This is a genomic window from Sporofaciens musculi (assembly GCF_009830285.1).
Taxonomy (GTDB): domain Bacteria; phylum Bacillota; class Clostridia; order Lachnospirales; family Lachnospiraceae; genus Sporofaciens; species Sporofaciens musculi.
Map to the genome: position 1 here is coordinate 2,156,454 of NZ_WUQX01000001.1, position 57,671 is coordinate 2,214,124.

A 57,671-nucleotide genomic window follows, 5' to 3' on the forward strand; every position below is an offset into this window, starting at 1 on the left:
GCAAAGCAGCCGGATACTTTGGAAGGAACGAAAACCGGACTTTTTATGGGTGAAACATATGAGGAACGCCTTAATAAAATTGGGGATAAAAATTCGGCCAATGCCTTTCGGGATGCTTATGCGAAGAAAATGGCGGGTTCTGTGGATTATGTTTCAGCCATTAGTCAATTATTTAACACCGGATATGTAGGCGCGGATAATTTTGCAGATGCCTTCCCCCAGTATGACGTCATCACCCATGTGGGAAATGCAGATATTTCTTCTGCTAACTGGCAGAGAAATGATTTCCCCTTTTGGGAGTATTTTAAAAGAGATACCAGTGCAGACGCTTTAAATGACTGGAGACCTTTAGGTGAGAATCCACCTCAGACCCGCGGTGATTTGCAGAGAAACTATGGCAGTATCGGCCCTGGCCGAATTGCAATTCTCATCCCGGAGAGTCTGCAAAAAAAGATGGACGCAGATCCTGCCTATGCGAGAAAGATTGTGGCGAAGCTAAGGGAATGGAAGGAGGATTATGACAGATGGGACAATACGGTGGCTGCATCCTACGGAGGGAATGTAGCAGAGCATCAGGCGAGCAAAAGTTATGTGTTTGATCTGGATGAAAACGGAGATGTGAGGAATTGTACTGTTACCAGCAGCGGCGGAGAGATTACGGGGCCTACAGAGGAAGAAAGAAGGCAGTTTGAGGCTGAACAGGAAAGGAAATGGAGACTGCGTGTGAAGTATATTAAGATTATGGAGGATGGAGCTGAAAGTAAGATACAAAAGGAACTGGAGGCGTTACGTTTCTTTCAGAGCCAGCGCATAAGACAGGAGGTATTGCTGTAACTATGAACGTTTTAACTGTAAAGGGTGATTTGGCTGATGTGTCTTCATTTGTGGGGAAAACACAGAAAAAGGCTGACGGAGGTATAAGTTTTATAGAGCAATTACAGAGTATCAGCGAAACAACGGGTTCTTCGCCGGTGGAGGCATATCAGAAGTATCTGGAGAGAAGGTATGGAAATGTGATGGTCCAAAGTGTCATGAACGACCAGAAAAGTATGGATAGAATCGGAGGAGCAACGTTTGGAACAGGGAATGTGGTAATAGCGCCCAACATTTTAGAGCAGATGGCGAGCAATCCGGAAAAAGCAGCCTATTATGAAGGGAAGATACAACATTACTTCCAGACTCTGCCCGCGTGTGAAGCGCAGCTTTCCGCTATGGGGCACGAAATTCACTCGTCGGGTGTTGTGATTCATCCGGACGGAACGGTAACCTATTATGTCACTGGTGATTTAAAGCCGGAGGTGAGGGCGAAGATCGAAGCCCAGATTAGAGCCGAGGATGAAGCTAAGGCAAAGAGGAAAAGAGAGTATCAGAGGCTCAGTGAGGAGGCGGCAGAAAGGCGGAGAGAAAGTATACCCTTAGGGCATCCCGTGATGCATGCCCCTGGCGGGGCGGGTGGACTGCGTCCATTAGGGTATGCGGATTTCTGCTGTGGCAGGCTGTGAAATTACGGGATGCCCTTTGGGTATAGAAATGTCTCATGTTTTGGGATAACTGCCTGGACTTATGGTAAGGGGGCAGGGGCAGCCCTGATTGGCTGAGGGGTTTGCCAAGACTTTTATGTAATCAAGAAAATTGAAGATAAAAAACAGGCGCAAGGTATCTCCGTGATTTTGGAAGTATCTTGTGCCTGTTTATATTTGAAAAAAGACGTTACGAAAAAGTATACTTTTTCATAATGGTACATTTAAAATAAATTCTCAACCATTCTAATATATTATCGACAAAAAGTCAATAAACTTAATCTCTATTTTTTGTAGCATATGTCTAAAAAATTTTCCATAGAAATCGTTACGAAAAAGTATACCTTAATGGACGCAGTCCGCCCGCCCCGCTAGGGGCATGGATTACAGGATGCCCTTTGGGTATATCTTATTGGACGGAATCATATGCCAGTAGACAAAGTATGTAAAACCATTCATCAGTATAGTAAAGAACCGCTCAAAGAAGCAGATATGCAGAAGCTTTTAGAGATTGCCGAGGATTACAAAAAGGTGAAAAACTATGTATATTCACGCTTCGGAGGACTCCATAGCCTGTCAAAGCTCTATCCGGGCTACACGGTGCAGAATGAAATGACGGCCAGCGGTTACCGCGAAACATTAGGGATGCCGTCAGTATACTTCTATCTGGCGATTTTCGATGCGTTGGGCGATATCAAGCTTCAGTGGACCAGAACAAAAACGAAGATTTCCAAGCTGATGAATCAGAATGAAAGCTTTACAGAGGAGGATAAGCATTATCTGAGGTTTTTGATTAAGGTGAGCAATGGGTTTGAAGAAGTTCTGAACCAGAAACCGGTCGAACTGCCCAGGACACTACAGAAGCAGTATAGTGAATTGGCGGCGAAAGTTGACGCAGAAAGGCTTAACCGTTATCTGTGCAGGCAGGTGAGAAAGCATCACGTAAAGCTGCATACGGACAGAGCAGACGGCTTCGCTATAGCGGAGAGGGCTTATCGTTATGCAGATCATGGAATCTATATTTCCATAAAAGAGAAACGGAAAAGAATCTTTGTACCGCTGACAGACCATAACCAGTATAAAAGTCAGCTCTATATTAAGCTATATCCAAAAGAGAGTTGCATTAAAATTAAAGTACCGGTGAATGTTGCGGTTCGCGAACATGAGGATTACAGGAACCAGGTAGGAGTGTCGTTAGGGCTTTATACGATGCTGACAACAGATCAAGGCCATCATTATGGCGATGAGCTGGGAAGGTATCAGATTGAATATGCAGACTGGATTCGTGAGCAGACAAGGATTTATAACCGTAACAAGAATGAGAACTGTGGAAGGAAGAAGTACTATGGAAAGAAGAAGCGCTTGGAAGAACAACTGCACAGTTACATCAATCAAGAGTTGAACCGTTTCCTAAGAGACGAGAAGCCGCGGACCGTCTATATTGTAAAGCTGCCGAAGCCCCAGGCAGGCGGCGTGAATAAGAGGATTAATCACTCCATGACGCAATGGCAGAGAGGCTATATCAGGAAACGCCTGACACAGAAATGTAAGGAGCATGGGGTAGAGCTGGTACAGGTTTTGGGTAAGGAGATCAGTAATGAATGCAGCGGGTGCGGAGCAGCAGGAAAAAAGAGAGACGGATATTTTATCTGCTCTAATTGCGGCTGTCGCATAGAAGAAAAGACAAATACGGCAAGGAATGTGCTGATGAGGGGAGCGTCGGGAAAGACGGTGAATTAAGTCATAAGAACATTGATTCAGATAAATGCCGGTGATGAGCCGGAATTTTACCTGTGTGAAGTATGAGGACTGAAGAAAATGTTCCTGATATAAAAAAATAATGAACGGCATTAGAAGGCAAAAATATTGCGTATTGGGTATGCCAGGACCTGGGGAACATGGGAGGCTGTGATGTACCTGGGAGCGAAGCAGAAAGAGAAGCTGCATCGTCTGTTTTAAAGGCAATAAGATTAAGAGGGTATGTAAGCATATCCATTTAGAGAATATTGCAGGAGTGAGCAGATGACCAATGTATCTTATTTAAAAAATATGAACAAAGAGTGCAAAACTTTTAAAATATATTAAATGAAGTATATGTGCCTTATTTAATAATATTAATCTGGCACGAACATTTTAAATAGGATTAATGATATTAGATGATTGAAAGTCAATATAAATTAAGGAGGCAGCAGGATGAGAATTTATAAATTTCCATTTGAAAAAGTAAAAAAGGACAATGCGAGGATTATTCTATATGGTATGGGAAATGTTGGCAAACAGTATTTAGCACAGTGTATGTCATCACATATTAAGGTATTGTTTGCGGTAGATGGTCACAATGAACTTTCTTTTGTAAAAATGCACGACGTTCAGGTATACAACCCGAAGAAAATTAGTGAATTAGAAGACCATCAATTTGACTATATAGTAATTGCAATGGATCACGACGAAAATGCAAAAGACATTAAGGAATTTATCATACAATTGGGAATCCCTGAGGAAAAAATAATTTATTACATAGATTATTATGACAGCAGAAAATATTTGCGAGCACCTGAACTTTATCCGTGGCATAATCCTTCTTTTAGTTGGTTTGGCGAGGACTTAATTGTGTCAGGATTGTTTAAATGTATGGGGGTAGACAAGCCAACATATCTGGATGTGGGATGTAATCACCCCTATGAGGGAAACAATACAGCCTTGCTGTATCTGACGGGGGCTTCTGGTGTGAATATAGATGCAAATCCTAACTGTATACAGTTGATGAATATAGAACGGCCGGACGATGTGAATGTATGTGTCGGAGTATGCGGGGGGGGTATCCTGTGAAAAAGAATTTTATATGTTAGGTGATTATGACGCATTAAATTCCTTTTCTCAAGAGTACATAAAAGACTATGAAAAACGGCATAATGTGGAACATGAGGGCGCAAAAACGATTAAGGTACAGTGTCTTTTGCTGACAGACATAATTGAGATGTATTGTGGAGGCATATTCCCCGATTATTTTGATTTGGATGTGGAAGGGCTGGATGACGAGGTGGTGGCAAGTTATGATTTTGCACACAATGGCCCTAAAATTATGTGTGTGGAATCACATAGCGCGTCGGTATGCAGACAGATGCTGTCTCAAGGATATATACAGTATTTTTCAACCGCTCACAACGTAATATATGTCAAAAAGGATTTAATAGGTGAGGTATTACGAATGTGAGATTTTTAATGGGGGTATACCATATGAAGGTAGTGATTTTAGCAGGCGGTTTTGGAACAAGAATTAGCGAGGAAAGCTACTTAAAACCCAAACCAATGATTGAAATAGGAGATGCACCAATTCTATGGCATATCATGAAGATATTTTCTTTTTATGGATTTCATGATTTCTTGATTTGTGCAGGCTACAAACAACAGATAATTAAGGAATATTTTGCAAACTATTATTTACATAAAAGTGATGTGACATTTGATTTTGCAAAGGGCGGCAATATGATTGTACATAATAATGCATCCGAGCAATGGAAGGTTACGATTGTAGATACCGGATATCATACGATGACAGGAGGACGTATTAAAAGAATAGCAAAATATGTAGAAAATGAAACCTTTTTTCTGACATATGGGGATGGTGTTGCCGATGTCAATATAAATAAGTTGTTAGAATATCACAATGCACATAAAAAGATTCTTACTGTGACGGCTGTTAATCCCGGCCAGCGTTTTGGCGTATTAGGCCTTGACAGAGAAGGGAATGTCAGCCGGTTTCATGAAAAGAGAAGTAAAGATGCGGAGTTAATTAATGGAGGGTTTATGGTAGCAGAACCCCAAATATTTGATTACATAGATGGAGATTCTACTTTTTTAGAAAAAGAGCCGTTGGAAAGGCTGGTCAGGGATAGGGAGGTGGCAGGATTTAGACATGACGGATTTTGGCAGTGCATGGACACACAGCGGGATAAGGAAAAGTTAGAAATGCTTTGGCAGGACAATCAGGCGCCATGGAAGGTTTGGGAATGAAAAAATGAAGGACAATCAAAATATTTTGGAGCAGTTCATGAAGATTGACGGTAGAGAAGGGCTTGAGGAAGAAATATTTATTGCCGTATCAACGATTATACCTATCGTTAATGTTGATTTGCTGATATTGGACAGTCAAAATCATATTCTTCTTTCATGGAGAGATGATGTGTATTTTGGAAAGGGGTGGCATCTTCCAGGGGGCTGCATCCGGTATAAGGAAACGATGGCACAGCGTATTCAGAAGACGGCGATGAATGAAATAGGTACAAGGGTTATTGCAGCTTCAGAACCAATAGCTGTTAAGGATGTGATTATGGGAAGGGATAACGCTAAGGTAAGAGAACGGGCGCATCATCTTGCAATTCTGTATAAATGTAGGCTGCCTGACCAATTTGTCATAGACAATGATAAAAAAAGCAAAGGTACACCAGGCTATTTACAGTGGTTTGAAGCAATACCAGAGGATATTCTTCCGATTCACGAGGTTTATCAGGATGTTTTTAAGCGATACGGATTAATGCCGTAATATACTTGTGAAGGAGCAAAGGTGAAAAGAAGATATAAAATTGATTATAACCAAAAAGTAGACTGCTTTGCGCAGTTGAATCATATTAAGACAGATTTGATATACGGAGACTTATCATTTGTAACCAAACCTTTTATCAGTTATGTGATTCCAGTATATAGAAGGGCAGATTTGCTTGAAAAAACTTTGGAGAGCGTATTACAGCAAAAAAAAGTTGATTTTGAGTGGGATATTGTAGTGGTTGATAATGAGTCTGGCGGGGAAAATGATACAGAGAAATTAATACGTAAGCTTAAGAACGCAAGGATTTTATATTATAGAAACCAAGAAAATATAGGTGTGGATGGAAATTATAATCGTTGTATTGAAACGGCGCGGGGAAAATGGATTGCAATGCTGCATGGTGATGATTTGATTATGAACGACCATTTATATGAAATGGGAAAGCTGATTCGTTCAAAAGACGTCAGAAAAAAACGATACCCGCTGGCTTACATTTGTCAGAGATATTTAGAATTTTCGGATGAGGAAGAAGTACAGCTTGACAGAGCGCTTGCAGCACAGACGAACAAAAAGTTGGGCGTCATATTTCTCAAAGATGGCAAGAGAAAGAAGTTAATGAGAGAAAGCCAGAGGAAAGGAATTTTGACAGGTTTTTTTGGGGCGGTTCCTTCTTTTGGAACAATCATGAACAGGAAAATAATGATACAAGAGGGAGGCTTCAACAAGGACCTGGGAATATGCGAGGATATTATTACACCTTATAAGCTGGCCGGAAAATACGGGGTATATATGGCGCCCAAAATAATGGGATATTACAGATTTCAGAACAATGAATCTATGAAGAAAGCTACGGTTTTAAAAATATACGCTGCAATGGTGGATTTTCGGGAATATATGTATAGCAAAAATATATGGGCAGGCATATGGGGAAAAATAGCAAGAGACCTTTTGAATAAAAATCTGCAAAATTATTGTGTTGGTCTTTCTCGATATAGTGATGAAAAGGTGAAGGAAAGGGAGCTTAATGCCATATATCAGCCTAAGAAGACTAGGGGGCTTAAGCTTTTAGCCTTTCGTGCTGTAATGGGATGTTTTAACATTGTACATCATTCTGGCGGATATTGCGAGATGATAGAAAATCTTGTGGAAATACAGGAAGAAAATATTAGAAATGCAGTAGATAAGGGAGAGAAGATTGTAATATATGGCGCAGGGGGAGTTTCAAAAGTAGTGATTCCATTACTGAAGAGTCGATATAAAAAAATACAAATCATAAGCTGCGTTGTGAGCAATCCCAAGGATGCCCACGGAAATATAAAGGGAATTCCCATTTGCTGTATAGATGATATAGAGAGTAAGAAGGACAGAATTACTGTTATTACGGCTACAGAGATATGGCAGTATCAATCAGAAATGAATGCCGTATTAAAAAGTAAGGGACTGAAATCGGTAATTAATTTACTTTAATGATTTGGAGGAGAAAAAGAATGCGATCATGTAGAAAATGTTTTGAATATGCATATGTGTTTGTCGGTGGGGATGTACGTATGTGTCCCTGGAATGGAATTGTTATAGGAAATCTCCGTGAGAATACACTGGAAGAGATTTGGAAAAGTCCCCAGGCAGAAGAAATTAGGCAGGCATTTCTAAGGGGAGAATTATTAGGATGCAGCGAGCGATATTGTCCGGACTGTATTAATAATAGTACCACTTTGGAAATCGAGCAGGAGGAGCTTAATAAGATGTATGAAGAAATGCCAAATCTTCCGGTTCAGATTAGCCTGGCATACGATGAAAGGTGTAATCATGCATGTCCGTCCTGCCGTCACGGTATCTTTTCACCTGATAAAGAGTATCTTAATCATCTTGAGGTCATAACAAAAAATATTGAGCCATATTTAAGTAATGTAAGGGGAATAGCAACGAACGGAATCGGAGAACTTTTTGTTGCTACGGAAATTGTAGATATGCTGTCACGTCTTAAGCCCAATAATCCCGAATTCTCAATTTTTATTGAAACGAATGGTGTACTGTTTAAAAATAATTGGGATAAGATAAAAAATCTTGCCGGAAAAAACATCACTGTTTCTGTCACACCAAATAGCTTCGACAGGGAGACATACAGATACTTGGCAGGGAAGGATGACTTGGAAAAGTTTGAAGAAAGCATGGCGTTTATTACCGAACTGAAACACCAGGGTGCGATATCAAGAATACGAATGATTATGGTAATTCAGGACAGTAATTTCAGGCAGATTCCTGAGTTTATTCAAAGATGTATTGAGTATGATGCTGATGATATTGTGTTAAGGCCCATCTTCCAATGGTTCGGTATGAATGAGGATGAGGTGTTATATAAAAATGTTCTGAATCCATGTCATCCATATTACCAGGAATACCTTGAGATCATCCAGCATCCATTGTGTAAGGATAAAAGAGTATTTAATTGGGGATTTGAAGAAAAGCAGGAGCCAATATCCTTCCCAACACTTGAGATGAAGCGGCAGGTAGAAGGCGACAAGACGTTTCTTACATACATAGACGGGCTACTTTGCAGGTTAGAGGAGGATATAGCAAAATACAAAGATAGAAAGCTTTATCTGTTTGGAGTTGGAAAAATTGGCAAAATCTTGTTAGAAAAGCTTACGTCGGGAGAGAAGGCGGTTCCTATAGCTGGGTTTGCTGTAAGCTGTAAGGAGGGTACTCCTAATTTTTATATGGGATATCCTGTTATGCAGTTTGATTGTATAGAAGACAGGAAAGAAAGTGTGTTTATACTTGCGACAACCAATCCAAATTTTGAACATGACATGATGGAGTTATTAAGGAAGGAGGGTGTTAATCAGTATATTTTAATCAATAAAGGTGAAGCGGATGCATAAGCGATTGATTATTTTTGGCGCAGGCAGAAACGGGGATGATGCATATCATTTTTTTGGCGGAGAAAATATTTTGTGCTTTGTGGATAATAATGAAAAAATGGTTGGCACGAAGCTCCATGACAAGAAGATTATTTCTTTTAACGAATTGAAGGAATTAAAAGAAAAATTAGAAGAGAAATTTGAACAAAGCTATGAAGTAATCGTTTCTGTTTCAAAAACAAGATGGGCTACATTGGCGATTGTCAATCAATTACAGGGGATAGGGATTGATGATTATAGCATTTATATGGATGTACGAAAAAGGTGGAAAACCGGAAGTACATTCATGCAAAGGGACCGCTTCAGATATCCTTATGAACAGGAAACCATACTTGAAATCTATCAGGTGCAGTTTGATTATCTGATGCGTCATACAGATGCCGCCCATCTTCTTCCGGCAACCGGCTCTCTTAGAGAAGCCCAATTAAATACGGCGGACAGAGCCAATGAGTTTTTTACATGGATACAAGAGTTAGAGATTGCGCCCTTTATGATTGCCGGTACTTTGTTAGGTGCCGTAAGGCACAAAGGCTTTATTCCTTGGGACGACGATTTGGATTTTGGGCTTATGTACGATGAATACATACGGCTTATACAATACATGGAAGAAAAGGGTAAGATCTTTTATCATCGTGGAAATAATATTTGGGAGACAAAAGAGGGAAATTGTTCTTGTCCCTTGGAGGTTCAATATGTTGCGGCATACGGACTTGGATATATGCAGATTTATCTGAATACTGGGGCGTCTCATGTGAAGGAGAATCCGTTTATTATGGATATTTTTCCTGTGTACTATTTTGAGAACGGATATACAAAGGAGAATTATGCAAGAGATTTAAAGAAATGGTATCGCAGGAGGGAGGAAAATTTCGATGAGGTTGATAAGCTGTATTTAAGGGAAATGACGTCGTCTGGAATTATATGCAATAAAAGCGAACGGGTTGGATTAGGGCATGATCTGACTAGTTTTTTGAAATCTCAGCATGATATCAATGGAAGAAAATTTGACACAAAGATTTGGAATGCAGAGGTTTTATTTCCTTTACAGAAGCTTTCCTTTGAAGGTTATGAGTGGTATGCCTCACAATGTACCGAAGCATGGCTAAAGGGGGAAGGGTATGGCGATATCATGAGGCTTCCGTCAAGAGTCGGAGTATATGTGCATGACAAGGATCGTGTGTTTTGGGACAAATATTAAGAGGAGATTTTATTCATGAACAATATCAGTGTACTGGACTGTACCTTGCGGGATGGCGGTTATGTGAATGACTGGCGTTTTGGGGAGAATGTTATAGAGGATATTTTACATAAACTTTGCAGAACCAATGTGGATATTTTGGAGATAGGTTTTTTGAGAAATGAGCCTTATAACCCTAATCGAGTTGTATTTCCTTCTATGGAGCAGGTTCAAAAACTCAGCGGTAAACTTAAACGAAAGGGAAGCAGACCCAAACTGGCGGTTATGGCGGAAATTGCCCATCCGATTCCTCTTGATATGATTGAACCCTCCGAAATGAATGATATTGACATTATCAGGGTGATTGTTTGGAAATCAAAGCATATCAACGGAAAGACGGTGGATGCCCTTCAGGACAGTTATGCATATTGCAAAGAAATTGTAAAAAAGGGCTATCAATTATGTATACAGCCAAATCGTACCGACCAGTATAGTGATACAGAATTTGAAGATATGGTGAAGATGTTTCGTGAATTGTCACCAATGGCAATCTATGTGGTGGATAGCTGGGGGACAATGTATTCCAATCAAGTACTTCACTATATGGATTTGGCTGACAATATATTGGAAAAAAATATTTCAATCGGATTCCATGGACATAATAATATGATGCAGGTATTTGGAACAGCAGAGAAAATAGTGGAACGCGGATATGACAGAAACATTATTTTGGATGCAAGCGTATATGGAATTGGCCGTGGAGCGGGGAATTTAAATCTTGAATTGATAACGAAATATCTGAATGAAATACATGGCAGTCAGTATCTGATTGATCCAATACTTGAAATTTATGACGACTATTTAAGAGATTTAAGAAAAAAATATGTATGGGGAAGCAGTATGCCCTTTACTGTGTCTGCGGCCTATGGAGCAAATCCCAATTACGCGTCATATTTTGCTCAGGTGCTTTCTGTGGTGCAGATGAAGAAAGCCTTCCAGAGTATGACAGAGTATGACAAGGTTCTGTATACATCAGAGCTGGCCCAAAGATATCAGAAGGAGATAGTATGAGCATTAAGGAAATTGAATTGTTCGCAAACGATATACGCAGGAACTTAGTATGGGCTATTGGGTCAAAGGGAGGCGGACATATAGGAGGGTGCCTTTCGATTTGCGATTTGATAGCGGTTCTTTATGGAGAAGTAATGAATTATGACCCCAATACTCCCAACTGGCAGGAAAGAGATTATCTTGTGTGCTCAAAAGGACATGCCGCGCCTGCCCTTTATGCTGCGCTGGCGCTAAAAGGCTTTTTCCCGATGGAATGGCTAAAAGAGCTCAACAGGGCCGGTACTAATCTGCCAGGTCACAGCGACCGAAAAGTACCGGGCATTGACGCCACAACAGGTTCTTTGGGACAGGGATTATCTATTGCATGCGGAATTGCCCATGGTTTAAAAGTGCAGGGGAAGAATCAATACGTGTTTTGTATTACCGGGGACGGAGAGAACGACGAGGGCCAAATCTGGGAAGCGGCTGCTTATGCTTCACACTATCATTTGGAGAATCTGATTATGTTTCTTGACTGGAATAAAAAGCAGATTGACGGTTGGAACAAAGAGGTAATGCAGTTAGGCGACCTGGCAGAAAAATACCGTGCATTTGGCTGGAACAGTTCTGTTATAAACGGTCAGGACATAGCAGAAATCCGTCAAAGCATACATAAGGCGGTTGATATAAGAAACGGACATCCTACCATGATTTTGCTGGATACAGTAAAGGGAGCGGGTATTTCTTGTATTGAAAAAATAGAAAATAATCACTGTATCGGTGTGCCGGACAGTTTGGTGAAGGAAAGCCTTGAAGAATTGGAAGCAATACGGATGCAATTAAAAATAAGATATGGAGAGTCTTAATTATGGAACGGATTATATATACCGGAGGGAAGCCGGAAAAAGAGATATTTGAAGTTTTTTCGGAGACAATGGAGGAATTGTTCCGGGAGGATTCATCTGTAGCTTATATTGATGCGGATCTGATGGCATCTATGAGGACAAAAGATTTATGGGAGAAGTACCCTAAAAATGTGTTTAATACCGGAATACAGGAAGCCAATATGGTAGGTGTTGCAGGTGGAATGAATCTGGCTGGATTAAAGCCATATATTCATTCCTTTGCGCCTTTTGCAGTCAGGAGATGTTTTGACCAAATATATGTTACGGCAGGCTACGCACATAAAAGTGTGCGGATAATAGGAAGCGAGCCTGGAATTTGTGCAACAGATAACGGCGGGACGCATATGACTTTTGAAGATATGGCGCTCATTCGGACGATTCCTGAAGCATGCGTGATTGACGTAAGCGATGCAAAAATGTTTCGGCAATTATTGAAGAAGACAAAAGAGAGAAAAGGCGTTACTTATTTTAGAACGCCTAGAAGGGGGCTTTTGGATATTTATCCATCGGAGACGGTTTTTGAGGTAGGAAAAGGGAAGCTGCTTCGTGAAGGAAATGATGTAACCATTATATCCAGCGGTATTATGGTTTCAACTGCGCTGCAGGCAGCAAAAGCTTTACATGAAATGGGGCTTGAAGTAAACGTAGTGGATCCAGTAACAGTAAAACCATTAGATACAGAATTGATTGAAATGCTTGCAAGGAGGACAAAAGCAATCGTAACCGTAGAAAACCATAGCATAATCGGAGGGCTTGGAAGCGCTGTAGCAGAGATTTTGTCTGAAAGTTATCCTGTGCCCATTGAACGGGTGGGAGTCAAGGATCAATTTGGACAGGTTGGAAATGAAGAATTTTTGAGGGAACAGTATTCACTTACTATAGAAGAAATCATAGAGAGAGTAAAAAAGCTGCTTAATGGAAAGAACACAGGGAGGTAGACTGATGAATCGGCTGGATGGGAAGGTTGCGATTATTACGGGAGGCACTTCAGGAATGGGGGAAGCCAGCGCAAAGCGATTTGCAGAGGCAGGAGCTTATGTTGTGGTTGTTGGGCGTAATCGTGAAAGAGGAGAGAAGGTAGCAGAAGATATACGTAAAAACAAAGGGGCGTCGGTTTTCTTCCAGGCAGATGTGGCAGATGAGAAGGAAGTAAAGGCTTTGATAGCCCAGGTGGATAAAAAATATCATAAGATTGATATCCTGTTTAATAATGCGGGAATCTTTCCGGTAACCGCTTCCTTGGAGGATATGGAAATGTCGGATTGGGATAAGATCATGAATATCAATGCCTCCGGCGTCGTACATATGACCAAACATGCGATGCCCTATTTACAGGAAAGCCATGGAGTCATTTTGAATAACGCTTCTGTGGCAGGAATGCATTCATTTGCAAGTGGAAAGACCTATGCATACAGCGCCTCTAAAGCTGCGGTGATACAATTTACGAGAATGATAGCTAAGGTGTACGGAGAGAAAGTACGTGCAAACTGTATATGTCCGGGAGTGATTGACACGCCGATTTTTGTAAACAGAGATTTCTCCAGATATTTCGATAGTATTCCCATGGGCCGGGTAGGAACTTCAAAAGAGGTTGCAAAGGTGGCCAATTTTCTTGTTTCTGATGATGCCGGGTATATTAATGGGGCTGTGTTGACGGTTGACGGAGGAATGTCTGTCTGATGAATATTCTGATGTGTATTCCCACAAGAAACAGGGCAGAAATGGTGAAAGAAGTGCTTGAATATGAAATGGAATATTATAAGCACTGCGGGGTTAGCCTTTGTTACTATGATTCCAGTGACGGAGAGGAAACCTGGAAGGTAATAGAGGAAATAAACAGCAAATATTCCGCGGATATTCAATACCGTAGAAGTGATCCGGCCTTGTGTTTGGATTATAAGCTGATAGAGATTCTTAAAGATATGGAAAAGGAAGACTATGATTATCTATGGCTGATAAACGACTCTATATCCATAAAAGAAGAAATGCTTGAGTATGTCAGTGGAATATCGGAGGGTGGATATGATTTGATAAGGCTTCCGCTGGCTGGTAAAGGGGCGGCGGAAGATGTTGTAACGACAGATCCCAACGAGTGGTTCCACGAGTGTTCCCAGGGAATGGCCCATATGGCTTCAACGGTTATGAACTTTTCACTTCTTAGGCAAGCCCGCCATGATTGGGATTGGCTGAGAGAAAAATATGTAGGAAATAATGAGCTGGATGATAATCACGGATATTTTTTTATGGTAGCGTTTTATCTGGAGCAAATTCTAAAATTGGAGCATTTCACAGGAATATTTATTGGAAATCGGATAAAATGGCGAAGAGACAGTCCGCTGAAAAAAAGGCAGATATACTGGAGAGATTATGTGTTTCAAGCGTGGGCAAGAAGTTATCCGGAGACAATATTGAAGCTTCCAAAGTGTTATACAGATAAGGAGGATGTAATAAGGAAATCTGACAATCTTTCGCCGGGAAGATTTTCAAGATCTATGTTAATCCATTACAGACTAAGTGGTTTATATAGTTATTCTGTATACAAAAAGTATAGAAAATATTTCAAATATATTACGAGAGAAGCTTTAAAAAGCTGTTTTGTCCTTGCAGTACTGCCGCAGGCTTTTCTGAGGTGGAAATATGCAAATTTGCTGGCAGTAGAGGAGGAGTGGCAGGAAAATCTGAACCGAATTGAGGAACAGATCAAAGGAAAAAAGATTTTAATTTATGGAGCCGGTCTCTATGGAGAGAAAGTGATACAAAAATTAAAGTCAGATGGATATGGGAATCAGATGATCGGCGTTGCAGTAACAGAAACAAAAGGGAATGTTTCAGAGCTTGAGAAAATCCCAGTTCATGATATTGATTACTTTGTACGGGAAAAAGAAGAAATATTCACCATTGTATGCGCGCTTCCAGCGGCGGCAGATGAGATGAAAAAAGAATTGAAGAAAAGAAAATTTAAGTATTCTGTTACTTTATTTGGAGTGTAGCATGAAACATTATAAATATTGGTTTTTAGAGTGGATTTTGGATGAAAAGGCACAAAAAGCGTACTTTTGCGGAGCGAATTTGAACATGCTCTATCAATATGACTTGGAAAAGAACAGTGTCAAATCGTTAGGGGCGTTTCCCCATATGCCCGTATCTAACCAGTTGTTTCGCGGAGGCGTGATCTATCAGAATAAACTTTATTTTCCGCCAAGAATGGCAGCAAGAATGGGAATCTATGATATAGAAAAAAAGGAGTTTCGGACAAAAGATATTTATGCAGAAATAGCAGGAGAAAAAGAGAGGTTTACACCAAATGATACAGGCTTCATATCTGTAAAATATCAAGAGAAGAAAGCTTTTTTTGTTTATCGAAGTACACCGTTTTGCGTGGTGATGGATTTAGAGCATGAGAGTATTTCTTACATTACATGTAAAGAAACAGGGGATGTTTCTTTTCTTGGAATGGATTATTGCATTTTTGGAGATTTCCTCATTTCACCGATTATTAACCGAAACAAAATACTGTTTCTGAATATGAAGGAGGAGACAATAGAAATCAGAGATTTGCCAATCAATTCAGATGATTCTTGCTGTTCTTTTGATTTAGACGACGATGGCAGACTCTATTTGCTGACCTGCAAAGAGCCTTTTGTGTTAAGTTGGAATCCGTGGACAAATGAGGCGATAAACGAAACGCAACTTCCATTGGAGTCGATTACATATGAACAAGGGTATTGGATTAGAAAATCAGGGAATAGCATTCATATTTTTCCGGGATTAGATACCCAGGGAAAAAATGGTAGAGCATTTTGGGTGGATTTATTGACAGGGCAGGTTAAGGAGATATCAATATTTGAGAAGTATAAGAAATACATTAAATGGAGTTTGATTTCACAAAACGGAAAGCATGTTTATGCAATGGTATCGTCAGGACAGGATATTTTTTTCTCTGACGAGCTTATATTTGTCGAATATGATTGGATGCATAACCGTATTTCTGAGAGAGAACTGCCGCTGCCCCAAGATACTTCAGAACAAAAGATGGCACAGAGCATAATGAGCTATCAGGAATTGGTCCGGTTTCGATATGTGATAGATTATGTTTTGATTTATACAGAAAATGAATATCTCCCATTGTCAGGCTGGTTGAATGGATTTAAAAGCTTTGACGCGAATAACAGTGATATAAAAGAAATATCTGGTATCGGGGAAAAAATATATATGAGTTTTTTATAAACTGATAAAGAGGAGAGAATACGAAAATGTTTGAGAATATGTTGGAAGAAGCAGCCAGAGAGCAGATTGTCAGGTATGTGAGGGAATATTGCGATACATTTCACGGTGTAAAAAAGGAATTTCATCCGGGAGAGAAGCTTCCTTATGCATCAAGAGTATATGATCATGAGGAAATGTGTAATCTTGTGGATTCTGCGCTGGAATTTTGGCTGACATCCGGGAGATACACAAAGAAATTTGAAGCTGATTTTTCTAAGTATCTGGGAGTAAGATATTGTTCTTTGGTAAATTCAGGGTCGTCTGCCAATCTTTTGGCATTTATGGCGCTTACGTCGCCCTTATTGGGAGAACGCCAGGTATTGCCGGGAGATGAGATGATTACTGTGGCGGCAGGATTTCCCACTACAGTTACGCCTGCTATTCAATACGGAGTTGTGCCGGTTTTCATTGACGTCACCATGCCCCAATATAATTTGGATGTGGAGCAATTAGAGAATGCCTTGTCCCATAAAACGAAACTCGTGATGGCGGCCCATACGCTGGGGAATCCCTTTGATTTAAAAGCAGTAAAGGAATTTTGTGACAGGCATCATTTGTGGCTGATTGAGGATAACTGTGACGCATTGGGCTCTACATATGAGATGGACGGCAAGGTATATCTGACAGGAACGATAGGGGATATTGGGACATCTTCCTTTTATCCGCCTCATCACATGACCATGGGAGAAGGGGGCGCAGTCTATACCAACAATCCTCTCTTGAATAAATGTATTCGTTCATTTCGTGATTGGGGACGCGACTGCGTATGTGACTCTGGTGAGGACAATCGCTGCGGACGCCGTTTTCAGGGGGTATATGGAGAATTGCCGGAAGGATATGATCACAAATATGTGTATTCTCACTTTGGATATAATCTGAAAGCTACAGATATGCAGGCAGCGATAGGGGTTGCTCAACTAAAGAAATTTCCCTTATTCGTAAAACGAAGAAAACATAATTTTATGCGTTTATGGAATCATTTGTCAGATTGTACAAAAGAGTTGCTTCTGCCTGAAAAGTGTCCAAATTCTGATCCTAGTTGGTTTGGTTTTTTGCTGACCTGCAAGGAAAATACGGATAGAAAACATGTTGTCTCTTATATTGAAGAACATGGCATTCAGACGAGAATGCTTTTTGCAGGAAATCTGACCAGACACCCCTGTTTTAATCAGATGAGGCAAACCGGACGAGGATATCGCATCTCAGGAGATCTAAAAACGACGGATCGCATCATGAGAGATTCTTTCTGGGTTGGAGTATATCCAGGAATGACAGACGAAATGTTAGATTATATGGCAAAGACGATTAGGGAGGCTGTTAGACATGAATGATATTTCCAGAAAACTCCGTAAGGAGGCGTTGTATCTTTCACATCAATGCCAAGACGGAAATCTCCAAAGCGTTTTTTCATGTTTAGATATTATATGGACGCTGTACGATAAAGTTATGAATTGGGAGCCGACGAGGGCGGAAGATCCGGACAGGGATTTTTTTATTATCAGTAAAGGACAGGCGACGCTGGCTTTATATCCGGTTCTGATTGAAAAAGGTTTTTTTGATATGGACGAGCTCGGCAAAGAGATCGGAGCGTTTCACAGCCGCTATTGCATCCAGACAGACCTTACGAAATTTGACGGAGGCATTGAGAATAACGCAGGCTCATTGGGACATGGACTTCCTTTTGCAGTAGGGATTGCCAATGCAAATAAGATAAAAAAATCCCCTTCCCAGGTTTATGTATTATGCGGGGACGGTGAGTTTTGCGAAGGGACTATGTGGGAAGCGTGTATTCTTGCAAGCACCCATCAGTTGGACAATTTGTGCGTCATAATTGACGACAACGCTTCTGTGGGGGCAATGGTCAATATGCAAAATATGGACCAGAGACTTAAAGCCTTTGGATTTGATACGATGGCCGTCAACGGGCATGACCACAAGGAGCTTAAGGAAGTATTTTTAAAGCTTAGGGGAATGAAAAACAAAAGACCGAAAGCAGTAATAGCAAAAACTGTTCGAGGATATGGAAGTGATACGATGACACAGCATGATATATGGTTTCATAAAGCCCCGAATGCTGAGGAGTTAGAAATGCTTCAGAAGGAGGTAGACAGCTTTTGAGAAGAACATTTTTGAAGCGTGTTGGAGAAATGATACGAAACGAAGAGGATACCGTATTTTATACGGTGGATATGGGAATGTGGGCTTTAAGGGAAGAATTAAAAGATTTTCCAGAACGTTGTAAAAATATTGGTATATTTGAAGACGGAATGTTAAGTATGGTCGCGGGCATGAGTAAAAGAGGTATTGTTGCAACCATATTTGGTATTCAGCCATATCTGATTGACCGTACTTTGGAGCAGATTAAGATGGATTTTGCCTACCAGAAGCTAGGCGTCAATATCGTTGGGACAGGCGCTGCGGTTGATTATTCCAAATATGGATATTCCCATTATTGCCCGGAGGATGTTCAACTGGTGAAGATGATACCAGGATGCGAGTTTGTGGCTCCTGGATCTGCAAAACAGTTTTTACAACTGTTTAACGCTGCTTATCGTGATGGAAAACCTACTTTTTATAGAATTTCTGATCATCCCAACAGTGTTTATGATCCAGATGTATGCTTTGGACAAGCAAAAGTTATGAAAGAAGGGAAAAAGGCTACGGTTATCGCTGTGTCTGTTATGCTGGATATGGTTATGAGTGTGTGCGCAGATCAGGATGTGACGGTTTTATACTATACAACCTTGGAGCCTTTTGACTATGAAACACTTTCTAAGCATTGTCCCAGTAAAAAGATATTGGTTGTGGAACCAGAGTATGAGGGAAGCCTGTTGTATGATATTCATCATGGAATGGGGAGCGTGCCGCTTCAGATAGATACAGTAGGCTTTCCCCATGAAATATTCAGGAATTACGGGACGTACCAGGAGAAAATGGAGTATTACAGATTGACAGAAAATAGTATCCGAACCAAATTGGATGATTTGATTAGGTGAAAAGAAATGATGAATCATACGAAAGCAGGAATGTTAAAGTATTTAAAAGAAAACTTATCATCCATAAATATTCTGCCCTTAATGGTCTTAAGGAGTAGAGATTTTCGGATGGAGGAGGAAAAGGCGGTTAATGCAATCCTTATGTTTGCAGAAAATTGTCCCTTAGCGATCCGTTCTTCCTCATCAATGGAGGATACCTGGGAATACTCCAATGCAGGAAAGTTTGAGTCTTTTTTAAATGTTTCCCCTACGCATAATGCGGTGAGGGAGGCAGTTGAAAAGGTATACCAGTCATATCAAACGGATGGGGACGAAGAAATCTTAATCCAGCCCATGCTGGAAAATGTAAAGAAATCGGGCGTAGCCTTCACTGTAGATATGAATACCTTTGCAGATTATTATACAGTGAATTTTTACGAGGGAGACGACTCTTCTGCAGTAACGTCTGGATATTCTAACGAATTAAAGACATTTGTGCAGTATAAATACAGTGAAAAGCCAATCAGGGATAGAGATATGAACAGCCTGATTACGGCCTGTCGGCAGATAGAAAAGTTTTTGAAAAACGATTCTCTTGACATTGAGTTTGCAGTCAATCGTGAAGGAAAGGTATTTATCTTTCAGGTAAGACCGATTGCAAAGGGAAATCGTGAAGTGGGCGAAAAGCTTGATTTAAAACCGGCGTTAAACAGGATATATAAAAAGGTAAAAAAACTTTCGGCTGTCCATCCCTTTTTGTTAGGCCGTACCACCTGCTTCGGTGTGATGCCTGACTGGAATCCTGCGGAAATTCTTGGAATCAGACCCAAAAAACTTGCGATTTCTTTATACAAGGAGTTGATTACGGATGATGTATGGGCCCATCAGCGCTACGATTACGGGTATAGGGATTTGACAATGCATCCCCTTATGATTTCATTTTGCGGCGTGCCTTATATTGACACGAGAATCACGTTTAATTCATTTATTCCAAAGAACCTGAATACAAAAATATCCGAGAAACTGGTCAATCATTACCTGAGTAAATTATCCAGATATCCCAAATACCACGACAAAATTGAGTTTGAAATTGTCTATTCCTGTTATTATCTTGGTTTACATGACAAACTAAAAGAACTGCTTGACTGTGGATTTAATGAAAATGAGATTACGAGAATTGAGTTTTCTCTTTTAGAGCTGACTAATCAGATCATAAATCCTGAAAAGGGCCTGTACAAAGAGGATATAGCAAAAATATCCCTTTTAGAAAAGAATTACAGCAAAATTGTTCAGTCTGATATTTCGATTATTGATAAGATATATTGGCTGATTGAGGAGTGCAAAGCGTATGGAACACTCCCCTTTGCGGGGGTGGCGCGGGCAGGATTTATTGCAGTGCAGTTCCTGAAATCCTTTGTCAATATAGGTATGATAGACAGAAAAGAATATGACGCCTATATGAATTCCCTTGATACAGTGAACAGAAAAATGAACAGGGATTTGAATAAATTATACAAGGGCGTTCTTACAAAGGAGGAGTTCCTTGAAACATACGGTCATATCCGGCCAGGTACATATGATATCTTATCGAAGCGGTATGATGAGGCGTTTGATGAATATTTTGATGGGAATAGTATGGAGGATCTTCCAAAACCTGAGGAGGTATTTTCATTTTCCAAAGAACAGATGGAGCGTATGCAGCTTGAACTTGAGGAAAATGGATTGGGGATAACTGCAAACGAGCTGATGGTGTTTATCAGGGAATCGATGGAAGGAAGAGAGTATTTAAAGTTCGTATTTACAAAGTCTGTCAGTAAGATATTACAGCTTATAGGAGAGCTTGGGGGCAGAGTCGGCATTTCTGAAAAGGATATGGCATATTTGGATATTTCGGTGGTTAAGAGGCTTTATGCGGATTTGTATACAGGCGATATCAAAACTGTATTTGAAGAAAATATTAGGGCTAATCGAGTACAATACCAGAATGCGATGCAGATTAAATTGCCAAGTATTATTGTAGCGCCGGAAGATATTTATTCCTTTTATTTACTTGGTGAGGAACCTAATTTTATTACACAAAAAAGTATCACGTCGGACCTTTTGGTGCTGGATAGCTCTGACGGGCAGGATTTAAAAGGGAAGATTGTGTTTATAAGGGCTGCTGATCCGGGATATGATTTTCTTTTTTCAAAAGGAATCGCCGGACTTGTTACCCAGTTTGGCGGCGCGAATTCCCATATGGCGGTGAGATGCGCCGAACTGGCAATTCCGGCAGTCATTGGAGTGGGCGAGCAGAACTATACGGAGTGGAGCAGGTATAAAAAAGTGACGATTGATTGTCTGAAAAAACAGGTCATAAAGATTAAGTAATAAGGAGTCACAGGATGCAGAACATATTTATGATGTATATGATTGGGCGAAGTGGAAGCGGTAAAACCACCATAGCAGGCGCGCTTGAGGAAAGGCTTGTACAGGAGGGAATAAAGAATCTGCAGGTGATCGACGGGGATGTGATTAGGAAGCAATTTGGAGGAATATTTGGATACACGAGAGAGGAACGGTTAAAATGCAATCAGGCGGTGAGGGTGGTGGTAAGCTACCTGCTGAAGCACCATATTTCCGTAATACTTGCCCAGGTGGCGCCTTATGAGGAAATAAGGAATTTGGTCAGAAGCCAGTTTGAAAACGAATATATAGAAGTATATATTAAATGTTCTTATGAAGAATGTGCCCGAAGGGATGTAAAGGGATATTATCAGAAACAGCAGAATGGGAAGATGGAGAATTTAAATGGTGCGGATGATATTTATGAGATACCGTTAAATAGCGATATTGTGATTGATACGGAAAAGGAATCCGTACATGAGGCAGTTGACCGGATTATGACATATTTGCAGGAGAAGGGTTATGGCGTATAAATACATCACGGAAAATAATCTGTATCATAAACAGTCCTATATGTACAGCGAATATGGAGGAATTGAATTTTTAAAAGAGTACGTGGCTTCAAGACGGGAATACCTGAATAGGTGGGAGAGGCAAAAGGACAGGGAAATTGAGTGTGTGAAGGAAGCGTCAGGGCTTCAAGATGCGGGACAAGATTTGCAGAATATAAGACAGGCTTTTATAGAGAATAGGCAGAATGGGAAGACGATAGATTCGGTGAAGGGATATACGAAAAGCTTTGAAGTGCGAAAACGAATTTACAGGGAATATGATAATAATTGGAAACCAACCGGAAATATGGAGTTTGAGGATTATGAGGCATATATCATATTTGCTGAATGTTTAGTGTTTACGTTCAGGTATACAAAGTGTTTGAAATATTTCAGTTGTCTGCTGAAGGTTGACGATACCCTTTTGTCTGTACAGGATAAGCTGGATATCAGGTTAAAGAAAGCCTTGTATAACATTATAAAAAGTGAGCTTGACATTTTTTATCAGTTGGCAGAAGAAAATGGAATTGGTTTGGAGGAATGACATGGTATTAAAAGACTTTGCGCTGCTTGCAGCAGATACGGCAAGAACAAAAGCCTATCTTCATGCAATGCTTCAAAGGAAGCTGCTGCCGGCAATGTGTATTGTGTATTCGGAAAATATTTCTAAGATGCAAAAAGATGCAAAGACGTACTTAAAATGTGGCGTTAAGGAGCAGTACTTTGACCTTCAAAGACCGGTGTTATCCTTCATACAGGAGGGGGATATTCCATATGTGTTAGTCGAGAATAAGGATATTAACTCGGAGGAGATTAAAAGCGTTATACAGAATTTGCAGCAAAAATACCTTATTTATTCGGGATATGGAGGATACATTTTAAGGCCTCATCTGTTTCAGTTCGGTAAAAAATATATCCATGTGCACGCTGGTCTTTTGCCAAAATATCGGGGAAGCACCACGGCTTATTATAGTTTTTTACAGGAAAGAAGCTTGGGCGCCACTGGAATCTTTTTAAGCGAGGGCATTGATGAGGGGGAGATGCTTGCCTGGGATACCTTTGAAGCGCCAAGGGCTTCTGTGGATATAGATTATATCTATGAGCCTTATATTCGCTCCAGAGTGCTGATAAAAGTGCTGGAAAAGTATCTTTCAGACGGTGAACTTACTGGCTGTGCACAGAGTATGGAGGGTGCGGAAACATATTTTATTATTCATCCGGTGCTTAAGCATATTGCGTTACTTGGAATGAAGAAGGAACAAGTATGAGAGCAGTCATATATACACAGAGGGTGGAAATCGTTGACGCTTATGAGGAGAGAAGGGATTGTGCGGATCAGAGAATCGCTGATTTTATCAGGGAATGTGGTTTTCTCCCTCTCCCCCTTCCAAATAAAAGGGAACTGGCAGCAGAGATGGTCAGCAGTATAAAGCCTGCAGGAATTATACTGACAGGCGGAAACAGTCTTGAGAAATATGGAGGAAACGCGCCGGAGCGTGACGGTATGGACCGGGCGCTGATTGAGCTTGGCATTAGGCGACGGATACCTCTTTACGGCTTCTGCAGGGGGATGCAGTCAATTCTGGATTATTTTGGAAACCAGCTTATGGAGGTGAAAGGCCATGTGGCAGTACGCCATTTGGTATATGAAGGAGAAAAGACATATGAAGTAAACAGTTATCATAATCAGGCATGCGTAGAATTAGAGAGGAGCTGTGGCTTGAGAAGCATGTCGCAGGCAGAGGACGGTGTCATTGAGGCAGTTTGTCACCAATGTTTGCCGATTGTTGGGACCATGTGGCATCCGGAGCGGGAAAAAGAGTTTGCGGCTCAGGATATAGGAAGGATAAAAGTATTATTCAGGGGGAGAAAGAATGGATAACAGGAAGTATTATGGATGTGAAACTCCGGAATCAGTAAGTTATTTGGAATTTGGTTCGGTTAATCTTGTAAAGGGCGAGAAGAAAATATGGAATTACTGGCAGGACCAGGATGCGTACGACCTGTATATGTTTGCAAGATATTCAAGGGATTTATTTGCATTCAGGAGGTTTTTTAAGGAGAAGGAAAAAACAGCGGAAAAGCTGAATGAGTATATATTGAAATCGGCACATAATAAACTTATGGATTATCTGTTTAAGTATGCAGGCATGCTTGCTGTAGAGGAAAAGGGGATGGTCTGTGAATGTGGGAGCTCCTTATACGGATGGATTGACGAGGCGTTGGCCTGCGACTATGTATATGCAAAGGGAGAAAACTTAAGTAAGATTAAGGGATTTCATTATATTGGAAGTGACATTTCAGAGCTGATGAATGAGGGAGCCGCAAATTTTCACAGTGATATTAAAATGGATTTTTCCACGCAGGATACGATTTTGGGAGTGGTAAAAGAGATAAAGAAAAATTATGGGAAAAAACTGGCGCTTTTTTATGGGCTGAGTGTAAGCGTGCGATATGCAGTGAGGGGTTCAGAAGACTTAATCGAGGCGGCAGAAGCGTCAGAGTTGTGTGTGTATAACAGATTAAGCATGACTTATGGGGAGGAAACGTTGGCGACAGTGTATGGAACAGGGAAAAGTGTTTATATTGTTTCACTGCCTAAACTGGTGAAGGGAATCGAAGAAAAAGGGCTTTACGCAAAATACTGCACAGCGAATATGCAGCATAATAAGGACGGGGAGGGCACAGTAAGGGCGTCGATTGGGATTGCAAAAAGCCAGGAGGTATTGGATGAATTTATAGCCCGGTATGAGTCGTGTATTGACAAAAGTATCCAGATCGAAGGTATTGAAAAGGGCCAGTGGAAGGAATTGAAGGAATTGCTTTAGGAAGGGTCACAGGGAGGAGAAAAGGATAAGTGAAGGCGGTTATTTTGGCAGCGGGCCAGGGGACAAGATTAAAAAAGTACACAGAGAATCTGCCTAAAGGGATGCTGACATTTATGGGAAAGACCATTATTTCGCGTCAGATCGAGATGTATCGAAAATGCGGCATAGAGGATATCATTGTAGTGCGTGGATTTGCAGCAGAGAAGATTAGCTATGAAGGAGTCCGGTATTATACGAATGAGGATTATGCCAATACGAATATGGTGGAATCCTTGATGACGGCGAAAATAGAATTTGATGAGGATATGCTCGTCAGCTATTCGGACATCTTGTTTGAGGAGGAGATGCTGAGGACAATGATGAAAGCATCAGCAGATTACGTGGTAGCAGTTGACGACAACTGGAAAGAGTACTGGAAAAAGCGTTATGGAAGAATAGATTATGATACAGAAAGCCTGTCTATTGATGAGAACAATCATATCGTAGAACTGGGGTTAGAGAACCCTAAGGTTCAGGACATAGATGCAAGATATGTGGGGCTGCTTAAGTTTTCAAAGGAAGGTCTAAAGAGCATAGAAGCGCTGATGGAAAATGCTTATCGTAAATATGAAGATGAGCCATGGCAGCAGTCAGGAAAACCAGTGAGGAAAGCCTATATGACGGACTTATTGAACGCGCTTATTGAGTCAGGGAAGAAGGTTGAGGCAAAAAGGTTTTGTAACGGTTGGATTGAATTTGATACGAATGAGGATTATGAGAAGGCCTGTGAGTGGGCAGAAAACGGAAATATTCAAGAATTGATAGAGTTTACAATATAGGACAAGGTGAAAGGTATGAAATTTGATATAGGGTGTTATAAAGGAAAAAGAATATTTATAACAGGGCATACGGGGTTTAAGGGAGCATGGCTTTGTAAGCTGCTTTCTTATGTTGGCGCAGAAGTGATTGGGTATAGCTTGGAGCCGCCTACAAATCCCTCTTTGTTTTCTCTCCTGCAGTTGAACCATGACATTTGTTCCATTATTGGTGATATACGCGACAGGGATTACCTTATGAAGGTATTTAATGATTCAAAGCCAGAGATTGTTCTGCATTTGGCTGCTCAGCCCTTGGTAAGAGCTTCTTATCAGAATCCAGCATATACATATGAAACGAATGTTATGGGAACCGTCAATATTTTAGAGTGCGTCCGTCAAAGCGACAGGACGAAATCCTTTTTAAATATAACTACAGATAAAGTGTATCAAAATAAAGAATGGATATGGGGATACAGAGAGAACGAGGAGCTTAACGGGTATGATCCCTATAGCAATTCAAAATCCTGCTCCGAGTTAGTTACACATGCCTATAAAAATAGCTTTTTTTCAGCTTGCGGCGTGGGTATCTCAACGGCAAGGGCAGGCAATGTAATAGGCGGCGGTGATTTTGCAAACGACCGAATTATACCGGATTGTGTAAAGGCGGCTATGGACCATGATGATATCATTGTGAGGAATCCATATTCTACGCGTCCTTATCAACATGTATTAGAACCTCTTTATGCATATCTGATGATTGCAGCTATGCAGGAGGCAAAGCCTAAATATGCAGGGAGTTACAATGTTGGTCCGTCAGATGAAGATTGCTGTCAGACAGGGGAATTAGTTGATTTGTTTGTAAATAAATGGGGAGAGGGAATAAAATGGATCAGTCAAAAGGATGACGGACCTCACGAAGCAAATTACTTGAAGCTTGACTGTAGTAAGCTGAGAAATACATTTGATTGGAGACCTGTTTGGAATTTAAATACTGCTGTAGATAAGGTTGTTGAATGGAGTAAATGCTGGATAACAGGCGGAGATATCAAAAAGTGTATGGATAAGCAGATATGTGAATTTTTGAATTGTTAGATGGGGCAGATGAGAGAAAAAATTAGCAATAATAAGGTTAGGATAAGAATATGGAATTAGCAATCTATGGCGCTCAGGGACTGGCGCTTGGAGCTTATCAGGCGATATCCGATTTATTACCATCAAGGGTGATTAAATGCTTTTTAGTAACAGAACAGGGGATTAATGCGAAGACGCTATTAGGGCTTCCTGTTTTGGAGTTAAAAAATTTTGCACAAACTCTTTCCGATAAAGAAAAGACAGAAATTGAGATTCTGATTGCAACTCCCGAAGATGTTATGCCAGAGATAGAAAAATGTTTGGATGAAATAGGGCTATGCTGTCATGTTAGATTAACTTCCCTCCGGTGGGCAGAGCTTATGGGATATCATACTGTAAAAAATAAAAAGTTTATGCCTTTATCAGCGTTTCCCATAGGATATCATAGGGCAAAGCTGTGTGTTTTTATGGCAAAATCCTGTAAAGACAAGCCATTGTCAAATAAATATGAGTTATCTGAATGGATTAAGCCTATACAAGTTGGAACGGCGTTATTAAGCCAATCGGCTTCAGGTTTTTCGGATAATAGCGGAGATCATATATCTTATAAAAATGGAAATTATTCAGAATTGACTGCATTGTATTGGATATGGAAAAACTGTATTAACAGAGAGGCTGGGGAGGAGAAGCAAGAGTACTATGGATTATGTCATTATAGGAGAATATTAAATCTGTCTGATGACGACGTACTTAGATTAACAGACAATGACGTAGATGTGGTTCTGCCTTTTCCAATGCTGTATGAGCCGAATATTGAAGAACATCACAAACGGTATGTAAAGGATGAAGACTGGCGCACATTAATTGAGATTTTAGAAAGGCTGTATCCTGAAAATATGTCAATGTTTACGGATATAATGCTTCAGCCATATTTTTATAATTACAATATCATAATTGCGCGGAAAGAGGTTCTAAACGATTATTGCAGGTGGTTATTTCCTATTTTGGAGAACTTAGAAGAACTAAGTACTCCAAAAGGAACAGACCGAAATGATCGATATATTGGTTATATAGGAGAGACGCTGTCTACGTTTTATTTTATGTCAAATAAAAACAAACTCAATATTGTACATACAGGATGCAGATTTCTGTCATAGGAATGTGGAATATTGGAATGAAGACGATATATTACGGCAAGTTTTAGTATTTGGATACAGGAGAATATATGAAGGCAATTATATGGGGATGCGGAGATTTTGGCAGGAGGGTGCTGCCAAATCTAATAGCGCAGGAGGAGTATGAGGTAGTTTTGATGTATTAATGATTGTAGTGAGTAGCTCTTGTTCTGTGAAACAGATCAAAGACTACGCATTACGGTTAAATATTCCGAAAGAAAAAGTAATAGATGTTTTTTTGTTGACCAAAGGATTTCTTTCATGAAAGGGTATGCAGAATGGATAAACAGCAGAAATATAGAAGGAAATGTTGCGGAATGCGGCGTATTCAGAGGTGATTCTGCCAAATTTATAAACCGTTATTTCCCAAACAGAAAGTTATATTTATGCGATACTTTTGAGGGATTTGATTATGGTGATCTGCAATATGAAAAAGGAGAGAATAATCAAAGCTTTAATCAAAGCAAATTTGCAGACCAATCTTTTTTCGCAGAGACGGGAGTTGATTTTGTCATGAGTAAGATGATATACCCAGAGAAAGTTGTAATAAAAAAGGGATATTTTCCAGAAAGTGTACTTGATGTTAAGGATCGCTTCTGTTTTGTGAATCTTGATATGGACTTGTATATTCCAATGCTAAATGGTTTAAGATTTTTTGGGGATAAGATGGTTTATAACGGCTGTATCTTGCTGCACGATTATTTTTCTGATGTTTTTACAGGAGTCAGACAGGCGGTAGATATGTTTGAACAGGAAAGAGGAATCAATATAATAAAGACTCCGATTGGAGATGGATGCAGTATGGCGTTAATTCGTAATTAATTAGGCTTTAAGCATGACAAAGAAAACCTTATTTTATAGTATACAATGAGCAGCAGATAGGCTATAATCGGATATAGATGCAGTACAGATTGAGAAAATCAAGATACAATGTGAAAGCTATAAAAAGGATGTGAATGTATGGACAGAACCGTAGGGATTGGACTGCAGGATTTTGAAAAGGTGCGGATGAAGAAAATATTTTATATAGATAAAACGCATTTTATCAAAGAATGGTGGGAAGCAAATGACGATGTGACATTGATTGCCCGTCCAAGAAGATTCGGGAAAACTTTGAATATGAGTATGCTGGAGAAGTTTTTTTCTGTTAAATATGCCGGACGAAATGAGTTGTTTGAAGGGCTGTCCATATGGAAGGAGGAGGAGTACAGGAGGCTGCAGGGAACATATCCTGTGGTGCTTCTTAGTTTTGCCAGTATTAAGGAAAATACCTTTGCAGAGGCTAGAAAAAGTATATGCCGGACAATAGAAGAACAGTTTAATAAGCATGACTACTTGCTAAAAGGTTGTTTGCTGAATGAAAAAGAGAAGGAATTCTATCAGGAAGTTACGGCATATATGTCGGATAGTACTGCTTCTGCGGCGCTGCGTTCACTAACAGATTTTTTGAGCAGATATTATGGAAAAAGGGTGATTATCCTATTGGATGAATATGACACACCCTTGCAGGAGTCATATGTAAATGGATATTGGGATGAAATGGCCAGCCTAATCAGAAGTATGCTAAATGCTGCGTTTAAGAGCAATCCATATCTCGAACGGGCGGTTATGACAGGGATTACGAGAGTCAGTAAGGAGTCCATCTTCTCTGATTTGAACAATCTGGAGGTAGTTACGACAACCTCAGATAAATATGAAGTCGCCTTTGGCTTTACGGAAGAAGAAGTCTTTGCAGCATTGGATGAATATGGAATGTCAGATAGGCAGGTGGATGTAAAGAGATGGTATGATGGTTTTACATTTGGAAACAGGACAGATATTTACAACCCATGGTCTGTGATTAATTATCTGAGTAAAGGAAAGCTTCGCGCTTATTGGGCAAACACCAGCTCAAACAGTCTGGTTGGAAAATTAATCCAGGAGGGAACGAAAGATGTAAAGGTGTCATTTGAGAAGCTTTTTTCCGGTGAGCATTTGTATACACAGATTGATGAGCAGATTGTATATAACATGCTGGATGAAGATGAAGCGGCAATCTGGAGTCTGTTGCTTGCCGGTGGGTATCTGAAGGTCATTAAAGTGGGAGAACATTCAGAAACAGGATTTAGCAGTACTGCCCTTAACTGCGAGCTGGCAATCACAAATCTTGAAGTAAGGCTGATGTTTGGCGGAATGATACATGGGTGGTTTGCTGGAAATCTGTCAAATTATAATGCTTTTATTAAAGCGCTGCTTCTGGGTGATATAGATGCAATGAATGATTATATGAATGAAGTTACACAGGCTATGTTTAGTTATTTTGATACGGGCAAAAATCCATCAAAAAAGGAACCGGAGAGATTCTACCATGGATTTGTGTTGGGACTTATGGTAGAGCTTGCTGATAGATATATCATTACTTCCAACAGGGAGAGCGGTTTTGGACGGTATGATGTTATGATGGAGCCAAAACAGCAAAATGACGACGCAATGATTCTGGAATTTAAAGTACAGAATAATAGATATGAAGAAGCTTTGTCAGATACGGTAGAAGCGGCCTTAAAGCAGATTGAAGCTCAAAAGTATGAGGCGGTTTTAGTTGCTAAGGGGATTGCAAAAGAGCGGATACGCAGGTACGGATTTGCTTTTCGGGGGAGTGAAGTATTGATTGGGGCAAACTAAATATACCGGAGGAAACTACAATGAAATCATCCTCCAGGATAAAAATGTAAATGAGGGTATGATTGGCAGCAGTTTGAAACTGTTGTCGGAAATGTTACCTAGAGGACGATGGAGCAAAGAATATTCTGAAATACAGCTTTGCATGTTATAAAAAAAGCGGTGCAAGGTAATGTTGGAACAAAAATAAATTAAATGAAAATATATGAAAGCTCTGGGGCAGGTTTGTTTCAGGGCTTTTCATGACCTGATATAAAATGAACCGATATCTGCGGGGAGGTAGAGGAGCATAGATCATACGCTTATGGAGGAATTCCTGCGGCGTCGTCTATGGTGCTTAAAGTAAGAAAGGCAGTCCGGGAACCCAGGTTTACTTAAGAAGTAAAAGAGATTACGAAAATGTATACTTTTTCGTAATGGTACATTTCACATAAATTCTCAACTATTCTAATATATTATCGACAAAAAGTCAATAAACTTAATCTCTATTTTTTGTAGTATATGTCTAAATAATTTCCCATGGAAAAGATTACGAAAAAGTATACCTTACTGGACGGAGTCCGAATAAAATATGCCAACAGACAGAGTATGTAAGACCATTCATCAGTATAATAAAGAACCGATTAAAGAGGCAGATATGGAGAAGCTTCTGGAGATTGCTAAGGATTACAAGAAGGTGAAGAACTATGTATATTCACGCTTTGGAGGTATCAATGGCTTATCCAAGCTCTATCCAGGATATACGGTGCAGAATGAAATGACAAACAGTGGATATCGCGAAGCATTAGGGATGCCGTCAGTATACTTCTATCTGGCGATTTTCGATGCGTTGGGCGATATCAAGCTTCAGTGGACCAGAACAAAAACGAAGATTTCCAAGCTGATGAATCAGAATGAAAGCTTTACAGAGGAGGATAAGCATTATCTGAGGTTTTTGATTAAGGTGAGCAATGGGTTTGAAGAAGTTCTGAACCAGAAAACGGTTGAACTGCCCAGGACACTACAGAAGCAGTATAGTGAATTGGCGGCGAAAGTTGACGCAGAAAGGCTTAACCGTTATCTGTGCAGGCAGGTGAGAAAGCATCACGTAAAGCTGCATACGGACAGAGCAGACGGCTTCGCTATAGCGGAGAGGGCTTATCGTTATGCAGATCATGGAATCTATATTTCCATAAAAGAGAAACGGAAAAGAATCTTTGTACCGCTGACAGACCATAACCAGTATAAAAGTCAGCTCTATATTAAGCTATATCCAAAAGAGAGTTGCATTAAAATTAAAGTACCGGTGAATGTTGCGGTTCGCGAACATGAGGATTACAGGAACCAGGTAGGAGTGTCGTTAGGGCTTTATACGATGCTGACAACAGATGAAGGCCATCATTATGGCGATGAGCTGGGAAGGTATCAGATTGAATATGCAGACTGGATTCGTGAGCAGACAAGGATTTATAACCGTAACAAGAATGAGAACTGTGGAAGGAAGAAGTACTATGGAAAGAAGAAGCGCTTGGAAGAACAACTGCACAGTTACATCAATCAAGAGTTAAACCGTTTCCTAAGAGACGAGAAGCCGCGGACCGTCTATATTGTAAAGCTGCCGAAGCCCCAGGCAGGCGGCGTGAATAAGAGGATTAATCACTCCATAACGCAGTGGCAGAGAGGCTATATCAGGAAACGCCTGGCACAGAAATGTAAGGAGCATGGGGTAGAGCTGGTACAGGTTTTGGGTAAGGAGATCAGTAATGAATGCAGCGGGTGCGGCGCAGCAGGAAAAAAGAGAGACGGATATTTTATCTGCTCAAATTGCGGCTGTCGCATAGAAGAAAAGACGAATACGGCAAGGAATGTGCTGATGAGGGGAGCGTCGGGAAAGACGGTGAATTAAGTCATAAGAACATTGATTCAGATAAATGCCGGTGATGAGCCGGAATTTTACCTGTGTGAAGTATGAGGACTGAAGAAAATGTTCCTGATATAAAAAATAATGAACGGCATTAGAAGGCAAAAATATTGCGTATTGGGTATGCCAGGACCTGGGGAACATAGGAGGCTGTGATGTACCTGGGAGCGAAGCAGAAAGAGAAGCTGCATCGTCTGTTATAAAGGCAATAAGATTAAGAGGGTATGCAAGTATATCCATTTAGAGAATTGCAGGAGTGAACAGATGACCAATGTATCTTATTTAAAAATAGTGCAAGGCATTTAAAGTATATGTGCCTTATTTATTAATATTATTTCTGTATAAAGGCGTCGGCGTCTACACAGTTATGAAGGTCAGTATGACTAATAACATATAGGGGGAGAAAAATATGGCAATAGCGTTAATATTTGCCGGTGGGACGGGAAAAAGAATGAATACCCGTTCAAAGCCGAAACAGTTTTTGGAGATTCACGGGAAACCAGTTATTATATATACCCTGGAACATTTTGAATACCATGAAGGTATAGAGAGCATTTTAGTTGTCTGTGTAAAAGAATATATTGAGGAATTAAAAGGATTATTGAAACGGTTTGATATTACAAAGGTAAAGAAAATCGTTCCAGGAGGAGAGACCGGTCATGATTCAATTTATCAGGGTCTTTTGGCAATGGGAAACTTTACTCAAAAGGACGATATTGTATTGATACATGACGGAGTACGTCCATTAATTGATGAAGAACTGATTACATTGAATATTGATACAGTAAGGAAATACGGAAATGCTATTACATGCGAAGCAGATAAAGAGAGTCAGATAAGGAGTCTGGATGGAAGAACTGTATTCGAGATGCCGCCAAGGGAGCAGATGTATACAGCCAAGGCGCCGCAGTCATTTTATTATGGCGCCATTAAAATGCTGTATGAGATGGCGGAGAAAGACGGGATAAAAAGCATTGATTCTGCGCAGCTTTGCAGTCTGTATCATAAGGAGTTATATATGGTGAAAAGTACCAGCAATAATATGAAAATAACAGAGCCAGCAGATTTTTATATATGTCGCGCTTTGTATGATGCACAGGAGGGACAGCAGGTATTTGGAATATAGACAAGTACGATTTGAAAGTGACAGGAGAACCAATTATGATACAGAACTGCGAGGAAATAGAAAATGTATGATTATCTTGTTGTAGGTGCAGGGCTGGCGGGAAGCGTTTTTGCCAGATTCATGACAGATAAAGGGAAAAAATGCCTTGTGATAGACAGACGGAAACATATAGCAGGGAATATATACAGTGAACAGATGGAGGGAATAGAAGTTCACAAATACGGTCCGCATATTTTTCACACGGATAATGATAAAATATGGGAATTTGTAAATCGATTTATATCGTTTAACCATTTTATATACAGTCCATTGGCAAATTATAAAGGCGAACTTTACAATCTTCCTTTTAACATGAATACTTTCCATGAATTATGGGGTGTACGCACGCCCAAAGAAGCAAGAGAGAGAATTGAGCTTCATAAGAAGGAAAGTGGAATAAAAACACCGACCAATTTAGAGGAACAGGCAATTATGCTTGTTGGAAGGGATATTTACGAAAAGCTTGTTAGAGGATATACCGAGAAGCAATGGGGGAGACCATGCAAGGAACTTCCATCATTTATCATAAAAAGGCTTCCAGTACGGTTTACCTTTGACAATAATTACTTTAACCATCCCTACCAGGGGATTCCAATTGGCGGATATACAAAAATGGTGGAGAAAATCCTTGCAGGGATTGAAGTTAGACTCGGAACAGATTATTTGGCAGAGAGAGCGGTATATAAAGGCGCAGCGAAAAAAATTATTTATACGGGTCCTATTGATGAATATTTTGGTTATCGTTTTGGAGAACTGGAATATAGGAGTTTGCGCTTTGAGACAGAAACGCTTGATACGGACAATTATCAGGGTGTAGCAGGGATGAATTATACAGATGCAATAATACCCTATACAAGGATTATTGAACATAAACATTTTGAATTTGGAAAAGGTAATCCGAAAAAGACAGTTATTACAAGAGAGTATTCTGAACAGTGGGAGAATGGCAAAGAGCCTTATTATCCAGTAAATGATGAGAAAAATATCAGGATATATGAAAAATATCTAAAAGAAAGCAAAAAAGATAGACATGTCATTTTTGCAGGGCGATTGGGAAAATATCAGTATTATGATATGGACAAGGTAATTGCAGACGTTTTAAAGACTGCAGAAAAAGAAGCATATTTAAATTTTGGAAATGGAGAACAGATATGATACTTGTTACGGGCGGTGCCGGGTATATCGGCAGTCATATTAATAAAAAGCTTCATCAGAATGGGTATGGAACAGTAGTGTTTGATAATTTGGTTTATGGACATAGGGAAGCCGTAAAGTGGGGAACCCTGGAAGTCGGAGACTTATCGGATACAGACAAGCTGGAAGATATTTTTATGAAATACAATATAGACGCAGTGTTTCATTTTGCGGCGTATGCTTATGTAGGGGAGTCCGTCAAAAATCCACAGAAGTATTATAACAATAATGTGGTAAACACGCTGCATCTCTTAGATACAATGGTGAAATATAACGTGAAGCATTTTATTTTTTCATCAACCTGTGCAACATACGGTGTACCAGAAGAACTGCCGATAACTGAGGAAATGAAGCAAATACCTATAAATCCTTATGGAGTATCGAAGCTGATGATTGAAAGAATATTGGAAGATTATCATAGAGCATATGAGTTGAATTATTGTTGCCTGCGTTACTTTAATGCAGCAGGGGCAGATCCTGAGAGCGAAATCGGGGAAAGTCACACACCGGAGACCCATCTGATTCCGCTGATTCTTGCTGCGGCGGCAGGGGACAGAGAGAATATTAGGGTATTCGGTACAGACTATCCTACAAGGGATGGAAGCTGCATAAGGGATTATATTCATGTGACAGATCTTGCTGATGCCCATGTAAAGGCGATGGACTATTTAAAAAATGGAGGAGAAAGTACCTGTTTTAATCTTGGTAATTGTACTGGAAACTCTGTTCTGGAAGTGATAGGAGCTGCAAAAGAAATAACAGGAAAGGATATTCCTGCGGTATTTGATGAAAGGCGTCAGGGTGATCCGCCGATATTGGTTGGTAGTGCAAATAAAGCGGAAAGGGTTTTAGGGTGGAAGCCGCAGTATAGGGATATAAATACAATCATGGAACATGCATGGAAGTGGTATTGCATTAAAAGGTATTAGAGTAAATGGTATATCAAGAATTAATAGATAACTTCAATAAATTAGATTCAATATATCTTTATGGCGCAGGGGTGGTAGCTTACGGTGCGTATAAGGCGATACAGGAACTTTTTGGAATAAAAGTAAATGGATTTTTGGTGACAGACAAGGATAATCAGTTGGAGCGAATTGATGATATACCGATTCATGCATTTAAAGAAATGCAGATAGGAAATGACAATTTGATCATGATTGCCACGCCAGAAGAATATCATGACAGCATCGAACAGGCATTACAGAAACAGGGAATTTTAAATTATATTAAGCTGGATTCCCATATGGAATATGTTCTGATGGGTAAGTATATGAAAAAGGTTTGCGGACTCAAGCTGATAGAAGATTATCAGACATACGAGATAGATACTTTCACGTCCATAGGCATATATAAAGTAGTCAGCCATATGGACAGAAAATTAATCAGAGCATATAGAGAAGCATCCTGGATAAAAGAAATTCAAGTGGGAACTGTCCTGACAAAGGAAAGGCTCGCGGACATTACGGACGAAAGATGTGGTAGCCTTTCAGAACAAAATGCGTTATATGGGGAATTGTCAGCAACTTATTATGCATGGAAGTATGGCATATATGATGTGACAGGAATATTTCATTACCGGAGGATTCTTAAGGTTACTGGAGAACAGATGCAGTTGCTGAAAGACAGAAAGATAGATGTAATATTGCCGTTGCCATTTGTTTGTTATCCTGATGCATCAGGTCAATACAGAAGATATCTTCTGCAGGCTGATATTGACATTATGCTGGAAGTAATAAAAGAACGGGATAGAGAGCATTTTAAAGAAATATTGGATATTTTGAAAATACCTTATCTGTATAATTATAATATGTTGATTGCAAGAAAAGAGGTATTTGATGATTATTGCAGTTGGTTGTTCCCGATTTTAAAAGAGACGGCATATCGGTGCGAGATGCAAAGGGAAAAACGTCTGTCAAGATATATTGGCAGAATAGGAGAGGTGTTGACATCTCTGTATTTTATGCAAAATATGAAGAAATGGAAGATTGCTCATGCTGAAAAGATATGGAGGGTGTGAGGAATGGAGATGGGAAATACGATATTTAACAAGAAAATAGTAAAAAAACGTGTAATCATTTATGGTGCGCATCTTGTGGCAAGTGAAGTGTATCAGTGTTTACGGAAACACAGGCCAGACATCAAAGTCGAGACATTTGCGGTCACAGATGTGGAAGATAATCCGGATGTTTTAGAGGGAATAGTTGTTAAGAGAATTTCAGATTTGGAGGCTCATCCGTATCCATATATATTGATTGCTATGCCGGAAAAATATCATGAAGAAGCGATTCGCACACTTGAAACTCTGGGCTTTATGGACTTTGAAAAAATTGGCTTGAAGAAGGTTTCAATTTTAAAGGGAAAAGACATGATACAGGATATAAATAAAAACAGTAAGAAGTTTTTTCTTGCAGAAAGTTTATATGATTATAGTTGGCTGGATATTTTTGAAAAAGATGGATTTGGAAATAAAAAAGAGGATAGGCATTACAAATTTACGATTCTGACTAGACTGTCAGATACGGGGTTGCTGGAAAAATTGGAAAAACTAGATTTTAGGAAAGATTACGAGAGGCTTCTTGGTCCGTATCTCAGTCTGGAACAATTAGAAACAGCCGACGACAAAAGTATTGGTCTGGACGAGAGCCATGTGGCTGTTTATATGGTAACTTGTCAAAAGGATAAGGCGCTTAAAGCAAAATATCAGCCATATCGGTATGTACATCCTTTGCAGGCTGGGGCGGTATTGGTTGATATACAAAGAACACGATTGGCAGACGATATGGGAGAGAATATCTCAGAGAAAAATATGTCGTTTGCAGAAATGACAGCTATGTACTGGATTTGGAAGAATGCACCGTCCACGAAGTATAAAGGATTGTGTCATTATCGCAGACATTTTGTGATGAATGAGAAACAAGCAGAGGAATTAGAACGAAACAATATTGACGTGGTACTTACTACTCCCAGACTTGTATTGAATGGGATAAAGGAAATGTTTCTTTCTGATACGCCGGTAAAGGAGGATGTATTTGAGAATATGATGAATTCGCTGCAAGATATGGCGGGGAACACGTATGCGGATTATGCAAAAAGGTACTTTGACGGTTTCTTTTATTATCCTAATAATATGTTAATTGCAAAAGAAAAGATATTTAATGACTATTGCAATTGGATTTTTTCAATTTTGTTTTGTATGGAACAAAATGATTTAAAAAATCATGTTGTTAAAAATGACAGGCATATTGCTTTTGCAGCAGAGCTTTTAACGTCTTTGTATTTTTCCTTTCATAAGGATGATTTAAAAATTGCTGTGACAGATTATCTTTTTTTAGAATAGGGCAGATTCTGTTTCAGGTCTGGAATAAGAAAGGTCTTTGGATTGTGGTAATAAAATATAAATTTTGACGTCATAAACAGAAGGGGTAGAAATGAATATTTGTGTAACGGTTAATTCAAAATATATGAAATATACATACGTTATGTTGCAGTCGTTATATGAGAATAATGAGAGAGGGAGTATTGAGCTGTATGTATTACAGAGGGATTTTACTCCAGAGGATAAAGAAGCGATAAAAGATATTTCAGTGAAATATGATAATCGGGTACATTTTGTTTGGATGGATCCAGAACAGTTTAATACAATGCCAATAAACCTAATTGAAGGAACCACTCTTTCGATGGAAATATTTTTTCGTTTGCTGATACCAGAGGTCTTTCCAATGCTGGACAAGGTATTGATGCTGGATGTAGATATTGTAATTAATGGAAGCTTGAAAGAGCTGTATGATATGGATTTGGATGGCGTCTGCCTGGCTGCTGCGCCTAATTTATGTACAGGGCAGCAAGTTCCTGTAAGCTTCCGCTCCTGGTATCCAAAGAGCAGAACCAGGTGGACTCATTTTAATACAGGCATACTTTTGTGGAATTTGAAATATTTCAGGGAGAATTATCCCAGAGAATATATTTTTAAACAAGCGCAAACAAAAAAGATCGAAACCATGGCTTTTGAAGAGGAACTGTTCAATGTATTGTTTGGAGAAGACAAAATTTTGGAATTAGATCCGCTTAAATGGAACTATATTACAACGTATGAAGATATTTTTCGTGGAAAGTTCCGTCACCATCTGGAAGAAACAAAGGAAGAACTGCGCAGGAAGCATACAGTCATTCATTTTTTGGCGAGCAATCCCTGGGGTACCGGATTCAAAAATGATAGTTACCGTCTGTGGTGGGAGTACGCAGAGAGAACACCGTATTATCATAATTTGTGTAAAGAACAGATTGAGAGAATGGAGTTTGGCCAGTCAAAAGAAAAAATATCTTTGGAATATAAAACGACTGTTCTTGAGAAATTGTTTCGGTTGAAAGGAACCGGCGAATTAGAAGAAATTATCAGAAAAAGGGGGATTCAGTATATTTATTTGTATGGGGCGGGAGTAATGGCGGAATTGTTTTATGCCGCATTATGTGCGGAGCAGGCTCAGAATTATGTTGCAGGCGTTTATGATAAGAGAAAGCAAGGTAAATTTCAAGACATGTCTATTGAATATCCAGACGCTAAATCATTTCAGAACATAGAAGATCTCCATGAAGATAAAGAGATCATTGTCCTTGTCACACCATCCTATGAAGCGGATGAAATAAAAGAAGAATTACTTAAAAGAATGCAGGGACGGCTAGAGGTGCTTACATTAAAAAACTTGTTGGAATAACAAAGTGAAGTTGTTTTGAGAGAGGATTGTAATGTTTCTATTGTTTTTATTACAGAATTTTTATAATGAAAATCTGAAATGGTATGTCATTCATTATCTCAGATTTTGTTATCGTTTTAGAGGACTTTTGATTACAAATGAATGGTATCAGGATGAGGTGAAAGACAGCATACTGAGATTATCGTTGGAACTGAATGTGGACGAATCAGAATTACATGATACGATTTTTATTCACTATCTGCCAGATCAATTTTACGAAGATGGAAGGAAGAATTATGGAGGAGACACGGAGTTTTTTCTGCATTTATTTGAAAAAAAGAGATTTAAGATTTGAAAATTATTTGGTTCCAATTATCGAGGAAGCAGAAAAGAAGATGCCTATCAAAGGAATGATTTGTTTTGGTCAGGGGTATATGAGTTTGAATACCATTGCTGAAAGAAAAGGAATTAAAATCATTAAAGAAGATATTTCTCCGATCAGGGAACGGCAAGGGTGTACGCAGACTTTGTTTTGGGCAAATATGGAGGGGAAATTATATCATTCCGATGAATGCCAGCGAAGATATGAACGATTTTTAGCGGAAAGATCAGATATCCCGATTTTTTCAAGAGAAGAATTGCTGGCATTGTTCGTGCAAGAAGAAGCGCTTCCGATGATTCCTTTGATGCGGGCGCAACCGAAGTATGAAATAGGGATCGCGCAGACGGGTATGTCTTTTATTCCGCATATTTTCACGGAGACTAGAACAATAGATGAAGATCTTGAGTGGGAATGCGAACGACTCTATGGGCGGGGTGATATTGCAATTCGACCGCACCGGTATAAGTTTTCAGCAGCAGAATCGTTAGACAACCGTGCAGATATAGATTCCTTTGTCTTAAGCTGCAAACGGGTAACGAGTGTGAGCTCTAATGCTCTGATAACAGCAATGATGTGGAACCGAGTAGCGTGTTGCAAGGAAAACCTACTGTCTGGCTCCTTTATGGCTGAGAAGGATTTTCAATCGGAGAAGGTTGTGGATTTAAAATTTCTGAACTATTTAATTTTTGCGTTTCAAGTTCCAGGTTTTGAGTTGTTTTTCAATCAGGACTATTGGGAATGGCGTTTCACCTATCCTGCTGAGAGCGAAATCTATAAAAAGCATTTGGAAATATGTCTGGAAAAGGCGGGAATTACAAGAGAGATTTTTAAGCTTAGTCATGACGAACGAATGCGGTATCTATTGCGTTTAAGAGGATGCGATGAATATCTGATTAATGATATCTGTACATATAGCGAGAATCAGCAGGTAGACTATTATATGCCTGTATCGCTGCTTCTTTTGGGAGCCAGGAAGTACTATTGCCGGAATATCAGTCAGGATGGATTCATCCATAGCACTTGGCATGTGGATGCGGCGGATGAGATGCCATATTTTTCCATTGATTTGATGGGAGGAGTGGGAGCATATATTCGGAGTTTCAAAATTTGCATTTATGACACAGAGGGTACAGTGGCATATGAGAAGACGATTTCTGGGGTTGAGTATATGCTGCCGTCGGAGATGCTGAAGGTTTCTTTTCAAATAAAAGGGCAATACACTATTTGTGCAAAATGGAATTATCTTAACACTATGGATTTTTTAAAATACTCGGCACAAGAACGTGGATGTTCTTCAGACATAGCAATTTATAGGCCTAAGTTCCCGCAGGCGTATTTTAAGAAAGGTACGCAGATTGTGTTATATGGGGCAGGAGCTGTAGGAAAGCATTATTATAAACAACTACAACAGATGGGCGACTGCAAGATTATTTTATGGGTCGATCAAAAATATGAGCAGTGTGTACAAAACGGATTACCTGTTTCAGCAGTTGAGAAGATTCAATCAGTTGAGTTCGATTATGTCTTAGTTGCGGTGAAAGACAGAGGAATTGTTAGGGAAATCATCGAAACGTTAAGCAAATTAGGAATTGCCAGAGACACGATAGTGTGGACATAGGGACAGCTTCTTTGCTGTGCTGCTGTTATAGGGAAACTGTTAAAGGAGTAGAGATACATGAGTGAAACATTCCATTTATTGTTGTCTGCGAATAAATCCTTTATGGAGCAGAGCGTTGTATGTATGAGTTCTATTTTACGGAATAATCAGGGAAGGAATCTTCATTTCCATATTTTACACAGTGAAATAGAAAATGAAATATTGGAACAGGTCAAAATTTGGATACAAAGGGAGTCTAATCTGGCGGAAATTTCGTTTTATTTTATTCATCCGGATTCTTACTTTTTTCCAGTGAAGCCGGGGGATACCATTTCTTGTGAAACTTATTTCCGAATTCTGGCTGCCGAGCAACTGCCTTGTGAATTGAATAAAATTTTATATGTGGACGGTGATACGATTTGCCTTGGAGATCTGACAGAGCTTTGGGAAACAGAGCTCGATGGGTATGCGGCGGCCAGCCGGGAAGCACCGGTTCCAGCATACAGGAAGCGTAACTTAGGGATGAAGGAGCAGGACTTTTATTTCCAAGCAGGCGTTATGTTAATTAATCTGGTATGGTGGAGGGAGAATGATATTGCAAAGAGAATACTGAATTTCATAAAACTGCATCCGGATATTTTACCAAGATGGGATCAGGATGCATTGAACGCAATACTCTCAGGAAGGGTGAAAAAATTTCATTCAAAGTGGAATGTATGGCTGGATACGCTATTACCAGAGCAATGGGAAAAAGAGAATCCAATTATTGTGCATTATACAGGTTCGCAATTATTCAAGCCTTGGTTTAAAAATTCTATCAGTGAATTCCAATCACTGTATTTGGAGTACAGAAAAGACACCCCATACTATGATAGGGAGATGAAGATAAATAAATCATCACGTCTAAGCTTTCCATTCCAACTTGTGCCGTCAAATAGCCGGATTGTGCTTTATGGAGCCGGTCAGTTTGGAAAGGCATATTATCTGCAAAATATGAGATGCGGTTTTTGCAAGATAGTGTCCTGGGTCGATTATAATTTCGGCAAAGTGATATATGGAGAGCAGGTTCTGCCGCCTGCTGTGCTTTTGGACATAGATTATGACTGGATATTGATTGCTGTTTCGGCAAAGTCCATGGCAGATAATATAAAGGAAGAATTGGGGGGAATGGGGATTCCATCCGATAAAATTCTATGGAATTGTCCGGTTCTGCCCATGAAGGTCAATAAGTTGGAAACATATGAGCAATGGAAACAATATATCTTAAAAATCGACCGAATGGTGGTCTGTGGATTAGATAAGGTTACAATGGCATGTCTGATGACTTTTGAGAGACATTCCCTTCAGAAAAAAGTAACAAAGATTTTAATACCTGTGCATTTGAATGAGTTGAAAGAAATAATGGGAATTGAGATGCAGGCTTTAGATGAGTTTCAGAACAGCGCTCAATCTGTCTTACTTGCTGTGAACGACCGGTTCCATGCCGGTTGGCTGACGGAGTTATATGACCGGGGCTGCAAAGAGGTTTACTTGCTTACGAATGACTGTTATCTGCAGATTAAGTGCTTGGCATATCCCTGTTATGAGGAATTAATACAGGTGAACCGACAAAATATAAAGCAAAAGGAGATTTGAAGATGGCGGTAATGAATGTTTGTGTAACAGTCAATTCAAAGTATATGAGATACTTGTATACAATGCTATTGTCTCTGTATAAAAATAATAATAAAGGAAGTATTTTCCTTTATGTGATTCAACGTGATTTTACGGAGAAGGACAAAAAAGATATCTTGGATTTGACAGAAAAATACGGTAACCACGTGGAATATATCTGGGTAGATGAACACAAGTTTGATTCTATGCCTGCCCATAGGGAAGATAGAGAGAACCTGTCGCTGGAAATCTATTTTCGGCTGTTGATTCCTGAGCTTATACCCGATACTGTAGACAGGATTTTGATGCTGGATGTTGATGTTGTTGTCAATCACAGTATAAAAGAATTGTTTGCGATGGATATGGGAGAGAAGTGTTTGGGCGCTGCTCCTAACATGTGCGCTAATTTTATAGTTGATAAAAATTTCAGAAAATGGTATCCGAAAGAGCGCACACATTGGATTCATTATAATACAGGAATTCTGCTGTGGAATTTGAAAAGAATCAGGGAGATTTATCCAAGAGATTACTTGTTTCAGATGGCATTTAAGTACAAAATAGAAATCTCTACTTTTGAAGAGGAATTATTTAATATAGAGTTTGGTGAAAAGGATATCCTTGCATTGGATCCTCTTAAATGGGATTATATTTCAACTCGTGTGAACAAGTTTATTAAACCTAATTTTAAAAAATATGAATCACTGGAGGAATTAAAGAGTGGCTGTTCGATTGTTCATTATGCTGGGCTAAATCCCTGGGAAACGGGGGCAAAGGATAAGAGTTTTTCTCTTTGGTGGGATTATGCAAAGGAGACTCCCTATTACTATGCTTTTTTGGAAGAACAGCTTGAGAGGACGGAGGCATATATAAGTAAAAAAAGCAAGGATGTGGATCAAGAGATTGACGTGCAGACACTTTCTTTGCTGTTTCGTTTTAAGGGAACAGAAGATTTGAAACGATTATTAAATGAAGAAAAAGCGGCGCTATATCTGTGGGGGATGGGTGAAATGGGAGAGCGCTTTTACAAGCTACTCAAATCTGTAAATTTACAGGGAAAGCTTGTCGGTGTGATTGATGAAAAAAAGAGTGGAATGTTTCATGGCTTAGAAATAATGAAAAAAACGGATGTCTTGGAGCATATTGCAGGGAAGAAAAGCAAGATTATTGTGACACCGATAAAGAACCAGTGCGAATTTGTGGATGTCCTTGCTAAATCAATGCCTTTAAATATAGAAGTTGTAGGTTTGAGAGATTATTTAATAGGGCTATCTAATGAATTATAAGAGTAAGTTGAAAATATTGTCTAATGGGTGGATAAAGGATGGAGATGGATATGGATGAACATCGGCTGTGGAGTATGGGATATTTTTTAGAACAAGAAAAAGCATGGTTTATTGATTTTCATACGAATGATTTATATGTGTGGAATTTAGAATCCGGACGGTTATCTTGGATTGTTCGTTTCCCTTTTGAAGAATCAAGTTTTAAGAGCCATCCAACATGTGTGAAATGGAAAAATGATATTTTTGCTTTTCCTGATATAGGAGAAGATGTATGGGTCTATCATATGGAGTCAAAAGAGTTTTCTAAGATTTCTATTGGAAAGCGTAGAGCAAAGCGGTATGAATCACGCAGTCCGATGATACAAGGGGATGATATATGGTTTCCTGTATGCGGACGGTTTGGTGTGTTTGAACCACAGATTTTGCATGTGAACGCAAGAACCCATCAGTATGGATGGAGCGGAAGTATTATGGAAGGTGGTCTATGTATTGAAACAGTATATAAGGAGGGGTATATTTATATGGCCTCCTCGCAAGATCATATCATTTATGTATTTGATACGGGAAGAAACCAATGCGGCTTCTATAATATTGATGAGCTGGACGGAGGCATAGAAACCGTTTGCGATGCAGGAAGGGAGCTCTGGTTAAGTGACCGTACTGGAAAAATCGTATGTTGGGATACAGTTTTACGGCATACAACGCGAACGGATATTTTGCCGTTTAGTTCTGCATTGGGCTGTAAGCAGAAAATAGACGGTCCTTTTTTGCAGAGCAGATATGTGAATGGATGGGTATGCTATATTCCAGCCTATGCGAATCCTTTGAGGCTGCAGGATGTGATTATGTTTGAAGAGTCCAGTTTATCGTTTAAGGCAATGCCGTTCATTTCTTCAAAAGATGTGGATGGCAATTATATATTAACGCAGTTTGTAACAAATGATGGAAAAATCGGGATATGGACTGAAAAGGGTAATAGTATCCTTTTGTTAGACACGAAGCAAGGTCATAGTGCAGAAAAAAAGCAGCTTTTATCAAAAAAAGACAGTAATCTTCTACGGATACGGTCACGTTCGTTAAGAAGTGAAGAAACAGTAGAATGGGATATTTCATGTTTTTTGGATATGATCAAGGATAAGCGGCTACAATTCGGAAAAAAGGATGCCCTGGAAGATAGGGTGGGAACAGAAGCTTACAAGACAGCCTGCCTATAGAATCAGAAAGGAGAGTAAGATGTTCACTTCATTTGATTATTACGAACAAGCAGAAAAGCTGGTCCCACCTCTAAAAAATCCATCCCTGTTTGAACGGGAACAGAATATTATAAAGAATTTTGCAGAGAGTGCGCATACAGTAGAAGATTGGAATACGGGATGTCCTTTTTGCAAAGAGAAGGAATACAAACTCTTTTTTACTAAATGGAAGGTACCCTATTATAAATGTCCCAATTGCTTCAGTATATATGCTGGTATAGACGGCGAGGAACTAAAGCGATACAAGAAAAATGAGGCGCTGGCCGCCCTTCGCTTGGACTGGGAATATCAGTCGGACACCAGTAACCGCAGAACGATATTGTGGAATGATTTGCTTGACTGGTATCGCTTTCGGTGTTTCCGATACCTTGGAAAAAATCAGAATCTAAAAATCCTTGATTTTGGAACGAGATATCGGGAACTGATACGGCTTATAAAGAATTCGGGTCTGGTTCACAGCTATGAGCTTAGAAATTCAATTCTTTCCATCAATGCAGATGAAAAAACAGAATCTGCGGATGTGGTTTTATGTATGGATTACATACAGATGGAATTTGTTCCTCTGCAATTTCTAAAAGAGGTTCATAAAAGTCTGAAAGACAACGGACTCTTATTCTTCAGCATCCGAATGGGCAGCGGAATAGATGTACTGGCCTTAAAAGAAAATAACAAAAGTATATTTCCATATGAGTTCAACTTGCTTCCAACCCCGAAGGGATTACGTATTCTTTTGGAACAGGCTGGATTCGAGGTTTTAGAACTGACGACTCCCGGAACAATGGATGTGAGCTATCTGCATGAGCAGGTAAACTCTTTGGAGAATGAGAATGCTTTCCTCTATTATTTCCTGAAAACGGCTGGAGCTGCTGAATTGGCAGAGTTCCAACGCTTTTTACAGAAAAGCGGCCTGAGTTCTTATGCCCAGTTAGTAGCCAGAAAGGAGAAGTAAATGGAGACAAAACTATCAAGCGTGATTATCGGGTTTGGGATAATGGGAAGGATCCGGTATCACGCAATGCAGCGGCATGGTGGGTATGAGATAAGGGCTATATGTGATATCAGGTCCGAGGTGAGGGAACAGATGCCAGACGGACTTTTTGTCTACTCAGATTGGAGGACATGTATAGATGAGCAGGAGCCCAAAGTGGTCATTGTATGCGCGGTCAATAAAATGATACCGGAAATTGTGTGTTATGCGCTGAAAAGAGGCTGTGCGGTTTTTTCTGAAAAACCTCCCGGAAGGACATTAGAGGACGCGCTTAAGATACAGAAGGTGTATAACGAATGTGGGATAACATTAAAATTTGGTTTTAACCATCGATATCATAATTCCGTTATCGAGGCGAAAGCTTTGCTCGATTCAGGCTTGCTTGGAGAGGCTGTGTGTGTGCGGGGGGTCTATGGAAAGGCAGGCAATGAACATTTTGCCGAGGAATGGAGAAATAATAAGGAGATTTCGGGGGGAGGGATTCTGTTAGATCAGGGAATCCATATGCTTGACTTGATGCGTTATCTTCTAGGGAGCGAGTTGTATGTAAAGAGTGGTATAGTAAATAATCTTGTATGGAAAGAATTGGAGACAGAGGATTCGGCTATTGCCTTATTGGAGACGGAGCGTCATCAGATTGCTTCTATCCATTCCAGCGTCCTGCAGTGGCGTCATAAGTTTGATATGGATATTTTATGCACAAACGGATATATAGCGCTGAACGGACTTCTGACGAATTCAAAAAGCTATGGTGAGGAATCTATTACATATTATAAAAAGGATTTGCTGGCGGAGAGCGGAAAGCTGGGAAGGCCGAAAGAGCATACAATGTGTTTTAATGAGGATTTTTCCTGGGATAAAGAGATGGATGAATTTTATGAGGCTGTGACAAATCAAAAACCAATTGTGCATGGAACGATGGATGATGCAGTGAAAACCATGCAAATTGTGACAGATATCTATAAACTTGCGGAGAAAAAAGGATAACAGGAGGAAAGAAATGGTTGTTGCGTTGATTTTGGGAAGGGGCGGTAGTGTTGGATTTCCAAATAAAAATGTATACCCTGTAATGGGAAGGGCTATGATGGAATATGTGGTTTTGTCTGCGCTCCATACGGAGGAAATTGATGAGATTTATGTATCAACGGATTCGGAGGAAATAAAGGCGATTGCCAGAAAATATGGGGTACATATTATTGACAGGCCGGATTACCTGTGTACAAAAGAGGCGCTGCATCAGGATGCAATGGTACATGGATATCATTTCATTAAGAATCAGGGCAAGGAAATCGAATTTATTGTACTGATGCAGTGCAATGCGCCGTTTATATTACCGGAACAGTTAAAAGAGGGAATCCGTGTTTTGAGAGCCAATGAGGAACTTGATTCGGCAGCCACTGTTTCAAAATACAATATGTTTTCGCCAACCAGAGCAAGAAGAATCGGTGAGGATGGTTTGATTCATTCGTTTGCTCCATTAGAATCGCTTTATGACCTTGATAGAATCAATTGCGATAAGGATTCACAGGGCGCTGTGTATTTTACGGATGGAACCTTTATTGTTCGCCCTCGTTGCCTGGAAAAGATAGAAGAAGGAATGCTCCCTTATCAGTGGATGGGGCAGAAGTCCTATCCCATCATGAATTGGGCGGGATTGGACGTTGATTTTTCGTGGCAGGTTCCGCAGGTGGAAGTGTGGCTGAAAGAAAGCGGATTTACGGAAGATAAGTTGCCATATGAAAGGAATTGCCATGTATGAGAGAGAGTTGGTTCTGGCAAAACAGGCGGCGATAAAGGCAGGAAAAGCTTTGAAGGAAAAAACATGCATGGGTATCAAGAATTCTATGGACAAAGATTTAAAGACAGTAGCCGATCAGATGAGCGAAAAAATCATCGTAGATATATTGAGAGCGACAGACTATTCAATCTTGTCGGAAGAAGCCGGCATAATAGAGGGAAATCAAGACTATCGGTGGATTATTGATCCTTTGGATGGAACTGTGAACTATATAAAAGGAATGGATGAATTGGCCTGTGTTTCCATCGCACTGTATCAAAATATACAGCCAGTGTTTGGCGTTGTATATCGGTTTATGTCGGATGAGCTTATCTATGGGGTTGTTGGTCAAGGTGCGTTTAAGAATGAAGAAAGGATTCTTCCGTCATCAGAAAAAAGGGTGGCTCAGGCAGTGATGGCGACCGGTTTTCCGGTAAAAAGAGATTACAGCACGAAGAGCCTTTCCTCTTTTATACAACAGGTGCAAAAGTTTAAAAAAGTGCGTATGCTGGGCACAGCGGCGATAATGAGCTCTTTCGTTGCGGATGGGCGCATAGATGCGTACTTTGAAGATGAGATCATGCTATGGGATGTTGCTGCGGCAAAAGCAATCGTAGATGCGGCAGGCGGAATTACGAATCTGGTTTTATTGAATGATAATAAATGTAATTATAAAGCATTTGCAAATAAGGAGCTATGGAATGATTTTTGTAGTCTGGGATTAAATGGAGTTGGGTAAAGGAGAATGGAAATGGGACAACAATTGCGGGAATATTTTTCGGATATTCATTCGGCGCTTTGTTCGTTGATTGTGACGGACGGGGTGGGGAAAGAGATGGCTCAAGATGAAGGGATGAGAAAATGGATTGAGCGTATTAAGAAGGTGAGGGAAGCTTCCGGCTGTATATTTTTGTGTGGGAATGGAGCAAGTGCGGCGATAGCGGAGCATTTTTCACACGATTTTTTCCAAAATGGAAAAATACGTACAGATACGTGTTCCGAGACGGCTCATATAACGGCGATCAGTAACGATATCGGTTACGAGAGGGTGTTTGCCTATCGAATTGAACGCCTGATTTGTGAGAAGGATCTATTAATTACAGTATCTTCGTCAGGAAATTCTCCAAGTGTAATAGAAGCAATAAAAGCGGCAAAGGAAAAAAGCGCGTTTGTAGTGACTCTTTCTGGAAAGAAAAAGGATAATTTGTCAAGGCAGATGGGGAATCTCAATTTTTATGTCCCGTTAGACACATATGGAATGGTAGAATCAGCACATGCAGTTCTGCTTCATAGCGCGTTGGATCTATTTTTAGATGAGATGGAAGGAGGGCGGCATTGATGAAAGTGGCAGTAGGTGCATCATCTTTTTCTCAGAGCAGTGACAGAGCGCTTCGTTTATTGACGGATAAAGGAATTGAGGTTGTAAAAAACCCTTATGGAAGAAAAATGACAGTGGATGAGACTATACGGCATCTACAAGGTGCAGATGGACTTTTAGCAGGCTTGGAGCTCCTAAATGAAGATGTGTTAAGCAAAGCCCCTACGTTGAAAGCCATTGCCAGGATTGGTATCGGAATGGACAATGTGGATATAGAGGCGGTAAAGCGAAGAAAAATCGCACTGTCAAACACTCCGGATGCACCGACGGAGGCTGTAGCAGAGATGACTATGGCGGCGTTATTGGCGATTGGCCATAAGCTCATCCAGTGCAATGATGAGATGCACCGCAACATTTGGAAAAAGCATATCGGATTTTCTCTGAAAAACCTTAACGTGCTGTTGATCGGATATGGGAGGATTGGAAAGCGAGTAAAATGTATGCTGAATGTTTTTGGAAGTAACATAAAGGCGTATGATGAATACCTGTCGGGATATGATACGGATTTGGAACAAAAATTGGCGTGGGCGGATGTGATTTCACTTCATGCTTCGGGAAACAAAGAAGTTCTAACACCAGAGCGATTTGGAAAAATGAAGAATGGCGTTGTGATACTAAATAGTGCGAGGGGAGCATTGCTTAATGAGCAGGCGTTAGTGGAAGCATTAGAGAGCGGAAGGGTATCCTATTTTTGGGGAGATGTATTTTGGCAGGAGCCTTATGAGGGAAAGCTCCAAAATATAGAGAATGCGATTTTAACGCCGCATATTGCGACCTATAACAGCTATTGCAGGGAAACGATGGAAGTGGAGGCAGTAGAAAATCTGCTGTATGATTTGGAAATGGCCTTTGTAAGAATGGAGGGTTAAGAAAAGGGAACGGTTATATGAAAAATAGGAACTTATCGAGTAAGTAAATTGGAGGGAAATAAACAAATGAAAATTGCAGTTATCGGCACAGGATATGTTGGACTGGTAACAGGAACTTGCTTTGCAAACATGGGAAATACAGTCTGGTGCGTGGATGTGGATGAAAAGAAAATCGAAAACCTGAAAAGAGGCATTATCCCGATTTATGAACCAGGATTGTCCGAGATGGTTTTAAATAATTTCAAACAGAGGAATCTAAATTTTACAACAAAAATACAGGAGGCATTGGAGGTTTGTAATATTTGCTTCATAGCAGTTGGAACGCCAATGGGCGAGGATGGAAGCGCCGACCTGCATTATGTTCTTGACGTAGCTGAGAGTATCGGTAAATATATGTCTCATCATATGTATGTTGTAGATAAGTCCACTGTTCCAGTGGGGACTGCAGAGAAGGTGTATACCCGTATACAGGAGGAACTTAGTAAACGGGAGAGCAATCTGACCTTTGATGTTATTTCTAATCCAGAGTTTTTGAAAGAGGGAAATGCCATTTCTGACTGCATGAAGCCGGATAGAATTGTAATTGGCATTAACAATGAAGATGCAGAAGAAATAATGCGTGAATTGTACAAGCCATATCTGATGAATACAGAGAACTTTATCGTAATGGATATTGCAAGCGCTGAAATGACAAAGTATGCAGCTAATTCAATGCTTGCCACAAAGATTTCTTTTATGAATGAGATTTCCAATATTTGTGAGCGGGTTGGGGCAGATATTAATAAAATACGTAAAGGAATCGGAAGTGATAAACGTATTGGTTATTCTTTCATTTACCCTGGGTGCGGTTATGGAGGAAGCTGTTTCCCAAAAGATGTGAAAGCTCTGATTAAAACAGCCGATGAATATGGCTACGGCGCACCGCTATTACAGTCTGTTGAGGAAGTCAACAATACACAAAAACTGGTGCTTGTGGAAAAAGTAAAACAGCGTTTTAGTACAAATTTATTAGGGAAAGTATTTGCGGTATGGGGCCTTGCCTTTAAGCCAGATACAGATGATATGAGGGAATCAGCAGCAATCACCATTATAGAGGAGCTGACGGAACTGGGAGCAGAAATACAGGCTTATGATCCGAAAGCAATGGACGAGGCAAGAGAATGTTATTTAAAGGGCAATGAAAGAGTTACATACTGTGAGAGCAAATATGATGCACTGAAAGGTGCGGATGCGCTTGTACTGGTGACAGAATGGAAGGAATTCCGTAGTCCTGATTTTTATGAGATAAAGGAACGATTAAGGAATCCGGTTATTTTTGATGGAAGAAATCAGTACAGTGCAAAAAGTTTGGCAAAATATGGATTGGATTATTATCAGATTGGTGTGAGACCCAGTGTGGAGGTAACAGCATGAAACGTATTTTAGTGACAGGAGGCGCGGGATTTATTGGATCTCATCTTTGTAAGAAACTGGCAGATGAGGGAAATGATGTCATTTGTCTGGATAACTTTTTTACTGGTTCAAAAGATAATATTTGGAACCTAATGGATTATAAGAATTTTGAATTGATCCGTCATGATGTGACTGAAAAATTATATGTCGAGGTTGACCAGATTTACAATCTGGCATGTCCTGCCAGCCCCGTGCATTATCAGTATAATCCAATTAAAACAGCAAAGACTTCTGTATGGGGAGCAATGAATATGCTTGGACTTGCAAAGAGAGTCAATGCAAAGATACTACAGGCTAGTACCAGTGAAGTGTACGGAGACCCAGAGGTGCATCCGCAGCCGGAAGTATACCGTGGCTGTGTCAATCCTATTGGTATCCGTTCATGTTACGATGAAGGGAAGCGGATGGCAGAGACACTTTTCTTTGACTATCACAGGCAGCATAATATAGATATCAAAGTTATACGTATCTTCAATACCTATGGACCAAATATGAACCCAAATGATGGCAGAGTTGTTTCCAATTTTATTGTGCAGGCTTTGAAAGGGGAGGATATTACCGTTTATGGAGATGGCAGTCAGACACGGAGTTTCTGCTATGTAGATGATTTGGTGGACGGGATGTGCCGGATGATGGACAGCAGGGATGGATTTACCGGACCGGTGAATCTTGGAAATCCAGGGGAGTTTACTATGTTGGAACTGGCGAAAAAAGTTATTGACCTTACAGGTAGTAGTTCAAGGATAGTGCATAGACCGCTGCCATTGGATGACCCGACGCAGAGAAAACCTATTATCGATCTGGCAAAGAAAGAACTTAGTTGGGAGCCCTTTGTCATGCTGGAGGATGGATTGAAGCGAACAATAGGTTATTTTGAACAAGTATTGCGGAAGGAAACAGCATGAATACATATCTAATTACAGGTGCAGCCGGTTATATAGGCGCTATGATAGTAAAATACATAAGAATGATTGACGAAAAGGCAGATATAACGGCTCTTGTGCGGAACAAAGCGAAAGCGGAGAAAGTACTTCCTTATAATGTGCAGATTGCAGAGGTAGATTTAACTGATGGGAAAAAAGCGGCATCGTTAAATCTGGACTGCGATTATCTGATTCACTGCGCTTCTATTACAGGGTCTGCTGAAATGCTCGCCCATCCTGTAGAGGTTACAGAAAGCATTATCAACACGACGCAGAATGTATTAGAGCTTGCAAGGCGATGTCAGCTTAAAAGTATGGTATACCTTTCGAGCATGGAGGTATATGGAAACATTGACTGTCCAATCGGACACCGTGTTACGGAGAAAGAGGTTTCGCGGGGGGCAGTGGAGCTATTGGCTTCCCGCAGTTGTTATCCTTTGGGAAAGCGCATGGCGGAAAATATCTGTTATTCTTATTATAAAGAATATGGTGTTCCGGTTAAAATTGCACGTCTATCACAGACGTTCGGAGAAGGGGTTCCGTCATCAGACAAACGTGTCTTTTCCCAATTTGCTAAGGCAGTCAGAGAAAATTGTGATATTGTGCTTCATACATGGGGACTTTCGATGGGAAATTACTGCGGGATTCATGATGCCATATCAGGAATCATAACTATTTTGGAAAAAGGAACCAGCGGGGAAGCATACAATGTGGTGAATGAATCCAATACCATGACAATCCGGCAGATGGCAAAGCTTGTAGCGGACAAAATGGCAGATGGCAGGATTAAGGTGGTATACGATGTAGCAGATGATGAACGATATGGTTATGCGGCTGACACGGCGCTTCGTCTGTCAGGAGAAAAACTTATGTCTTTGGGGTGGAGGCCTGAGGAGGATTTGGAGGATATGTATTCCCAACTCATTAAGGACAGTGCAAGCATTTGATATCTTATTCATAAATATAGAGATTAAGTTTATTGACTTTTTGTCGATAATATATTAGAATGAACGGGAATTTATTTAAGATATATCATCATAGGAATGTATACTCTAATGGATGAAATCTCCCTGGCTGCCTATATATGGAATGCAGACAGCATGTGATACCAGTCTGATTTTAATTAAAAGCAGGTTTGTAAATATTAGCAATGTGTTTTACGGGTAATGAGCCAGGGAAGCTCCATTTAGAGATAGATTTAAATCTAAAAGTATATATATAATATTATATAATGATGGATGTATTGAAATAAATAAGCTTAGTAAAGATTGGAATCAGTCCAGTCGGGATATTTTTAACTTTGTTCGTGCAATTTGCAGGCCGGGACCTCAGGCAACCTCCTTCATTCGCGGAGAAAAGATATTAATTAATAAGGTTAAAATAGTAGAAGGCGCCCATCCTTACAAGAATACAGTGGGGCAAGTAGTTGGAAAAAGTGAAAAGGGATTTTTTGTAAATACTTAGGATACTATAGTAGAGGTTATAGAATATACCTATAACGGAAATTTGCAGAATGGTATTGATCTAAAAAAGAAATTTTATGACTTGGATATAGGATAAAGACGATGGATGCTGTATTTATAGGATGTGTAAAATCTTCAGAAATCTTTTTGAAAAAATTGTGTGAATTGGACATAAATATAGTTGGCGTTATTACAAAAGAGCAGTCGAATTATAATTCGGATTTTGCGGATTTAAGCATTTTGTGCAGGGAGAATGGAATAGATTATATTTTTACAGAAAACATAAATGATAAAGATTGTGTTACATATATAGAAGATAAAAAACCAGACATTATTTTCTGTTTGGGATGGTCACAGTTAGTTAAGCAGCAAATTCTGAAAATTCCAAAGCGTGGTACTGTGGGATTTCACCCGGCTGCGCTGCCTTACAACAGAGGAAGACATCCGCTTATTTGGGCGTTAGCATTGGGCTTGCAGGAAACGGCATCAACATTTTTTTAATGAATGAGGGAGCAGATACAGGGGATATCATATCACAGAAAAAAATAGCCATCAAGTATGAAGATGATGCAGCAGCCTTATATGCGAAGACATTGGAGGCTGGTTGTACGCAGCTTGAAGAAATAGTGAGTGGTTTCAATAATGGGGAGCTGATTTCATTACAGCAAAACATTTCTGTGGGAAACAGTTGGAGAAAAAGAGGGAAAACAGACGGGAAGATTGACTGGAGAATGTCCGTCAGGGCAATTTATAATCTGGTGAGAGCTTTGGCGAAGCCCTATGTTGGTGCACACTTTGAATATCAGGGATTAGAGTATAAGGTCTGGAAGGTAAAGGAAATTGTATTTCCGATACAGGTAGGAGCTGATAATTGCAGTACGAGAATAGCAGACCTTTTGGATAACAAAGGCGAGAATATTTCATATAAGAATGGAAATTACTCAGAATTGACAGGATTATATTGGATATGGAAAAACAAACTTTGCTGCAGGGGGACTGGTGATGGGGATAATAGGCAATATTATGGATTGGTACAATATCGACGGATGTTTGACTTCTCGGCGGACGATTTGTTACGTTTGGCTGATAACGATGTAGATGTTGTTCTGCCCTATCCGATGCCCTATGAGCCGAACATTCATGCACATCATGAGAGGTATCTCAAAGAGGAGGATTGGAATGCACTGCTTGCTGCTTTGAAAGAATTGCAGCCGGAATATGCGGATGCTTTCTCGGAAATTCTGGAACAACAATATTTTTATAATTACAACATAATTCTTGCAAAAAAAAAAATAGTATTACGTGAATATTGCGAGTGGCTGTTTCCGATACTGGAACGAGCAGAGGAATTATCGGTGCCAAGGGGAAACGAGAGGAGAGACCGTTATATTGGCTATATGGGAGAGACATTGGAGACACTTTATTTTGTAAAAAAAAGCAAATGTTTAAATATTGTTCATGCAGAATGCCGTTTGATAGTATAAAATGAATAATTTGAAAACTGTTACATATAAGGCTTGACGAGGGTGGTATCGATTGGTTATGGCTGTCAACCCTGGCAATGCAGGGCAGATGTACATGCCGTACACGGGGAAAAGGTGAAACGCTTACTGAGCTTAAAGAATGAGATGAAATTCAGGACTTATTGGTACGGTGCGTGCAGCGCAGACAAAATTTTAAAGTTTGCGCCCATGGAAATGGATGGTTTTGTGTTTGGAACAACCCTTTTGTTCGGAAAAGGAAACCTTATAAGGAAGTCGTAGAGGAAATCCGCCGATATTGTGATAAACCTGGCGGACATGAAATGCAGTGTCAAAGTACAGTAAAAAGGAAATGACTTTTTGGGCTGTTTATGTTAAACTATAAAAGAAAACATATAGTTTCCTATTCCAGTAATTGAAAGGATGAACATAGTGTATAAAGTAGAGATAAAATTTGATTCCAGTAATCTGACACAGCATGATATGGACAAAATATGTGAGCAGACAGATGAGATTTTTGAGAAGGAGGATTTGAATTGCGCAGACAGAACGCCAGGGCGCAGAGTTTATCTTGACCGGGGGCATAAACAGGATTACGGGAGATTTTGGGCCGCTATTTTTGCGTTGAAAAGCGCGGCAGGAATTTCAAAGCATCTGCAGGAATGCTTCTGGTATAATGGAGACGAGAAAGAAAATCTGCTCACTGATTTCATGAGAATTTAAATTAATGGACAGCACGCAGAGAAAAGGTATTAATTTTGACCTTGATACAGAGGCTTTGAAAGAATATTATCCGAAAGGGGACTGGCATAACGCTTACTATGACGTCCGTTTATATTTTGAGAAAAATGGATTTGAACATATACAAGGTTCTGGATATCATTCTGTAAAGGCAATGTCGGAGGCAAAAGCGATGGCAGTTATCTATCAGATGACAAAAGAAATACCGTGGTTAAATTATTGTGTGAATGTATGTACAATTTCTGACGTACCAGAGCTTTATGATATCTCGCATGTATTTGAAAGAGAGGCTCAGAAATTATCAGAGCAGAAGTAGCTAGTACAGAATTACGTAATTAACAGTGAATTCTGTACGCGCGTATATTGGTAAATCATTTATGTTATTTTTCTGGTGCTGTTTTCCGTATCTCTCCAGCAGGTTCAACCTCTTTTTTCAATTCATTGAGGATGGAAACGGCGGGAGCCGGCGCGGTGGCAAGGTCAATACCGCCGAAAATAAACGTTGGATACCTTTTCCGTTGATGATATCTCCGATATTACCGGTAAAATCGTCTTCGGTAATGATGCCCCCTCAAGAGGCAGTAAGATATCTCCGGATTCCGAGAGAACCGCCTCCTGCGAGTCAAAATAAATCTTGGAGACTCTCGGAAGTA

General features: G+C 40.0%; 56 protein-coding genes and 1 pseudogene (1 of these 57 only partly in view). All 57 read left to right on the top strand.

What is annotated here, in order from left to right:
• Nucleotides 1-834, top strand: partial view of a DUF6033 family protein gene (locus GN277_RS10750; RefSeq protein ID WP_159751028.1) — the 3' portion only. Its footprint begins 132 nt before the window's first position; only the last 834 of its 966 coding nucleotides appear in the window; its start codon lies off the left edge, out of view; its stop codon occupies nucleotides 832-834.
• A gap of 2 nt (nucleotides 835-836) precedes the next feature.
• On the top strand, nucleotides 837-1,502 hold the full coding sequence (locus GN277_RS10755) for a DUF6033 family protein (RefSeq protein WP_159751029.1): 666 nt from the start codon (nucleotides 837-839) through the stop codon (nucleotides 1,500-1,502).
• Between the two features lie 444 nt (nucleotides 1,503-1,946).
• Nucleotides 1,947-3,260: a zinc ribbon domain-containing protein gene (locus tag GN277_RS10760; protein WP_159751030.1), complete on the top strand. Its 1,314-nt coding sequence runs from the start codon at nucleotides 1,947-1,949 to the stop codon at nucleotides 3,258-3,260.
• A 453-nt stretch (nucleotides 3,261-3,713) separates the two neighbouring features.
• On the top strand, nucleotides 3,714-4,349 hold the full coding sequence (locus tag GN277_RS10765) for a hypothetical protein (RefSeq protein WP_159751031.1): 636 nt from the start codon (nucleotides 3,714-3,716) through the stop codon (nucleotides 4,347-4,349).
• Between the two features lie 13 nt (nucleotides 4,350-4,362).
• Nucleotides 4,363-4,734: an FkbM family methyltransferase gene (locus GN277_RS10770; RefSeq protein WP_159751032.1), complete on the top strand. Its 372-nt coding sequence runs from the start codon at nucleotides 4,363-4,365 to the stop codon at nucleotides 4,732-4,734.
• Between the two features lie 23 nt (nucleotides 4,735-4,757).
• On the top strand, nucleotides 4,758-5,534 hold the full coding sequence (gene rfbF / locus GN277_RS10775; protein WP_159751033.1) for a glucose-1-phosphate cytidylyltransferase: 777 nt from the start codon (nucleotides 4,758-4,760) through the stop codon (nucleotides 5,532-5,534).
• Between the two features lie 4 nt (nucleotides 5,535-5,538).
• Entirely contained in the window at nucleotides 5,539-6,063 is a 525-nt protein-coding gene (locus GN277_RS10780) for an NUDIX domain-containing protein (RefSeq protein WP_159751034.1), read from the top strand.
• 21 nt (nucleotides 6,064-6,084) lie between these two features.
• Nucleotides 6,085-7,533, top strand: a complete 1,449-nt coding sequence (locus tag GN277_RS10785) for a glycosyltransferase (protein ID WP_159751035.1) — start codon at nucleotides 6,085-6,087, stop codon at nucleotides 7,531-7,533.
• Between the two features lie 20 nt (nucleotides 7,534-7,553).
• Nucleotides 7,554-8,948, top strand: a complete 1,395-nt coding sequence (locus tag GN277_RS10790; protein ID WP_159751036.1) for a radical SAM/SPASM domain-containing protein — start codon at nucleotides 7,554-7,556, stop codon at nucleotides 8,946-8,948.
• Entirely contained in the window at nucleotides 8,941-10,185 is a 1,245-nt protein-coding gene (locus GN277_RS10795; RefSeq protein WP_159751037.1) for a LicD family protein, read from the top strand. Before GN277_RS10790 ends, GN277_RS10795 begins: the two co-directional genes overlap by 8 nt.
• Nucleotides 10,186-10,200: 15 nt before the next feature.
• Nucleotides 10,201-11,235 carry a beta/alpha barrel domain-containing protein gene (locus GN277_RS10800; protein WP_159751038.1) on the top strand — a complete coding sequence of 345 codons (1,035 nt, stop codon included), beginning with the start codon at nucleotides 10,201-10,203 and terminating at the stop codon, nucleotides 11,233-11,235.
• Nucleotides 11,232-12,080 (top strand): transketolase, encoded by an 849-nt coding sequence (locus GN277_RS10805; protein WP_159751039.1) that lies wholly within the window; start codon nucleotides 11,232-11,234, stop codon nucleotides 12,078-12,080. The genes GN277_RS10800 and GN277_RS10805 overlap by 4 nt, the downstream gene beginning before the upstream one ends.
• A 2-nt stretch (nucleotides 12,081-12,082) precedes the next feature.
• Entirely contained in the window at nucleotides 12,083-13,057 is a 975-nt protein-coding gene (locus GN277_RS10810) for a transketolase family protein (RefSeq protein WP_159751040.1), read from the top strand.
• 4 nt (nucleotides 13,058-13,061) lie between these two features.
• Nucleotides 13,062-13,799 carry an SDR family NAD(P)-dependent oxidoreductase gene (locus GN277_RS10815; RefSeq protein WP_159751041.1) on the top strand — a complete coding sequence of 246 codons (738 nt, stop codon included), beginning with the start codon at nucleotides 13,062-13,064 and terminating at the stop codon, nucleotides 13,797-13,799.
• Nucleotides 13,799-15,109, top strand: a complete 1,311-nt coding sequence (locus GN277_RS10820) for a nucleoside-diphosphate sugar epimerase/dehydratase (protein WP_159751042.1) — start codon at nucleotides 13,799-13,801, stop codon at nucleotides 15,107-15,109. The genes GN277_RS10815 and GN277_RS10820 overlap by 1 nt, the downstream gene beginning before the upstream one ends.
• A 1-nt stretch (nucleotide 15,110) precedes the next feature.
• Nucleotides 15,111-16,346 carry a hypothetical protein gene (locus GN277_RS10825; RefSeq protein WP_159751043.1) on the top strand — a complete coding sequence of 412 codons (1,236 nt, stop codon included), beginning with the start codon at nucleotides 15,111-15,113 and terminating at the stop codon, nucleotides 16,344-16,346.
• Nucleotides 16,347-16,372: 26 nt separating this feature from the next.
• Nucleotides 16,373-17,716 (top strand): lipopolysaccharide biosynthesis protein RfbH, encoded by a 1,344-nt coding sequence (gene rfbH, locus GN277_RS10830; RefSeq protein ID WP_159751044.1) that lies wholly within the window; start codon nucleotides 16,373-16,375, stop codon nucleotides 17,714-17,716.
• The gene (locus GN277_RS10835; protein ID WP_159751045.1) at nucleotides 17,709-18,503 is read left to right on the top strand and encodes a thiamine pyrophosphate-dependent enzyme; all 795 of its coding nucleotides are present in this window, start codon (nucleotides 17,709-17,711) and stop codon (nucleotides 18,501-18,503) included. The genes rfbH and GN277_RS10835 overlap by 8 nt, the downstream gene beginning before the upstream one ends.
• Nucleotides 18,500-19,381, top strand: coding sequence for a transketolase family protein (locus tag GN277_RS10840; protein ID WP_159751046.1), 882 nt, complete (start codon nucleotides 18,500-18,502; stop codon nucleotides 19,379-19,381). The genes GN277_RS10835 and GN277_RS10840 overlap by 4 nt, the downstream gene beginning before the upstream one ends.
• 6 nt (nucleotides 19,382-19,387) lie before the next feature.
• The gene (locus GN277_RS10845) at nucleotides 19,388-21,730 is read left to right on the top strand and encodes a PEP/pyruvate-binding domain-containing protein (protein WP_159751047.1); all 2,343 of its coding nucleotides are present in this window, start codon (nucleotides 19,388-19,390) and stop codon (nucleotides 21,728-21,730) included.
• A gap of 14 nt (nucleotides 21,731-21,744) precedes the next feature.
• On the top strand, nucleotides 21,745-22,278 hold the full coding sequence (gene cysC, locus GN277_RS10850) for an adenylyl-sulfate kinase (protein WP_159751048.1): 534 nt from the start codon (nucleotides 21,745-21,747) through the stop codon (nucleotides 22,276-22,278).
• Nucleotides 22,268-22,840: a hypothetical protein gene (locus GN277_RS10855; RefSeq protein WP_159751049.1), complete on the top strand. Its 573-nt coding sequence runs from the start codon at nucleotides 22,268-22,270 to the stop codon at nucleotides 22,838-22,840. The genes cysC and GN277_RS10855 overlap by 11 nt, the downstream gene beginning before the upstream one ends.
• Nucleotide 22,841: 1 nt before the next feature.
• On the top strand, nucleotides 22,842-23,564 hold the full coding sequence (locus GN277_RS10860; protein ID WP_159751050.1) for a formyltransferase family protein: 723 nt from the start codon (nucleotides 22,842-22,844) through the stop codon (nucleotides 23,562-23,564).
• Nucleotides 23,561-24,178 carry a gamma-glutamyl-gamma-aminobutyrate hydrolase family protein gene (locus tag GN277_RS10865; protein WP_159751051.1) on the top strand — a complete coding sequence of 206 codons (618 nt, stop codon included), beginning with the start codon at nucleotides 23,561-23,563 and terminating at the stop codon, nucleotides 24,176-24,178. The genes GN277_RS10860 and GN277_RS10865 overlap by 4 nt, the downstream gene beginning before the upstream one ends.
• The gene (locus GN277_RS10870) at nucleotides 24,171-25,124 is read left to right on the top strand and encodes a hypothetical protein (RefSeq protein WP_159751052.1); all 954 of its coding nucleotides are present in this window, start codon (nucleotides 24,171-24,173) and stop codon (nucleotides 25,122-25,124) included. The genes GN277_RS10865 and GN277_RS10870 overlap by 8 nt, the downstream gene beginning before the upstream one ends.
• 29 nt (nucleotides 25,125-25,153) lie before the next feature.
• Nucleotides 25,154-25,942, top strand: a complete 789-nt coding sequence (locus tag GN277_RS10875; protein WP_159751053.1) for a phosphocholine cytidylyltransferase family protein — start codon at nucleotides 25,154-25,156, stop codon at nucleotides 25,940-25,942.
• A 15-nt stretch (nucleotides 25,943-25,957) separates the two neighbouring features.
• Entirely contained in the window at nucleotides 25,958-27,013 is a 1,056-nt protein-coding gene (gene rfbG, locus GN277_RS10880) for a CDP-glucose 4,6-dehydratase (protein WP_159751054.1), read from the top strand.
• 50 nt (nucleotides 27,014-27,063) lie between these two features.
• Complete coding sequence (locus GN277_RS10885; RefSeq protein WP_159751055.1) at nucleotides 27,064-28,149, top strand: DUF4422 domain-containing protein; 1,086 nt, start codon at nucleotides 27,064-27,066, stop codon at nucleotides 28,147-28,149.
• A gap of 183 nt (nucleotides 28,150-28,332) precedes the next feature.
• The gene (locus GN277_RS10890; protein ID WP_280178603.1) at nucleotides 28,333-28,989 is read left to right on the top strand and encodes a TylF/MycF/NovP-related O-methyltransferase; all 657 of its coding nucleotides are present in this window, start codon (nucleotides 28,333-28,335) and stop codon (nucleotides 28,987-28,989) included.
• 138 nt (nucleotides 28,990-29,127) lie between these two features.
• Nucleotides 29,128-30,828, top strand: a complete 1,701-nt coding sequence (locus tag GN277_RS10895) for an AAA family ATPase (RefSeq protein WP_159751057.1) — start codon at nucleotides 29,128-29,130, stop codon at nucleotides 30,826-30,828.
• A 568-nt stretch (nucleotides 30,829-31,396) separates the two neighbouring features.
• Nucleotides 31,397-32,710 carry a zinc ribbon domain-containing protein gene (locus tag GN277_RS10900; RefSeq protein WP_159751058.1) on the top strand — a complete coding sequence of 438 codons (1,314 nt, stop codon included), beginning with the start codon at nucleotides 31,397-31,399 and terminating at the stop codon, nucleotides 32,708-32,710.
• Between the two features lie 424 nt (nucleotides 32,711-33,134).
• Nucleotides 33,135-33,851, top strand: coding sequence for an IspD/TarI family cytidylyltransferase (locus GN277_RS10905; protein ID WP_159751059.1), 717 nt, complete (start codon nucleotides 33,135-33,137; stop codon nucleotides 33,849-33,851).
• A gap of 63 nt (nucleotides 33,852-33,914) precedes the next feature.
• Complete coding sequence (gene glf / locus GN277_RS10910) at nucleotides 33,915-35,045, top strand: UDP-galactopyranose mutase (RefSeq protein ID WP_159751060.1); 1,131 nt, start codon at nucleotides 33,915-33,917, stop codon at nucleotides 35,043-35,045.
• Nucleotides 35,042-36,013, top strand: a complete 972-nt coding sequence (gene galE / locus GN277_RS10915) for a UDP-glucose 4-epimerase GalE (protein ID WP_159751061.1) — start codon at nucleotides 35,042-35,044, stop codon at nucleotides 36,011-36,013. The genes glf and galE overlap by 4 nt, the downstream gene beginning before the upstream one ends.
• Nucleotides 36,014-36,018: 5 nt before the next feature.
• Nucleotides 36,019-37,104 carry a DUF4422 domain-containing protein gene (locus GN277_RS10920; RefSeq protein WP_159751062.1) on the top strand — a complete coding sequence of 362 codons (1,086 nt, stop codon included), beginning with the start codon at nucleotides 36,019-36,021 and terminating at the stop codon, nucleotides 37,102-37,104.
• A 3-nt stretch (nucleotides 37,105-37,107) separates the two neighbouring features.
• Entirely contained in the window at nucleotides 37,108-38,424 is a 1,317-nt protein-coding gene (locus GN277_RS10925; protein WP_159751063.1) for a DUF4422 domain-containing protein, read from the top strand.
• Nucleotides 38,425-38,515: 91 nt separating this feature from the next.
• Complete coding sequence (locus GN277_RS10930) at nucleotides 38,516-39,799, top strand: glycosyltransferase family 8 protein (RefSeq protein ID WP_159751064.1); 1,284 nt, start codon at nucleotides 38,516-38,518, stop codon at nucleotides 39,797-39,799.
• A gap of 31 nt (nucleotides 39,800-39,830) precedes the next feature.
• On the top strand, nucleotides 39,831-40,133 hold the full coding sequence (locus GN277_RS10935) for a hypothetical protein (protein ID WP_159751065.1): 303 nt from the start codon (nucleotides 39,831-39,833) through the stop codon (nucleotides 40,131-40,133).
• A complete protein-coding gene (locus GN277_RS10940; protein ID WP_204162735.1) occupies nucleotides 40,108-41,778 on the top strand; it encodes a 2-dehydropantoate 2-reductase N-terminal domain-containing protein in 1,671 nt (556 codons plus the stop codon). The genes GN277_RS10935 and GN277_RS10940 overlap by 26 nt, the downstream gene beginning before the upstream one ends.
• 57 nt (nucleotides 41,779-41,835) lie before the next feature.
• Nucleotides 41,836-43,392, top strand: coding sequence for a glycosyltransferase family 8 protein (locus tag GN277_RS10945; RefSeq protein ID WP_159751067.1), 1,557 nt, complete (start codon nucleotides 41,836-41,838; stop codon nucleotides 43,390-43,392).
• Between the two features lie 2 nt (nucleotides 43,393-43,394).
• Entirely contained in the window at nucleotides 43,395-44,693 is a 1,299-nt protein-coding gene (locus GN277_RS10950) for a glycosyltransferase family 8 protein (RefSeq protein ID WP_159751068.1), read from the top strand.
• A 38-nt stretch (nucleotides 44,694-44,731) separates the two neighbouring features.
• Entirely contained in the window at nucleotides 44,732-45,907 is a 1,176-nt protein-coding gene (locus GN277_RS10955) for a hypothetical protein (RefSeq protein WP_159751069.1), read from the top strand.
• On the top strand, nucleotides 45,855-46,895 hold the full coding sequence (locus tag GN277_RS10960) for a methyltransferase domain-containing protein (protein WP_204162736.1): 1,041 nt from the start codon (nucleotides 45,855-45,857) through the stop codon (nucleotides 46,893-46,895). Before GN277_RS10955 ends, GN277_RS10960 begins: the two co-directional genes overlap by 53 nt.
• A complete protein-coding gene (locus tag GN277_RS10965; RefSeq protein ID WP_159751071.1) occupies nucleotides 46,896-47,921 on the top strand; it encodes a Gfo/Idh/MocA family protein in 1,026 nt (341 codons plus the stop codon).
• Nucleotides 47,922-47,934: 13 nt separating this feature from the next.
• Nucleotides 47,935-48,693 (top strand): acylneuraminate cytidylyltransferase family protein, encoded by a 759-nt coding sequence (locus GN277_RS10970; protein WP_159751072.1) that lies wholly within the window; start codon nucleotides 47,935-47,937, stop codon nucleotides 48,691-48,693.
• Entirely contained in the window at nucleotides 48,671-49,450 is a 780-nt protein-coding gene (locus tag GN277_RS10975) for an inositol monophosphatase family protein (protein ID WP_159751073.1), read from the top strand. Before GN277_RS10970 ends, GN277_RS10975 begins: the two co-directional genes overlap by 23 nt.
• 12 nt (nucleotides 49,451-49,462) lie before the next feature.
• Nucleotides 49,463-50,050, top strand: coding sequence for an SIS domain-containing protein (locus GN277_RS10980; RefSeq protein WP_159751074.1), 588 nt, complete (start codon nucleotides 49,463-49,465; stop codon nucleotides 50,048-50,050).
• A complete protein-coding gene (locus GN277_RS10985) occupies nucleotides 50,050-50,958 on the top strand; it encodes an NAD(P)-dependent oxidoreductase (RefSeq protein WP_159751075.1) in 909 nt (302 codons plus the stop codon). The genes GN277_RS10980 and GN277_RS10985 overlap by 1 nt, the downstream gene beginning before the upstream one ends.
• Nucleotides 50,959-51,024: 66 nt before the next feature.
• Entirely contained in the window at nucleotides 51,025-52,371 is a 1,347-nt protein-coding gene (locus GN277_RS10990) for a UDP-glucose dehydrogenase family protein (RefSeq protein WP_159751076.1), read from the top strand.
• Complete coding sequence (locus GN277_RS10995) at nucleotides 52,368-53,315, top strand: UDP-glucuronic acid decarboxylase family protein (protein WP_159751077.1); 948 nt, start codon at nucleotides 52,368-52,370, stop codon at nucleotides 53,313-53,315. The genes GN277_RS10990 and GN277_RS10995 overlap by 4 nt, the downstream gene beginning before the upstream one ends.
• Complete coding sequence (locus GN277_RS11000; protein WP_159751078.1) at nucleotides 53,312-54,280, top strand: NAD-dependent epimerase/dehydratase family protein; 969 nt, start codon at nucleotides 53,312-53,314, stop codon at nucleotides 54,278-54,280. The genes GN277_RS10995 and GN277_RS11000 overlap by 4 nt, the downstream gene beginning before the upstream one ends.
• 301 nt (nucleotides 54,281-54,581) lie before the next feature.
• Entirely contained in the window at nucleotides 54,582-54,797 is a 216-nt protein-coding gene (locus GN277_RS32400) for a DNA-3-methyladenine glycosylase (protein ID WP_408641720.1), read from the top strand.
• Nucleotides 54,798-54,898: 101 nt separating this feature from the next.
• Nucleotides 54,899-55,347 (top strand): annotated as a pseudogene (locus GN277_RS11010) (formyltransferase family protein); the annotation flags it as partial.
• A gap of 126 nt (nucleotides 55,348-55,473) precedes the next feature.
• The gene (locus GN277_RS11015) at nucleotides 55,474-56,280 is read left to right on the top strand and encodes a DUF4422 domain-containing protein (RefSeq protein WP_408641721.1); all 807 of its coding nucleotides are present in this window, start codon (nucleotides 55,474-55,476) and stop codon (nucleotides 56,278-56,280) included.
• A gap of 114 nt (nucleotides 56,281-56,394) precedes the next feature.
• Entirely contained in the window at nucleotides 56,395-56,559 is a 165-nt protein-coding gene (locus GN277_RS29420; RefSeq protein ID WP_204162738.1) for a hypothetical protein, read from the top strand.
• A 150-nt stretch (nucleotides 56,560-56,709) separates the two neighbouring features.
• Nucleotides 56,710-57,000, top strand: a complete 291-nt coding sequence (locus GN277_RS11020) for a hypothetical protein (protein ID WP_159756655.1) — start codon at nucleotides 56,710-56,712, stop codon at nucleotides 56,998-57,000.
• Between the two features lie 4 nt (nucleotides 57,001-57,004).
• Nucleotides 57,005-57,334 (top strand): hypothetical protein, encoded by a 330-nt coding sequence (locus GN277_RS11025; RefSeq protein WP_159751080.1) that lies wholly within the window; start codon nucleotides 57,005-57,007, stop codon nucleotides 57,332-57,334.
• The last annotated feature ends 337 nt before the right edge of the window (nucleotides 57,335-57,671 follow it).

What these genes read in the sequence shown, in the direction of transcription:
- GN277_RS10755 (WP_159751029.1), top strand. Translation starts at nt 837, where the DNA reads ATGAACGTTTTAACTGTAAAGGGTGATTTGGCTGATGTGTCTTCATTT.
- GN277_RS10760 (WP_159751030.1), top strand. Translation starts at nt 1,947, where the DNA reads ATGCCAGTAGACAAAGTATGTAAAACCATTCATCAGTATAGTAAAGAA.
- GN277_RS10765 (WP_159751031.1), top strand. Translation starts at nt 3,714, where the DNA reads ATGAGAATTTATAAATTTCCATTTGAAAAAGTAAAAAAGGACAATGCG.
- GN277_RS10770 (WP_159751032.1), top strand. Translation starts at nt 4,363, where the DNA reads ATGTTAGGTGATTATGACGCATTAAATTCCTTTTCTCAAGAGTACATA.
- rfbF (WP_159751033.1), top strand. Translation starts at nt 4,758, where the DNA reads ATGAAGGTAGTGATTTTAGCAGGCGGTTTTGGAACAAGAATTAGCGAG.
- GN277_RS10780 (WP_159751034.1), top strand. Translation starts at nt 5,539, where the DNA reads ATGAAGGACAATCAAAATATTTTGGAGCAGTTCATGAAGATTGACGGT.
- GN277_RS10790 (WP_159751036.1), top strand. Translation starts at nt 7,554, where the DNA reads ATGCGATCATGTAGAAAATGTTTTGAATATGCATATGTGTTTGTCGGT.
- GN277_RS10795 (WP_159751037.1), top strand. Translation starts at nt 8,941, where the DNA reads ATGCATAAGCGATTGATTATTTTTGGCGCAGGCAGAAACGGGGATGAT.
- GN277_RS10800 (WP_159751038.1), top strand. Translation starts at nt 10,201, where the DNA reads ATGAACAATATCAGTGTACTGGACTGTACCTTGCGGGATGGCGGTTAT.
- GN277_RS10805 (WP_159751039.1), top strand. Translation starts at nt 11,232, where the DNA reads ATGAGCATTAAGGAAATTGAATTGTTCGCAAACGATATACGCAGGAAC.
- GN277_RS10810 (WP_159751040.1), top strand. Translation starts at nt 12,083, where the DNA reads ATGGAACGGATTATATATACCGGAGGGAAGCCGGAAAAAGAGATATTT.
- GN277_RS10815 (WP_159751041.1), top strand. Translation starts at nt 13,062, where the DNA reads ATGAATCGGCTGGATGGGAAGGTTGCGATTATTACGGGAGGCACTTCA.
- GN277_RS10820 (WP_159751042.1), top strand. Translation starts at nt 13,799, where the DNA reads ATGAATATTCTGATGTGTATTCCCACAAGAAACAGGGCAGAAATGGTG.
- GN277_RS10825 (WP_159751043.1), top strand. Translation starts at nt 15,111, where the DNA reads ATGAAACATTATAAATATTGGTTTTTAGAGTGGATTTTGGATGAAAAG.
- rfbH (WP_159751044.1), top strand. Translation starts at nt 16,373, where the DNA reads ATGTTTGAGAATATGTTGGAAGAAGCAGCCAGAGAGCAGATTGTCAGG.
- GN277_RS10835 (WP_159751045.1), top strand. Translation starts at nt 17,709, where the DNA reads ATGAATGATATTTCCAGAAAACTCCGTAAGGAGGCGTTGTATCTTTCA.
- GN277_RS10845 (WP_159751047.1), top strand. Translation starts at nt 19,388, where the DNA reads ATGATGAATCATACGAAAGCAGGAATGTTAAAGTATTTAAAAGAAAAC.
- cysC (WP_159751048.1), top strand. Translation starts at nt 21,745, where the DNA reads ATGCAGAACATATTTATGATGTATATGATTGGGCGAAGTGGAAGCGGT.
- GN277_RS10855 (WP_159751049.1), top strand. Translation starts at nt 22,268, where the DNA reads ATGGCGTATAAATACATCACGGAAAATAATCTGTATCATAAACAGTCC.
- GN277_RS10860 (WP_159751050.1), top strand. Translation starts at nt 22,842, where the DNA reads ATGGTATTAAAAGACTTTGCGCTGCTTGCAGCAGATACGGCAAGAACA.
- GN277_RS10865 (WP_159751051.1), top strand. Translation starts at nt 23,561, where the DNA reads ATGAGAGCAGTCATATATACACAGAGGGTGGAAATCGTTGACGCTTAT.
- GN277_RS10870 (WP_159751052.1), top strand. Translation starts at nt 24,171, where the DNA reads ATGGATAACAGGAAGTATTATGGATGTGAAACTCCGGAATCAGTAAGT.
- rfbG (WP_159751054.1), top strand. Translation starts at nt 25,958, where the DNA reads ATGAAATTTGATATAGGGTGTTATAAAGGAAAAAGAATATTTATAACA.
- GN277_RS10885 (WP_159751055.1), top strand. Translation starts at nt 27,064, where the DNA reads ATGGAATTAGCAATCTATGGCGCTCAGGGACTGGCGCTTGGAGCTTAT.
- GN277_RS10895 (WP_159751057.1), top strand. Translation starts at nt 29,128, where the DNA reads ATGGACAGAACCGTAGGGATTGGACTGCAGGATTTTGAAAAGGTGCGG.
- GN277_RS10900 (WP_159751058.1), top strand. Translation starts at nt 31,397, where the DNA reads ATGCCAACAGACAGAGTATGTAAGACCATTCATCAGTATAATAAAGAA.
- GN277_RS10905 (WP_159751059.1), top strand. Translation starts at nt 33,135, where the DNA reads ATGGCAATAGCGTTAATATTTGCCGGTGGGACGGGAAAAAGAATGAAT.
- glf (WP_159751060.1), top strand. Translation starts at nt 33,915, where the DNA reads ATGTATGATTATCTTGTTGTAGGTGCAGGGCTGGCGGGAAGCGTTTTT.
- galE (WP_159751061.1), top strand. Translation starts at nt 35,042, where the DNA reads ATGATACTTGTTACGGGCGGTGCCGGGTATATCGGCAGTCATATTAAT.
- GN277_RS10920 (WP_159751062.1), top strand. Translation starts at nt 36,019, where the DNA reads ATGGTATATCAAGAATTAATAGATAACTTCAATAAATTAGATTCAATA.
- GN277_RS10925 (WP_159751063.1), top strand. Translation starts at nt 37,108, where the DNA reads ATGGAGATGGGAAATACGATATTTAACAAGAAAATAGTAAAAAAACGT.
- GN277_RS10930 (WP_159751064.1), top strand. Translation starts at nt 38,516, where the DNA reads ATGAATATTTGTGTAACGGTTAATTCAAAATATATGAAATATACATAC.
- GN277_RS10935 (WP_159751065.1), top strand. Translation starts at nt 39,831, where the DNA reads ATGTTTCTATTGTTTTTATTACAGAATTTTTATAATGAAAATCTGAAA.
- GN277_RS10945 (WP_159751067.1), top strand. Translation starts at nt 41,836, where the DNA reads ATGAGTGAAACATTCCATTTATTGTTGTCTGCGAATAAATCCTTTATG.
- GN277_RS10950 (WP_159751068.1), top strand. Translation starts at nt 43,395, where the DNA reads ATGGCGGTAATGAATGTTTGTGTAACAGTCAATTCAAAGTATATGAGA.
- GN277_RS10955 (WP_159751069.1), top strand. Translation starts at nt 44,732, where the DNA reads ATGGAGATGGATATGGATGAACATCGGCTGTGGAGTATGGGATATTTT.
- GN277_RS10960 (WP_204162736.1), top strand. Translation starts at nt 45,855, where the DNA reads ATGCCCTGGAAGATAGGGTGGGAACAGAAGCTTACAAGACAGCCTGCC.
- GN277_RS10965 (WP_159751071.1), top strand. Translation starts at nt 46,896, where the DNA reads ATGGAGACAAAACTATCAAGCGTGATTATCGGGTTTGGGATAATGGGA.
- GN277_RS10970 (WP_159751072.1), top strand. Translation starts at nt 47,935, where the DNA reads ATGGTTGTTGCGTTGATTTTGGGAAGGGGCGGTAGTGTTGGATTTCCA.
- GN277_RS10975 (WP_159751073.1), top strand. Translation starts at nt 48,671, where the DNA reads ATGAAAGGAATTGCCATGTATGAGAGAGAGTTGGTTCTGGCAAAACAG.
- GN277_RS10980 (WP_159751074.1), top strand. Translation starts at nt 49,463, where the DNA reads ATGGGACAACAATTGCGGGAATATTTTTCGGATATTCATTCGGCGCTT.
- GN277_RS10985 (WP_159751075.1), top strand. Translation starts at nt 50,050, where the DNA reads ATGAAAGTGGCAGTAGGTGCATCATCTTTTTCTCAGAGCAGTGACAGA.
- GN277_RS10990 (WP_159751076.1), top strand. Translation starts at nt 51,025, where the DNA reads ATGAAAATTGCAGTTATCGGCACAGGATATGTTGGACTGGTAACAGGA.
- GN277_RS10995 (WP_159751077.1), top strand. Translation starts at nt 52,368, where the DNA reads ATGAAACGTATTTTAGTGACAGGAGGCGCGGGATTTATTGGATCTCAT.
- GN277_RS11000 (WP_159751078.1), top strand. Translation starts at nt 53,312, where the DNA reads ATGAATACATATCTAATTACAGGTGCAGCCGGTTATATAGGCGCTATG.
- GN277_RS11025 (WP_159751080.1), top strand. Translation starts at nt 57,005, where the DNA reads ATGGACAGCACGCAGAGAAAAGGTATTAATTTTGACCTTGATACAGAG.